The sequence below is a fragment of the Kribbella hippodromi genome (assembly GCF_039531045.1).
In the GTDB taxonomy this organism is placed as follows: Bacteria; Actinomycetota; Actinomycetes; order Propionibacteriales; family Kribbellaceae; genus Kribbella; species Kribbella hippodromi.
Map to the genome: position 1 here is coordinate 382,288 of NZ_BAAAPH010000002.1, position 57,671 is coordinate 439,958.

52 protein-coding genes, 1 tRNA gene, 1 pseudogene and 2 riboswitches (2 of these 56 only partly in view) are annotated in these 57,671 nt (G+C 68.1%); of the genes and pseudogenes, 38 read left to right on the forward strand and 16 right to left on the reverse strand.

Annotated elements, in window-relative coordinates; genetic code table 11:
* Positions 1-294, forward strand: the 3' portion of a protein-coding gene (gene pyk, locus ABD260_RS04475) for a pyruvate kinase (RefSeq protein ID WP_344232016.1). 1,158 nt of this gene lie to the left of the window's left edge; only the last 294 of its 1,452 coding nucleotides appear in the window; the start codon falls outside the window, past its left edge; it ends in the stop codon at positions 292-294.
* A gap of 105 nt (positions 295-399) precedes the next feature.
* Here the strand turns inward: pyk and ABD260_RS04480 are convergent, their stop codons facing one another.
* Both ABD260_RS04480 and ABD260_RS04485 read right to left on the reverse strand, forming a co-directional pair.
* Positions 400-1,149, reverse strand: coding sequence for a transcriptional regulator (locus ABD260_RS04480; protein WP_344232017.1), 750 nt, complete (start codon positions 1,147-1,149; stop codon positions 400-402).
* Between the two features lie 36 nt (positions 1,150-1,185).
* A tRNA-Leu gene (locus ABD260_RS04485) sits at positions 1,186-1,260 on the reverse strand.
* A gap of 73 nt (positions 1,261-1,333) precedes the next feature.
* Here ABD260_RS04485 and ABD260_RS04490 point away from each other — a divergent pair.
* From ABD260_RS04490 to ABD260_RS04525, 7 genes are all read left to right on the forward strand, one after another.
* Positions 1,334-1,978: a transcriptional regulator gene (locus ABD260_RS04490; protein ID WP_344232018.1), complete on the forward strand. Its 645-nt coding sequence runs from the start codon at positions 1,334-1,336 to the stop codon at positions 1,976-1,978.
* Positions 1,979-1,993: 15 nt separating this feature from the next.
* Positions 1,994-2,581 (forward strand): ANTAR domain-containing response regulator, encoded by a 588-nt coding sequence (locus ABD260_RS04495; RefSeq protein WP_184833477.1) that lies wholly within the window; start codon positions 1,994-1,996, stop codon positions 2,579-2,581.
* A 297-nt stretch (positions 2,582-2,878) separates the two neighbouring features.
* Entirely contained in the window at positions 2,879-4,108 is a 1,230-nt protein-coding gene (locus tag ABD260_RS04500) for a branched-chain amino acid ABC transporter substrate-binding protein (RefSeq protein ID WP_344232019.1), read from the forward strand.
* Between the two features lie 84 nt (positions 4,109-4,192).
* Complete coding sequence (locus ABD260_RS04510) at positions 4,193-5,509, forward strand: branched-chain amino acid ABC transporter permease (RefSeq protein WP_425553282.1); 1,317 nt, start codon at positions 4,193-4,195, stop codon at positions 5,507-5,509.
* Positions 5,506-7,218, forward strand: coding sequence for a branched-chain amino acid ABC transporter permease (locus ABD260_RS04515; RefSeq protein ID WP_344232020.1), 1,713 nt, complete (start codon positions 5,506-5,508; stop codon positions 7,216-7,218). Before ABD260_RS04510 ends, ABD260_RS04515 begins: the two co-directional genes overlap by 4 nt.
* Positions 7,215-8,081: an ABC transporter ATP-binding protein gene (locus ABD260_RS04520; RefSeq protein WP_344232021.1), complete on the forward strand. Its 867-nt coding sequence runs from the start codon at positions 7,215-7,217 to the stop codon at positions 8,079-8,081. Before ABD260_RS04515 ends, ABD260_RS04520 begins: the two co-directional genes overlap by 4 nt.
* A complete protein-coding gene (locus ABD260_RS04525) occupies positions 8,078-8,794 on the forward strand; it encodes an ABC transporter ATP-binding protein (protein WP_344232022.1) in 717 nt (238 codons plus the stop codon). The genes ABD260_RS04520 and ABD260_RS04525 overlap by 4 nt, the downstream gene beginning before the upstream one ends.
* Before the next feature lie 23 nt (positions 8,795-8,817).
* On the opposite strand, the gene ABD260_RS04530 is transcribed toward ABD260_RS04525, so the two are convergent.
* Positions 8,818-9,558 (reverse strand): DUF554 domain-containing protein, encoded by a 741-nt coding sequence (locus ABD260_RS04530; protein WP_344232023.1) that lies wholly within the window; start codon positions 9,556-9,558, stop codon positions 8,818-8,820.
* A gap of 112 nt (positions 9,559-9,670) precedes the next feature.
* On the opposite strand from ABD260_RS04530, the gene ABD260_RS04535 reads away from it, so the two are divergent.
* Positions 9,671-10,345, forward strand: a complete 675-nt coding sequence (locus ABD260_RS04535) for a GNAT family N-acetyltransferase (RefSeq protein WP_344232024.1) — start codon at positions 9,671-9,673, stop codon at positions 10,343-10,345.
* Here ABD260_RS04535 and ABD260_RS04540 read toward each other — a convergent pair.
* A complete protein-coding gene (locus tag ABD260_RS04540) occupies positions 10,308-10,727 on the reverse strand; it encodes a hotdog fold thioesterase (protein WP_344232025.1) in 420 nt (139 codons plus the stop codon). The two genes, ABD260_RS04535 and ABD260_RS04540, sit on opposite strands and share 38 nt — an antisense overlap.
* Before the next feature lie 85 nt (positions 10,728-10,812).
* Between ABD260_RS04540 and polA the strand changes: the two genes are divergently transcribed.
* Complete coding sequence (polA, locus tag ABD260_RS04545) at positions 10,813-13,527, forward strand: DNA polymerase I (RefSeq protein ID WP_344232026.1); 2,715 nt, start codon at positions 10,813-10,815, stop codon at positions 13,525-13,527.
* A 145-nt stretch (positions 13,528-13,672) separates the two neighbouring features.
* Here the strand turns inward: polA and ABD260_RS04550 are convergent, their stop codons facing one another.
* Complete coding sequence (locus ABD260_RS04550) at positions 13,673-14,170, reverse strand: NUDIX hydrolase (protein ID WP_344232027.1); 498 nt, start codon at positions 14,168-14,170, stop codon at positions 13,673-13,675.
* 219 nt (positions 14,171-14,389) lie between these two features.
* Here ABD260_RS04550 and ABD260_RS04555 point away from each other — a divergent pair, with 219 nt between their 5' ends.
* Genes ABD260_RS04555 through ABD260_RS04565 form a run of 3 tightly spaced genes read left to right on the forward strand, consistent with a single transcriptional unit; the run spans position 14,390 to position 18,073 of the window.
* A complete protein-coding gene (locus tag ABD260_RS04555; protein ID WP_344232028.1) occupies positions 14,390-16,144 on the forward strand; it encodes an extracellular solute-binding protein in 1,755 nt (584 codons plus the stop codon).
* A gap of 14 nt (positions 16,145-16,158) precedes the next feature.
* Positions 16,159-17,094: a carbohydrate ABC transporter permease gene (locus tag ABD260_RS04560; protein ID WP_344232029.1), complete on the forward strand. Its 936-nt coding sequence runs from the start codon at positions 16,159-16,161 to the stop codon at positions 17,092-17,094.
* 4 nt (positions 17,095-17,098) lie between these two features.
* The gene (locus ABD260_RS04565; RefSeq protein ID WP_344232030.1) at positions 17,099-18,073 is read left to right on the forward strand and encodes an ABC transporter permease; all 975 of its coding nucleotides are present in this window, start codon (positions 17,099-17,101) and stop codon (positions 18,071-18,073) included.
* Between the two features lie 2 nt (positions 18,074-18,075).
* Here ABD260_RS04565 and ABD260_RS04570 read toward each other — a convergent pair whose 3' ends face one another.
* Positions 18,076-19,332, reverse strand: coding sequence for an MATE family efflux transporter (locus tag ABD260_RS04570; RefSeq protein WP_344232031.1), 1,257 nt, complete (start codon positions 19,330-19,332; stop codon positions 18,076-18,078).
* 95 nt (positions 19,333-19,427) lie between these two features.
* Here ABD260_RS04570 and ABD260_RS04575 point away from each other — a divergent pair, with 95 nt between their 5' ends.
* Entirely contained in the window at positions 19,428-22,148 is a 2,721-nt protein-coding gene (locus ABD260_RS04575; protein ID WP_344232032.1) for an alpha-(1->3)-arabinofuranosyltransferase domain-containing protein, read from the forward strand.
* Here ABD260_RS04575 and ABD260_RS04580 read toward each other — a convergent pair.
* Genes ABD260_RS04580 through ABD260_RS04590 form a run of 3 tightly spaced genes read right to left on the reverse strand, consistent with a single transcriptional unit; the run spans position 22,037 to position 24,681 of the window.
* A complete protein-coding gene (locus tag ABD260_RS04580; protein ID WP_344232033.1) occupies positions 22,037-23,092 on the reverse strand; it encodes an acyltransferase family protein in 1,056 nt (351 codons plus the stop codon). The two genes, ABD260_RS04575 and ABD260_RS04580, sit on opposite strands and share 112 nt — an antisense overlap.
* Complete coding sequence (locus ABD260_RS04585) at positions 23,089-23,889, reverse strand: class I SAM-dependent methyltransferase (protein ID WP_344232034.1); 801 nt, start codon at positions 23,887-23,889, stop codon at positions 23,089-23,091. Before ABD260_RS04585 ends, ABD260_RS04580 begins: the two co-directional genes overlap by 4 nt.
* A gap of 48 nt (positions 23,890-23,937) precedes the next feature.
* A complete protein-coding gene (locus tag ABD260_RS04590) occupies positions 23,938-24,681 on the reverse strand; it encodes a MerR family transcriptional regulator (protein WP_344232035.1) in 744 nt (247 codons plus the stop codon).
* Positions 24,682-24,763: 82 nt separating this feature from the next.
* Between ABD260_RS04590 and ABD260_RS04595 the strand changes: the two genes are divergently transcribed.
* The 8 genes from ABD260_RS04595 to uvrB all read left to right on the forward strand — a co-directional run bounded on the left by ABD260_RS04595 (position 24,764) and on the right by uvrB (position 34,520).
* Positions 24,764-25,654, forward strand: a complete 891-nt coding sequence (locus ABD260_RS04595) for a phosphotransferase family protein (RefSeq protein WP_344232036.1) — start codon at positions 24,764-24,766, stop codon at positions 25,652-25,654.
* A 262-nt stretch (positions 25,655-25,916) separates the two neighbouring features.
* Positions 25,917-27,395 carry a 30S ribosomal protein S1 gene (gene rpsA / locus ABD260_RS04600; RefSeq protein WP_344232037.1) on the forward strand — a complete coding sequence of 493 codons (1,479 nt, stop codon included), beginning with the start codon at positions 25,917-25,919 and terminating at the stop codon, positions 27,393-27,395.
* Between the two features lie 172 nt (positions 27,396-27,567).
* The gene (gene coaE / locus ABD260_RS04605) at positions 27,568-28,185 is read left to right on the forward strand and encodes a dephospho-CoA kinase (protein WP_425553284.1); all 618 of its coding nucleotides are present in this window, start codon (positions 27,568-27,570) and stop codon (positions 28,183-28,185) included.
* A gap of 258 nt (positions 28,186-28,443) precedes the next feature.
* On the forward strand, positions 28,444-29,523 hold the full coding sequence (locus ABD260_RS04610) for a PrsW family glutamic-type intramembrane protease (RefSeq protein ID WP_344232038.1): 1,080 nt from the start codon (positions 28,444-28,446) through the stop codon (positions 29,521-29,523).
* Entirely contained in the window at positions 29,520-30,560 is a 1,041-nt protein-coding gene (locus tag ABD260_RS04615) for a PT domain-containing protein (protein ID WP_344232039.1), read from the forward strand. The genes ABD260_RS04610 and ABD260_RS04615 overlap by 4 nt, the downstream gene beginning before the upstream one ends.
* Positions 30,557-31,471, forward strand: a complete 915-nt coding sequence (locus ABD260_RS04620) for a hypothetical protein (protein ID WP_344232040.1) — start codon at positions 30,557-30,559, stop codon at positions 31,469-31,471. Before ABD260_RS04615 ends, ABD260_RS04620 begins: the two co-directional genes overlap by 4 nt.
* Positions 31,472-31,643: 172 nt before the next feature.
* Positions 31,644-32,333: a flagellar basal body-associated FliL family protein gene (locus ABD260_RS04625; RefSeq protein ID WP_344232041.1), complete on the forward strand. Its 690-nt coding sequence runs from the start codon at positions 31,644-31,646 to the stop codon at positions 32,331-32,333.
* Positions 32,334-32,414: 81 nt separating this feature from the next.
* Positions 32,415-34,520, forward strand: coding sequence for an excinuclease ABC subunit UvrB (gene uvrB, locus ABD260_RS04630; protein ID WP_344232042.1), 2,106 nt, complete (start codon positions 32,415-32,417; stop codon positions 34,518-34,520).
* Between the two features lie 102 nt (positions 34,521-34,622).
* Here the strand turns inward: uvrB and ABD260_RS04635 are convergent, their stop codons facing one another.
* The 4 genes and pseudogenes from ABD260_RS04635 to ABD260_RS04645 form a co-directional block, all read right to left on the reverse strand.
* The gene (locus tag ABD260_RS04635; protein WP_344232043.1) at positions 34,623-35,228 is read right to left on the reverse strand and encodes a helix-turn-helix transcriptional regulator; all 606 of its coding nucleotides are present in this window, start codon (positions 35,226-35,228) and stop codon (positions 34,623-34,625) included.
* Positions 35,129-35,338 carry a zinc finger domain-containing protein gene (locus ABD260_RS37520; RefSeq protein WP_425553288.1) on the reverse strand — a complete coding sequence of 70 codons (210 nt, stop codon included), beginning with the start codon at positions 35,336-35,338 and terminating at the stop codon, positions 35,129-35,131. The genes ABD260_RS04635 and ABD260_RS37520 overlap by 100 nt, the downstream gene beginning before the upstream one ends.
* Positions 35,256-35,474: pseudogene (locus ABD260_RS37525) on the reverse strand (aromatic-ring hydroxylase C-terminal domain-containing protein); the annotation flags it as partial. The gene ABD260_RS37520 and the pseudogene ABD260_RS37525, both read right to left, overlap by 83 nt.
* On the reverse strand, positions 35,377-36,774 hold the full coding sequence (locus ABD260_RS04645) for an FAD-dependent monooxygenase (protein WP_425553285.1): 1,398 nt from the start codon (positions 36,772-36,774) through the stop codon (positions 35,377-35,379). The pseudogene ABD260_RS37525 and the gene ABD260_RS04645, both read right to left, overlap by 98 nt.
* A gap of 35 nt (positions 36,775-36,809) precedes the next feature.
* On the opposite strand from ABD260_RS04645, the gene ABD260_RS04650 reads away from it, so the two are divergent.
* The 3 genes from ABD260_RS04650 (at position 36,810) to ABD260_RS04660 (ending at position 38,850) form a co-directional block, all read left to right on the forward strand.
* Positions 36,810-37,178: a VOC family protein gene (locus tag ABD260_RS04650; RefSeq protein ID WP_344232045.1), complete on the forward strand. Its 369-nt coding sequence runs from the start codon at positions 36,810-36,812 to the stop codon at positions 37,176-37,178.
* Entirely contained in the window at positions 37,171-37,527 is a 357-nt protein-coding gene (locus tag ABD260_RS04655) for an MmcQ/YjbR family DNA-binding protein (protein ID WP_344232046.1), read from the forward strand. Before ABD260_RS04650 ends, ABD260_RS04655 begins: the two co-directional genes overlap by 8 nt.
* Before the next feature lie 291 nt (positions 37,528-37,818).
* Positions 37,819-38,850, forward strand: a complete 1,032-nt coding sequence (locus ABD260_RS04660) for a TerC family protein (RefSeq protein ID WP_344232047.1) — start codon at positions 37,819-37,821, stop codon at positions 38,848-38,850.
* Between the two features lie 58 nt (positions 38,851-38,908).
* Here ABD260_RS04660 and ABD260_RS04665 read toward each other — a convergent pair whose 3' ends face one another.
* From ABD260_RS04665 to ABD260_RS04675, 3 genes are read right to left on the reverse strand one after another with little or no spacing between them, the layout of a single operon-like run.
* Positions 38,909-39,775, reverse strand: coding sequence for a C40 family peptidase (locus ABD260_RS04665; RefSeq protein ID WP_344232048.1), 867 nt, complete (start codon positions 39,773-39,775; stop codon positions 38,909-38,911).
* Positions 39,772-40,836, reverse strand: coding sequence for a mandelate racemase/muconate lactonizing enzyme family protein (locus ABD260_RS04670; protein ID WP_344232049.1), 1,065 nt, complete (start codon positions 40,834-40,836; stop codon positions 39,772-39,774). Before ABD260_RS04670 ends, ABD260_RS04665 begins: the two co-directional genes overlap by 4 nt.
* Complete coding sequence (locus ABD260_RS04675) at positions 40,833-41,660, reverse strand: serine hydrolase (protein ID WP_344232050.1); 828 nt, start codon at positions 41,658-41,660, stop codon at positions 40,833-40,835. The genes ABD260_RS04670 and ABD260_RS04675 overlap by 4 nt, the downstream gene beginning before the upstream one ends.
* Before the next feature lie 44 nt (positions 41,661-41,704).
* Between ABD260_RS04675 and ABD260_RS04680 the strand changes: the two genes are divergently transcribed.
* From ABD260_RS04680 to ABD260_RS04740, 13 genes are all read left to right on the forward strand, one after another.
* Positions 41,705-42,694 (forward strand): cobalamin biosynthesis protein, encoded by a 990-nt coding sequence (locus ABD260_RS04680; RefSeq protein WP_344232051.1) that lies wholly within the window; start codon positions 41,705-41,707, stop codon positions 42,692-42,694.
* Positions 42,685-43,365, forward strand: a complete 681-nt coding sequence (locus ABD260_RS04685; RefSeq protein ID WP_344232052.1) for a phosphoglycerate mutase family protein — start codon at positions 42,685-42,687, stop codon at positions 43,363-43,365. The genes ABD260_RS04680 and ABD260_RS04685 overlap by 10 nt, the downstream gene beginning before the upstream one ends.
* A complete protein-coding gene (locus tag ABD260_RS04690) occupies positions 43,356-44,324 on the forward strand; it encodes a DUF3500 domain-containing protein (protein WP_344232053.1) in 969 nt (322 codons plus the stop codon). The genes ABD260_RS04685 and ABD260_RS04690 overlap by 10 nt, the downstream gene beginning before the upstream one ends.
* Positions 44,325-44,326: 2 nt before the next feature.
* Positions 44,327-44,439, forward strand: a riboswitch (cobalamin riboswitch).
* A 35-nt stretch (positions 44,440-44,474) separates the two neighbouring features.
* A complete protein-coding gene (gene cobN, locus ABD260_RS04695) occupies positions 44,475-48,203 on the forward strand; it encodes a cobaltochelatase subunit CobN (protein ID WP_344232054.1) in 3,729 nt (1,242 codons plus the stop codon).
* Between the two features lie 12 nt (positions 48,204-48,215).
* Positions 48,216-48,983, forward strand: a complete 768-nt coding sequence (surE, locus tag ABD260_RS04700; RefSeq protein WP_344232055.1) for a 5'/3'-nucleotidase SurE — start codon at positions 48,216-48,218, stop codon at positions 48,981-48,983.
* A gap of 290 nt (positions 48,984-49,273) precedes the next feature.
* Positions 49,274-49,355: riboswitch (cobalamin riboswitch) on the forward strand.
* 81 nt (positions 49,356-49,436) lie between these two features.
* Positions 49,437-51,494: a magnesium chelatase subunit D family protein gene (locus tag ABD260_RS04705; RefSeq protein WP_344232056.1), complete on the forward strand. Its 2,058-nt coding sequence runs from the start codon at positions 49,437-49,439 to the stop codon at positions 51,492-51,494.
* A complete protein-coding gene (cobO, locus tag ABD260_RS04710) occupies positions 51,494-52,108 on the forward strand; it encodes a cob(I)yrinic acid a,c-diamide adenosyltransferase (protein ID WP_344232057.1) in 615 nt (204 codons plus the stop codon). Before ABD260_RS04705 ends, cobO begins: the two co-directional genes overlap by 1 nt.
* On the forward strand, positions 52,105-53,475 hold the full coding sequence (locus ABD260_RS04715; protein ID WP_344232058.1) for a cobyrinic acid a,c-diamide synthase CobB: 1,371 nt from the start codon (positions 52,105-52,107) through the stop codon (positions 53,473-53,475). Before cobO ends, ABD260_RS04715 begins: the two co-directional genes overlap by 4 nt.
* On the forward strand, positions 53,472-54,833 hold the full coding sequence (gene bluB, locus ABD260_RS04720; protein WP_344232059.1) for a 5,6-dimethylbenzimidazole synthase: 1,362 nt from the start codon (positions 53,472-53,474) through the stop codon (positions 54,831-54,833). Before ABD260_RS04715 ends, bluB begins: the two co-directional genes overlap by 4 nt.
* A complete protein-coding gene (locus ABD260_RS04725) occupies positions 54,830-55,432 on the forward strand; it encodes an LURP-one-related family protein (RefSeq protein ID WP_344232060.1) in 603 nt (200 codons plus the stop codon). The genes bluB and ABD260_RS04725 overlap by 4 nt, the downstream gene beginning before the upstream one ends.
* Before the next feature lie 168 nt (positions 55,433-55,600).
* Positions 55,601-56,671 (forward strand): LolA family protein, encoded by a 1,071-nt coding sequence (locus ABD260_RS04730; RefSeq protein WP_344232061.1) that lies wholly within the window; start codon positions 55,601-55,603, stop codon positions 56,669-56,671.
* A gap of 2 nt (positions 56,672-56,673) precedes the next feature.
* Positions 56,674-57,606, forward strand: coding sequence for an ABC transporter ATP-binding protein (locus ABD260_RS04735; protein WP_344232062.1), 933 nt, complete (start codon positions 56,674-56,676; stop codon positions 57,604-57,606).
* Positions 57,593-57,671: the start of an ABC transporter permease gene (locus ABD260_RS04740; protein ID WP_344232063.1), read on the forward strand. Its footprint extends 869 nt past the window's final position; the window shows 79 of its 948 coding nt (coding positions 1-79); the start codon lies at positions 57,593-57,595; its stop codon lies beyond the right edge, outside the window. The genes ABD260_RS04735 and ABD260_RS04740 overlap by 14 nt, the downstream gene beginning before the upstream one ends.

Sequence of the window (57,671 nt, forward strand, 5' to 3'; positions counted from 1 at the left end):
CGCACCGAGGTCCCGCTGCTCGCCTTCACCCCGGTCCCGTCGGTCAGCTCCTGGCTGAGCGTCGTCTGGGGCATCGAAACCCACATCGTCCCCACCGTCGACCACACCGACGAAATGGTCCGCCAGGTAGACCAGCGCCTGCTGGAACTCGGCAAGGTCCAGAAGGGCGACCTGGTAGTCATCGTCGCCGGCTCCCCACCCAGCATCCCCGGCTCCACCAACGCCCTCCGAGTCCACCGCATGGGCGACGCCATCGAAGGCATCGCCCCGGCCTACCGCAGCCCCAACCCGTAGGCCACACAATCAGTTGAGGCGGACGGTCACCTGACCGCCCGCCTCAACTACTTCCAGAACAAAGATTGACAGACGTACCCGGTCCGGCTGCCGAACCCCAGGCCGTCAGCTCTTCGCCCCGACAAACCCGTCCATCCGCCCAACAGCTTCCCGACGAGCGACAGAGAGCGCGTTGGGGCGGGGCATGCGCCACGGGATGTCGAGCAGACCCAGTGCCCATTGGCAGAGCGCCATGATGTCGCGGGACTCGTTCGAGAACATGTAGCGCGGGTACTCGTAGCGCTTGGTCTGGCCGGCGACCGTTCGGGTGACCCAGTTCGCGACCCGGCAACCGTCGGAGTTGAAGAGGCCGCGGAGGAACCGTTCGGGGTACTCGGCAACGAGCTCGCGCTGCCAATCGGCGAGCGTGATCGTACGACGGTGCTTCGGGCCCGGCCCGTGCTGTGGAAACAGACACGGCCAGTGCTTCCAGTACGAAACCACCGAGATGTAACCAACCGCCCGAACCCGATGCACCGGCCGCCTCGGGTTGACGGCGGCGACAGCCCGCTCGGCTTCATCGATCAGCCGCGGGTAGACGCCATCACAGGCGATCCGCAACGCGTACACATCGCGCCGATGCCGCGACAGGCAACCATCTCCGAGATACAGCCCAAGAAGATGCGCGTACTGAGCACCGTCAAGCGGACCGCCCGCGCAACGAGGACAGACGCTCGGGTAACCAGGACGACCCACGCAATCGCGCCACTCACGAAGTGCAGCCCGGCTGATCCCCAGCCGCTTGCTGACCGAGCTCAGACTCTCGCCGAACCCGATCGCGTCCAGCGCGATCGTCCTCGTCCGCTCGTCATACACAAACGGAGCTTCGCAGGCGCTTCCGACAACTTTCTGTGCCCTGGGTGGGACTCGAACCCACACTGTATGGTGTTTGAGACCATCTTCTCTGCCGAATTGGAATACCAGGGCATCTGCGCTGGACGATCTTAGCTCATCCAACCGGTGCATCCGAAAATGTCCGTGGCTCGGGCGAGTATGTGGCATGCCGCACATCAGGTCGCAGGAGACGGTGGATTCCGCGCTACGGATGTCCGATCAGGGGATCAGCGATCGGGCGAATGCCAACATGCACGGCGTTGCGATCAAGACGATCCGGCGGTGGCGGCGGTTGTATCAGCGGCGAGGGCTGCCTCGTGGGGGAAGTCGGCCGGCGACGCCGTGTCCGCGGTGTGATGGGGCGGAGCTGGATGAGGCGGCGTACGCGTTGTTGCTGGGGTGGTACTTGGGGGACGGGTCGATCGCGCGGGCTCGGCGGGGTGTTTTCACGCTGCAGATCGTCAACGACGAGCGGTACGGCGAGCTCAACCGGGAGATCGCGGAGACGATCAGGCGGGTGAAGCCGACTGCGAGCCCCTGCCTGCGTGGCGGGAACGGGGCCATTCGTGTCGAGGCTCGATGGAAGCACTGGCCTTGTGTATTTCCGCAGCATGGGGCGGGGCGGAAGCATCTGCGTTACTTCTACGTCCGCTACCAGTTCTCGAATCAGTCGGACGACATCCGGAAGATTCTGACGGAGGCGCTCGATCTGCTCGGGATTGCTTGGCGACAGTCGCGGCGAGACACCATCGCGGTCAGTCGTAAGGAAGGTGTGGCGGTGCTGGATGGGTTTGTCGGGCCGAAGTCGTGATCGTGGGTCGATAAGGTGTCGGGTGTGACTGCTAAGCGTGTGGTGATCGCTGAGGACGAAGCTTTGATTCGGATGGATCTGGCGGAGATGCTCGCGGAAGAGGGGTATGACGTCGTCGGGCAGGCGGGGGACGGCGAGGAGGCGATTCGGCTGGCGATCGAGCAGCGGCCGGATCTGGTGATTCTCGACGTGAAGATGCCGAAGCTGGACGGGTTGAGTGCGGCCGAGAAGATCGCGGGGGAGCGGATCGCGCCGGTGCTGATGCTGACCGCGTTCTCGCAGCGGGAGCTGGTCGAGCGGGCCCGGGACGCCGGCGCGATGGCGTACCTGGTGAAGCCGTTCTCCAAGGCCGACCTGTTGCCCGCGATCGAGATCGCCGCCTCCCGGTACGTGGAGCTGGCCGAGCTGGAGCGGGAGGTCGCCGACCTGTCCGAGCGGCTGGAGACCCGCAAGCTGGTGGACCGGGCGAAGTCGATCCTGCAGACCAAGTTCGGGCTGTCCGAGCCGGACTCGTTCCGCTGGATTCAGAAGACCGCGATGGACAAGCGGGTGTCGATGCGCCAGGTCGCGGAGCTGGTCGTGAACGAGGCCGGCGACGCCTGATCGCGCCCGCGCGGTGACCCTGAGGTGAACCGCGGCGTACGTTCGTGACAACCCGTACCCGAGGGAAGCGCTCCCATCGGCGATTCTCACCGAAAACCACCGCGTACTGACGCAGCGTCACCATTTGGGCAACGGGTCAGTAACCAGGTGATCGGACGATACTTACCGCGGTAACGACCTCACAACACAGGCTGTGGGCTGTTCGCTTGTGCCTCCCGGCGGGTCTAACCTGCCGGTGCTCGCGGCAATGCGCGAGGGTCCCGGCTTCGCTGGGGCTATCCAGACATGGGAGGAACAGTGCACCAGCGTTCCGTAGTACGGGTCGGCGCGTCGCTGATCGTTGCGTCGTTGGCCCTGACTGCCTGCGGCTCACGCAGTGGCAACGACTCTGGCGGGGGCTCCGGAGGCTCGACCAAGACCGCGAAGATCGGCGTCATCGCGCCGCTGTCCGGAGACTTGTCGGCTCTGGGTCTGGGTATCCAGCACTCCGTCGAACTCGCGGTGAAGCAGGCCAACGACTCGAACGCGATCCCGGGCTGGAAGCTCGAGGTCGACGCGAAGGACGACGAGGGCAAGACCGAGCCGGGCAAGAACGCCGCCACCGCGCTCGCCAGCGACGCGGACGTGATCGGCGTCGTCGGCACCCTGAACACCAGCACCAGCCAGCAGGTGCAGCCGGTGCTCGCGCCGAAGAACATCGTCCAGGTCTCGCCGGCCAACACCGGTCCGGGCCTGACCCAGGGCGTGGACTGGCAGACCGCCCCGAAGCGGCCGTACCCGACGTACTTCCGCACCTGCACCACGGACGCGGTCCAGGGCCCGTTCGCGGCCCGCTACCTGTACGAGACCGCGAAGATCACCCACGTCGCCACGATCCACGACAAGAAGGCGTACGGCCAGGGCCTGGTCGGCACCTTCACCGCGGAGTTCGAGAAGCTCGGCGGCAAGATCGACTCGAAGCAGACGATCAACCCGGACGACTCGAACTACCAGGCAGTGATCTCCGCGATCAAGCCGACCAAGCCGCAGGCGGTCTACTACGGCGGTGAGTACCCGAACGCCGGTCCGCTCTCGCAGCAGATGAAGGCGGCCGGCCTGAACGTCCCGCTGATGGGCGGCGACGGCATCTTCGACCCGAAGTACATCACCCTGGCCGGCAAGACCAGCGACGGTGACCTGGCCACCTCGGTCGGTGCTCCGGTCGACACGCTGGCGTCGGCGAAGAAGTTCGTTGCCGACTACAACGCGCAGAACTACAAGGAGCCGTACGCTGCGTACGGCGGCTACTCGTTCGACGCCGCGAACTCGATCATCGAGGCGCTGAAGACCTCGCTGAAGGACGCCAAGGACGTCGAGTCCGCCCGGCAGGCGACGGTCGATGCCATGAGCAAGGTTTCCTTCGACGGCGTCACCGGCAAGGTCGCGTTCGACCAGTACGGTGACACCACCTCCAAGGTGCTGACCGTCTACAAGGTTGCCGGTGGCAAGTGGACCACCGTCGAGACCAAGGCGTTCGAGGACAAGTAACCGCAGTCGACCTCATGTCTCGGGGGTGGGAGCGATCCTCCCACCCCCGAGGCGTGTCACAACCGAGGCAGATGGGAGGTCGACGTGGACCAGTTCATCCAGCAACTCGTCAACGGGCTGACCTTGGGCTCGCTGTACGCCCTGATCGCGGTCGGATACACGGTCGTGTACGGCATTGTGCAGCTGATCAACTTCGCGCACGGCGAGGTGTTCATGATCGGTGCGTTCGGCGCGTTGTCGACGTACCTGTTGTTCTTCAACGGTCACACCAGCATCCTGATCCTGCCGGTGATGATCATCGGCGCGATGATCGCGTCGGTCGGCACCGCGGTGCTGATGGAACGTGTCGCGTACCGTCCCCTGCGGAACGCGCCACGGCTCGCACCGCTGATCACCGCGATCGGCATCTCCGTTTTCCTGCAGGAGTTCATCCGGCTGTTCTACGAGCAGCCCGCCTGGACGGTCGTTGTGTTCGCCGGCCTGGCCGTTGCCGTCGGCTACCTGGCCGGCCGGCTGGTCGGCAAGACCGACCTGAATCATCCGATCTCCAAGTGGTACGACCGTGGCCCGCTGCTCGGCGGTGCCGGTGGCGCCGTCGCGCTGTGGATCGTCGCGCGGCTGCTCAACCGTGAGCTGAACCCGCTGCTGATCATCGGCGTGATCGTGGTCGGCGCGCTGGTCGGTACCGGAATCGGCTGGCTGACAAGCCTGGCCGTACGCCGGAACGCCCGCACCACGCCGTCGATGCAGTCGGTCGCGGCCGCCGCCCTTGGTGGTGCCGTGGTCGCCGAGCTCGGCTGGGTGATCTTCAAGTCGCTGATCACCAAGGTCGACTGGCCGAGCGCCAAGCTGCGCATCCCGTTCCCGCAGATCGATGTGGTGACCGGGAAGGCCTTGCAGGTCGGTGGGGTGACGATCCAGCGGTCCGCGATCTTCACGATCGCGGCGCTGGCGGTGTGTGCGGTCCTGCTCTGGTACTTCATCAACCGGACCCGGATCGGCCGCGGTATGCAGGCCGTCTCCCAGGACCCGGACACGGCCCGGCTGATGGGTATCAACGTCGACCGGATCATCGTGGTCGCGTTCGCCCTCGGCGCGGTCCTGGCCGCGATCGCCGGTGTGTCGCAGGGTCTGCAGAACACCAACATCGAGTTCCGGATGGGCTTCCTGGCCGGTCTGAAGGCGTTCACCGCCGCCGTACTCGGTGGCATCGGCAACATCTACGGCGCGGTCGTCGGAGGTCTCGTCCTCGGTGTGGTCGAGGCGATGGCCACGCAGTACATCCCCGGTCAGTTCGGCGGGAGCACCTGGAAGGACGTCTGGGCGTTCGTCATTCTGATTCTGGTTCTGGTGTTCAGGCCGCAGGGCCTGCTCGGCGCGAGGGTGGTGGACCGGGCATGAGCGACGTGAAGACTGCCGAAACGGCAACCAAGGTTCCGGCGGCGAAGCCGGACAAGCCGCTCGCGTGGCCGCTGGGCCTCGCCGGCGTGGTGCTCGTGATCGCGGGTTCGTTCCTGTCCTGGAGCTACAACGGACAGATCCTGAACGACCTGTCGCTCAACTTCAACCCAGGCGGCCTGCAGATCCTCGCGATCATCGTCGCGCTGCTGTCCCTGGTGCTGCTGCTCGCCGAGAAAGGCCCGCTGACCAAGCTGGGCTCGTGGCTGGACGCGACCCTCGGGTTGCGGGCCCTGGGCACCGGTCTGACCTTGTACATGGCGCTGGTCCTGGTCTCGATCACCGTGCAGGCGCACGGTCTGATCAACGTGAACCCCGGTGGGTACGTCTCGACTGTCGGTGCTGTCCTGCTGGCGGTCTCCGGCTGGATGTCGCCGTTGCGGCAACTGCGGGACCTGAGCCAGGCAAGACTGCCCGCCTGGGCGGAGATCCTCACCATCGGCGTACTGATGGCCGCGCTGCTGTTCCTGGCCGCGTACGCGTTGGGACTGTCCGACGCCTGGTCGTTCATCCTGTGCCTGCTGTTCATCGCCACCGCGGCGACCGCACTGTTCCGGTCCGGGGCGATGACGTTCGTCGGCCACGTCGGGCAGCGGCACCGCAAGGTGCTGACGCTCGGTGCGTTCGCGGCGGCGTTCCTGTTCCCGTTCACCCAGAACGGGTCGGACGCGAACATGTCGATCGCGGGTGCGGTGCTGGTCTTCAGCGCGACCGCGATCGGGCTGAACATCGTGGTCGGCCTGGCCGGCCTGCTGGACCTCGGGTACATCGCGTTCCTGGGTTCCGGCGCGTACGTGGCGGCGACCTTGTCGACGTCGGCGTTCGCGACCATCGGCTGGAAGCCGCCGTTCCTGCTGGTCGTCCTGCTCGGCGCCTGTGTGGCGGCGGTCCTGGGCCTGATCATCGGTTCGCCGACGCTGCGGGTGTCGGGTGACTACCTGGCCATCGTGACGCTCGGCTTCGGTGAGATCTTCCGGTTCGCGATGTTCAACCTGGACGGCAACAACGGACCGAACCTGACCAACGGCCCGAACGGTATCCCCGGGATTCCGGACCTCGAGCTGTTCGGTTTCAACTTCGGTAGCGCGCACACGGTCGCCGGGATCGACCTCGGCCGGTACGCGAACTACTACTTCCTGCTGCTGATCCTGGTCGGCGGCGTCGTGCTGGCGTTCTCCCGGCTGAACGACAGCCGGATCGGACGTGGCTGGGTGGCGATCCGGGAGGATGAGAAGGCCGCCGAGGCGATGGGCGTGAACGTGTTCGGCCTGAAGCTGCTCGCGTTCGCGATCGGTGCGTTCCTGGCCGGTCTGGCCGGCACCATCAAGGCGCATCAGGACGGCGCGGTCAGCCCGGACCAGTACATCTTCCTGGAGTCGGCGTTCCTGCTCGCCGCGATCGTGCTGGGCGGGATGGGCACCATCGCCGGTGTGTTGCTCGGCGCAACGATCCTGAAGCTGCTGCCGGAGAAACTGCGGTTCTTCAACGAGTACCGGCTGCTGCTGTTCGGCTTGCTGCTGGTGCTGATGATGCGCTTCCGGCCGGAGGGCCTGGTGGCGAGCAAGCGGCGGCAGCTCGAGTTCCACGAAGAGGACGAGGAGCTGGCGGTCGAGATCGAAGAGGAACGCCTGGCTGTCGGGGAGGCGAAATGACGGTGACCGAAACTCAGGACCGGGTCGATCGGCCGATCGGCGCGCCGGTGCTGGAAGCGTCCGGCGTGACCATGCGGTTCGGTGGTCTGCTGGCGGTGAACGGCGTCGACCTGACCGTACGGGAAGGCGAGATCGTCGGTTTGATCGGGCCGAACGGCGCCGGCAAGACCACCTTCTTCAACTGCCTGACCGGGCTGTACAAGCCGACCAGCGGCCAGGTCCGGTTCGCGGCGTCGCCGGGTGTACTGGCGCCGCTGCCGCCGAAGCCGCGGGCGGTGGTCCGGGCCGGGATGGCGCGGACGTTCCAGAACATCCGGTTGTTCGCGAACATGACCGCGCTGGAGAACGTGATGGTCGGCCGGTACTGCCGGACCAGCGCGGGCGCGCTCACCTCGGTGCTGCACGGGCCGAAGTTCCGGCACGAGGAGGCGGCCACCCGGAAGCGGGCGCAGGAACTGCTCGACTTCGTCGGCCTCGGCAAGTCCGCCGAGAACCTGGCCCGGAACATGCCGTACGGCGACCAGCGCCGGCTGGAGATCGCCCGGGCGCTGGCCACCGACCCGAAGCTGATCCTGCTGGACGAGCCGACGGCCGGGATGAACCCGCAGGAGACCCGGCAGGCGATGGACCTGATCTTCAAGATCCGGGACGCCGGGCTGTCGGTGGTGGTGATCGAGCACGACATGCGGTTCATCTTCAACCTCTGCGACCGGGTGCTCTGCCTGGTCCAGGGCCAGGCCCTGATCGAGGGCACCCCGGCCGAGGTGCAGTCCGACCACCGGGTGATCGAGGCGTACATCGGCACCGGCGAGGACGACGACGATGACCGCCCGCAGGACACCGTGGCAGGGGAGGACCGATGACCGCGATGCTGGAGGTCCGTGACCTCGAAGTTGCCTACGGCAAGATCCTTGCGGTGAAGAAGATCAGCTTCAGTGTCGAGCAGGGGCAGGTGGTGTCGCTGATCGGCACCAACGGCGCCGGCAAGACGACCACGCTGAAGACGATCTCCGGGCTGCTCCGGCCGATCGGTGGGGAGATCTGGTTCCAGGGTGAGCGGATCGACCAGCTGGCCGCGCACGACATCGTCACCCGCGGCCTGGCGCATTCACCGGAGGGGCGGCGGATCTTCCCGCGGCTCTCGGTCGAGGAGAACCTGTACCTCGGTGCGTTCTCCCGCAAGGACACGGCCGGCGTACGCTCCGATCTGCAGGCGGCGTACGACCTGTTCCCGGTCCTGGGGGAGCGGCGCAAGCAGCCGGCCGGGACGTTCTCCGGTGGTGAGCAGCAGATGCTGGCGATGGGCCGGGCGATGATGAGCCGGCCGAAGCTGATGATGCTGGACGAGCCGTCGATGGGCCTGTCGCCGATCATGATGAAGCGGATCATGTCGACGGTGTCCGAGCTGCAGAAGCAGGGTACGACGATCCTGCTGGTCGAGCAGAACGCGCAGGCGGCGTTGAAGCGCGCCGACTACGGGTACGTGCTGGAGGTCGGCAAGATCGTGCTGTCCGGCACCGGGCAGGACCTGCTGGTGAACGACTCGGTCCGCAAGGCCTACCTGGGCGAGGACTAGGTACTGACGCGGTCGCTGCTGGTTCAGGTGCGGATCACCACAAGCAACTGAACCAGCAGCGGCGCGACGATCAGCGCCGGCAGCAGGTCGGCGACCGCTACCTGCTTGAGCTTCAGCAGCCGCAGCGCGACCCCGATCAGCATCACGCCACCGGTCGCGCCCAAGGCGGTCACATGCGCCTCCGGCAGGACGTCGCCGAGCACTGCGCCGACCGCGGTCATCAAACCCTGGACCACCAGTACGACCAGCGCGGATGCCGCCACGCCCCAGCCGAACGACGCGGCGAAGGCGATCGAAGTGAAACCGTCCAGCACCGCCTTCAGGAAGAGCTGATCCGCGCCGCGGCCGAGACCGTCGGACAGCGCGCCGAGGAACGTCAGCGGCCCGACACAGAACACCATCGATGCGGACACAAACCCCTCGACGAACGTACTGCGGCCCTCGCCGCGGTCGAACCGGCGCTGCATCCAGCCGCCGAACCCTTCCAGCCGCTGCTCGATCCGGAGCAGCGAGCCGATGATCCCGCCGATCAGCATCGCGCCCAGGACGAGCAGGATCGGCGCGCTGCTGCCGACCGCGTCGCTGAGCGCCTTGTCGCTGACGGTGAGCGCCGAGGAGATGGCGATCAGCAGCGTGACGAGTCCGATCGCGTCCGTGACCAAGTCCCTGGTCCGGTGACTGAGGCGGTGGCCGACGAGTACGCCGAGTACCGAACCGACGAGCACCGTCGCCACGTTCACGGCGGTCCCGATTCCGATGAACAAACTGGTCTCCCACTCGACTTTGCAGGTGACCCCCGAGGGCCTACTGTTGCGCGAGGACGAGCGTATCGGCCCGTCTGTTCACCTCGGGGGTGGACCGAAGCGGGAGGTCGCCGTGGCTGCCATCGAGGTGCGGGACGCACGCCCGGGTGACGCCGGCGCGCTGGTCGCGCTGTGGCGTGAGCTGACCACCGCCGGGCTGCCGTCGAGGCTGCCGGCGCCGCCGTCCGCCGCCGCCGCGGAGGTTGCCGTCAGCAAGCATCTGGCCGATCCGGCCGGCCGGTTGCTGGTGGTCGAGCTGGACGGCGCGGTGCACGGGATGGCGTACCTGCGCCGGACCGCGATCAGCCCGCTGCACGACGACAGCACGATCACGGTCGAGTACCTGCATGTCAGCGACTCGAGCCGCCGGCACGGTCTGGGCAAGGCGCTGATCGCCGAGGCGGTGACCTGGGCCGAGCACGAAAGCTGCGCGCATCTGGCCGTGGTCGCGCCCGCGATCGCCCGCGAGGCGAACCGGTTCCTGGCCCGGCTCGGGCTCGGTCAGGCCGGGGTGCTGCGGTTCGCGACCACGCACACGGTCCGCCGCCGGCTCGCCGCCGAGCACGCGCCGAACCTGCTCGCCCTGCTCTCGTCCCGCCGCTCCGCGGTCGCCCGCCGGGCCGCGCTCGGCGTCGCGGCGCGCGGTGTTGCCTCACGTGGTGGTGATGCCCCGCTGAGCCCTTCCGGCCCGGTCAGCCCGGTTCCGCCGGTCAGCTCCCCGGCGGAGCCTGAATCAGCTGGCACGTGATCCGCGCCGTGCAGACCCGCTTGTCCCGCTCGTCGGTGATCACCACTTCGTACGACGTGGTGGTCCGGCCGAGGTAGATCGGCGTCGCGACCCCGGTGACGACCCCGTCGCGGACCGCCCGGTGGTGGGTGGCGTTGATGTCGACCCCGACGGCGACCTTGCCGTGCGTCGCCGCGTGCAGCGCCGAGCCGATCGAGCCGAGGCTCTCGGCCAGTACGCAGGAGGCGCCGCCGTGCAGCAGCCCGTACGGCTGGGTGTTGCCCTTGACCGGCATCGTCGCGACCACCCGCTCCGCGGCCGCTTCCGTGACACCGATTCCCATCAGCTCCAGCAGGGTGCCCGTCATGCTCATGCCGGGTCCCAGGTTCGATTCATCAGCCACGGACAAGAGAGTACGCGGCTGTGTGAGAACTGTCCCAGGGAACCACTAGAGTCGGTGTGTGGCTGGAGATACGGATACGACGACGATGACTGCGCAAACGACAGGAGACCCCGCGACCCCGGAAACCGGGCGGCCGCGGATCCTGCTGCTGGACGGGCACTCGCTGGCCTACCGGGCGTTCTACGCGCTCCCGGTGGAGAACTTCTCCACCACCACCGGTCAGCACACCAACGCGGTGTACGGGTTCACCTCGATGCTGATCAACATGCTCCGCGACGAGCAGCCCACGCACATCTGCGTCGCGTTCGACGTGTCTCGCAAGACCTTCCGCACCGAGCAGTACGCGGAGTACAAGGCCGGCCGGTCGAAGTCGCCGGACGAGTTCAGCGGGCAGATCTCGCTGGTCAAGGAGGTGCTGGCGGCGCTCCGGATTCCGACCACCGAGATCGACGGGTGGGAGGCCGACGACATCATCGCCACCCTCGCCACGCAGGCCTCCGAGCAGGGCTTCGAGGTGCTGATCAGCAGCGGTGACCGGGACTCGTTCCAGCTGATCAACGAGAACGTCACGGTGCTGTACCCGAAGCGCGGCGTGTCCGAGATCGCCCGGATGGACCCGGCCGCGATCGAGGAGAAGTACGGTGTCGGCCCGCGGCTGTACCCGGATCTGGCCGCGCTGGTGGGGGAGCAGAGCGACAACCTGCCGGGCGTGCCCGGGGTCGGGCCGAAGACGGCGGCGAAGTGGCTGAACCAGTTCGGCTCGCTGAACGATGTGGTCGACCGGGTGAACGAGATCAAGGGCAAGGCCGGTGAGTCGCTGCGCGAGCACCTCGCCGACGTCATCCGGAACCGGCAGATCAACGAGCTGGTCCGCGACCTGACCCTGGACGTCGCGGTGGACGACCTGGTCCGGACGCCGTGGGACCGGGACAAGGTGCACACGCTGTTCGACAGCCTGGAGTTCCGGGTGCTGCGCGAGCGGCTGGTCGCCGAGCACGAGGAAGTCGACGCGACCGTCGACCACGGGTTCGAGCTGGACGGCGCGCAGCTGAAGCCGGGCGAGCTGGGCGCGTGGCTGAAGGAGCACGTCAGCACCGGCGACCGGGTCGGCGTCGCGGTGCAGGGGAGCTGGGGCGGCGGCACCGGTCAGATCACCGGGCTGGCGCTGGCCAACGCGACCGGCGCGGCGGCCTGGTTCGACCCGACCACGATGAGTCCGGACGACGAGGCGGCCTGGCAGGCGTGGCTCGCGGACGAGAAGCAGCCGAAGGCGCTGCACGACGCGAAGGGTCCGCTGCTCGGCTTCCTGGAGCGCGGCTGGACGCTCGGTGGGCTCAGCTCGGACACGCAGCTCAGCGCGTACCTGGTCCGCCCGGATCAGCGGGCGTACGACCTGGCCGATCTGACCGTGCGGTACCTGAAGCGCGAGCTGCGCAACGAAGAGGCCGAGAACGGGCAGCTCAGCTTCGACGACGTCGAGGGCGGTCCGGCGGCGGATCACACGATGCTGCGCGCCCGCGCGATCGCGGACCTGGCCGACACGCTGGACGCCGAGCTCGAGAAGCAGGCCGGGACCCCGCTGCTCGCCGATGTCGAGCTGCCGCTGATCCAGGTGATCGCCGCGATGGAGCGGGACGGCATCGCGGTCGACCAGCCGTACCTGCAGGAGCTGGAAGAGCGGTTCGCCACCGGCGTACGCGAGGCAGCCACGGCGGCGTACGAGGTGATCGGGAAGGAAATCAACCTCGGATCGCCGAAGCAGTTGCAGGTGGTGCTGTTCGACGAGCTGCAGATGCCGAAGACGAAGCGGACCAAGACCGGGTACACGACGGACGCGGATTCGCTGCAGGCGCTGTTCGAGAAGACCGAGCATCCGTTCCTCGCGTACTTGCTGGCGCACCGCGACGCGACCAGGCTGCGGCAGACCGTCGAGGGGTTGCTGAAGACGATCAGCCCGCGGGACGGCCGGATCCACACCACGTTCAACCAGACGATCGCCGCGACCGGGCGGCTCAGCTCCACCGAGCCGAACCTGCAGAACATCCCGATCCGGACCGAGGAAGGCCGCCGGATCCGGCAGGCGTTCGTGGTCGGCGCGGGCAACGAGTCGCTGATGTCGGCGGACTACAGCCAGATCGAGATGCGGATCATGGCGCACGTGTCCAAGGACCAGGGCCTGATCGACGCGTTCAACTCCGGGATGGACTTCCACTCGGTGACCGCGTCCCGGGTGTTCTCGGTCGAGCCCGGTGACGTGACCCAGGAGCAGCGGGCGAAGATCAAGGCGATGAACTACGGGCTCGCGTACGGGCTGTCGGCGTACGGGTTGAGTCAGCAGCTGAAGATCGGTGTCGACGAGGCCAAGGGCTTGATGGACGAGTACTTCGAGGGCTTCGGTGGGGTGCGTGACTACCTGCGCTCGATCGTGATCGACGCCGGCAAGACCGGGTACACGGAGACGATCCTCGGCCGGCGGCGGTACTTGCCGGATCTGACCAGTGACAACCGCCAGCGTCGCGAGATGGCTGAGCGGATGGCGCTGAACGCGCCGATCCAGGGTTCGGCGGCGGATGTGATCAAGATGGCGATGCTCAAGGTCGACGCGTCGCTGCGGGAGTCCGGTCTGAAGTCGCGGATGCTGCTCCAGGTCCACGACGAACTGGTCTTCGAGATCGCTCCCGGTGAACGGGAAGCGCTGGAGGAGCTGGTGCGCCGCGACATGGGCCACGCGGTCGAGATGACCGTGCCGCTGGATGTGTCGGTCGGCGTGGGTCGCACCTGGCACGAAGCGGCGCACTAACCGCGCACGAGCCGACGAGCCGCCCGGGGCGATGCCCTGGGCGGCTCGGTGTTCTCAGACGTCCGGGGGACCGCTTCGGGTGGCCGCGGCGGGCGGCCCGGTGCCGGCGTTCGGCGGGCTCAGCTAGTGGCGGACGGCGCGGCGGTCAGCTGGTGGCGTATGCCGGTTGGGGGTTGGGGGAGAGGGCTTGGCGGATGCTGGTGTGCTCTCGGTCGGTCAGGTCGGGTAGGTCGGTGATGGTGGCGAGGGGCCACCAGCGGACGTCCAGGGACTCGTCGTCGTTCACCCGCGGCACGGCGCGGTCGCCGGACTGGTGCAGTGGGTGGCAGCGGAAGGTGAGGTCGAGGAACTGGACCTGGTCGCCGTTCGGATAGGCGGCCGGTGGGAGTGACTCGACGCTGAGCAGCCGGTCGACCTCGACCTCGATCGCGGTCTCCTCCTGGATCTCGCGGGCCAGCCCGATCGCGGGCTGCTCGCCCGGCTCCAGGATCCCGGCCGGCAGGCTCCAGCGGTGGTTGTCGGCGCGCTGGACCAGCAGCACCTGACCGGTGTCGTTCAGCACCACCCCGGTCAGCCCGGTCAGCCACAGCAGGTCGTGCCCGATCTTCTCGCGCAGCTCGAGGATGAACTTCGGGGTCGGCATACCGGAAACCCTACAAGCCGCCGGGCCGCCGTTTCCGCCGCAAGAAACTGCCGGTGAAACGTTCAGCGGCCATCGCTTGCACGCAAAATCCTGACAGTGACCGGCTGAGCGCGGGCGGTGACTCCCGACCCCTTCCGTGCGGTCGGCTTCTGTGTCATCCTCCCGGGCAAAAGATCCGAGATCCTATTGGATATCCCCTATCTGTTATCGGGAGGCGGGATGCGTGAGGACCTGAGGACCACGCCGGTGCGACGACGAGCAGTCGTGGCCGGCGCGCTCGGGATCGCGGCGGCCGGCGGCAGTGGTCTGCTCAGTGGCTGCAGCTCCGGTGAGGCCGCGGCCGGCGCCGCGCCGAACAGCCTGAGCGCACCGCCGACCGAGCTCGGCCGGCTCAAGACCGGCATCAACTACCCGCCCGGGTACGTCGGCCCGCGGGCCCGCGAACGGCGCGCGATCGTCACCGAACCGGAGACCTTCACCATCGTCGTACCGCAGAGCCTGACCGTCGGCGACTGGGCGAAGAACGAGTTCACCGCCTGGATGGAGCAGCAGACCGGCATCCGGATTCGCTGGCGCCAGGTGGCCGGCAAGGGCAACGACGCCGAGACGATGACGAAGGTGAACGCGATGATCGCGGCCGGCGACGTACCGGACGCGTTCCTCGGCATCACCTTCACCCGCTCGCAGCTCTACTTGTACGGCGCGCAGAACCTGTTCGTCGACCTGAACCCGTACCTGGACAAGTACGCGCCGAACCTGCAGGAGGCGATGCACGACTATCCGGAAGCGCGCAAGCTGATGGTGTCGCCGGACAAGGGCGTCTACAGCTTCCCGGACATCAACGACTGCTATCACTGCCGCGCGTCGAACGGCCGGGCGCTGCTGAACGCCGACTGGGTGCAGAAGGCCGGCCTGGAGATGCCGACCACGACGGACGAGTTCCGCGAAGTGCTGACCGCGTTCAAGAAGGCGGACCCCGCGGGCGGTGGCCGTACGATCCCGTTCGGCGGGTACAAGGACGCGCCGCTGGACACGTACTTCATGAATGCCTTCCTCTACAACCCGGGTGATCCGTGGCTGGTCGTCGACGACGGCAAGGTCGGGGTCACGTACGTGCAGGACGGTTGGCGGCAGGGGCTGCAGTACTTGAACGGGCTGTACAAGGACGGTCTGCTCGGCAAGGACCTGCTGACCGCGACGGCCGATCAGATCAAACGGTACGGCGACAACCCGGGCGGACCGCTCCTCGGCGGTGCGCGGGCGTACTACTGGGGCTCGTTCATGACGCTCGACTTGGTCGACCCGAAAGCGCGCTGGCGCCAGTACCGGACGCTGGAGCCGCTCAAGGGACCGGATGGCGTACAGGTCGCGCCGTGGGACTACCTGCGCGTCGGTCTGGAGGTCTCGACGCTGGTTGTCACCCGCAAGTGCAAGCGGCCCGACCTGCTGGTGCGGTGGGCCGACTACCAGATGGACCTCGAGGTGGTGCTGCGCTCGTACGCCGGTCCGGACATCCGCTGGTCGCCCAAGGGTGACAAGGGCATCAACGGGAAGCAGGCCGTCTACGGGTACGACTCCTGGAACACCGACGCGACCAAGGGCAAGACCTGGGACCAGTACGGGGTGATGTACCGCTCCGGTGACTTCCGGCTGGCCCAGCGGGTCGATCCGAAACAGCCGACGTTCGAGTCGCCGCTGTACGAGCAGACCAGGGACTACCTGTACCCGCACCGGCAGCCGGTGGAGCAGCAGTTCCCGCCGGTGACGCTGGAAGCCGACCAGGCCGCGCAGGACGCGGAGATCGGACTGAACCTGAAGGGCGAGGTGACCACGTCGCTGGCCAAGTTCGTCACCGGGAAGCTCGACCCGGCCGACGACGGGCAGTGGAACGACTACAAGGACCGCATCAACCAGATCGGTCTCAAGCCCTACCTGGAGATCCAGCAAGCCGCCTACGAGACCTACCAGGGGTGATGACCGTGGCTTCGGTGACACCGATCAAACCTTCGGACCGCGCGGTCGCGGCCGGTACGCCCGCTCCGGTGCGCGAGACCCGGTCCGACCGGATCGTGATGATCTGCAACTACACCGCGCTCGGCCTGTTCACGCTGGCGGTGCTGTACCCACTGATCTACGTACTGAGCGCGTCCTTCAGCGACCCGAAGAACGTGGTCTCCGGCAAGGTCTGGCTCTGGCCGGTCGGGCTCAGCACGGACGCGTTCAAGGCGATCTTCGACTACGACTCGATCGTCAGCGGGTTCGGCAACTCGGTCGTGTACGCGATCGGGGGCGCACTGCTGGCGACCGCGCTGACGTTGCTCGCGGCGTACCCGTTGTCCCGGAAAGGGCTGCCGGGCAAGGGCGTGATCATGGCGCTGTTCGTGTTCACGATGATGTTCAGCGGCGGCCTGATCCCGACCTACCTGGTGGTGGACCGGCTGGGGCTGATGAACAGCCGGTGGGCGATCATCCTGCCCGGCGCGCTCGCGGTCTGGAACATGATCATCACCCGCACGTTCTTCCAGGCCACGATTCCCGAGGAGCTGGTCGAGGCGGCGAAGGTGGACGGCTGTACGGACTTCGGGTTCTTCTGGCGGATCGTGCTGCCGTTGAGCAAGCCGATCATCGCGGTGAACCTACTGTTCTACGCGGTCGCGCAATGGAACTCCTGGTTCAGCGCCCTGATCTATCTGACCAACGAGCACCTGTTCCCGCTCCAGCTGGTGCTCCGGCAGATCCTGATCCAGAACAACTTCGACCCGTCGCAGGTCCGTGACACCGCCGAACTGATCCGGATGACCGAGCTCCAGCAGCAGCTGAAGTACTCGCTGATCGTGATCGCCACCATTCCGCCACTGCTGATCTACCCCTTCGTGCAGAAGCACTTCGTCAAGGGGGCCATGGTCGGCTCGTTGAAGGGCTGACGCCATGGCCATCGACACTCTGGTACGACGTACGCCCGCGCACAGCGCCAGCCGGCCGACGAAACAGCAGCTCGGATTGGGCGCCCGGCTCCGCCGGCACTGGCAGCTGTACGCGATGCTCGCGCTGCCGCTGATCTGGCTGGCGATCTTCGCGTACTGGCCGATGTACGGCGCGATCATCGCCTTCAAGGACTACAACGTGGTGGACGGCATCTTCGGCAGCCGTTGGGTCGGGCTGAAGCACTTCGAGCGGTTCGTGGAGTCGTACCAGTTCGGCCGGCTGCTGAAGAACACGCTGGTGCTGTACACGTACGAGCTGCTGGCGACGTTCTGGCCGCCGATCCTGCTCGCCCTCGGACTGAACATGGCCCGGCGGCGCTGGTACCGGCGTTCGGTGCAGTTGATCACGTACGCGCCGCACTTCATCTCGACCGTGGTCGTGGTCGGGCTGATCGTGGTGCTCGTCGACCCGAACACCGGCGTGCTGAACCAGTTCCTCGGGCACTTCGGCATCGGGCCGCTCGACGTACTGAACGACCCGAGCTACTTCCGGCACCTGTACGTCTGGTCCGGCGCGTGGCAGACGATGGGGTTCTCGGCGATCATCTACCTGGCCGCGCTGACCAGCGTGTCGCCGGAGCTGCACGAGGCGGCGATCGTGGACGGCGCGTCCAGGCTGCGGCGGATCTGGCACATCGACCTGCCGGCGATCCGGCCGGTCGCGGTGATCCTGCTGATCCTGAACATCGGGTCGATCATGTCCGGCGGGTTCGAGAAGGTCCTGCTGCTGCAAAACACGCTCAACCTGCAGACGTCGGAGGTCATCGACACCTACGTGTACAAGCTGGGCTTCGCGTCGCAAGTGCCGCAGTTCAGCTACGCCGCCGCGATCGGGCTGTTCCGCTCACTGATCGGGCTGGTGCTGCTGGTGCTGGCGAACACCATTGCCCGCCGCTTCGCGAAGTCGAGTCTGTGGTGAGGTCAGGTCGACTGGCGGTGCAGTCCGGTGGCCAGGGCGGCTGACAGGAGGAGGGCGCAGGTGCTGGTCATCGCGGCCAGCACCTTCACCCCTGTCAGACCGGCGGCGGTACCAGTGCCGAGGATGATCGCGGCGGCTACGGCCAGCACGACCAGACCGAGCCAGATGGCCAGCGCGGCGCGCTTCTCTTGCTGTGCGATCGCCGCGTACACGACGAGCTGCAGGACCGCGTACGCGGAACCGGCGACCGCGAACAGCCACGTGTACGGACCGAGTGGCGCGTACTTGTCCTTGCCACCGATCACCTCGACCACGATGGAGGGCAGGATCAACGTACCGGCGACAGCACATGCTCCGAGACCCGCGACCGCCATGATCGCCCGCCGCAGCCGGACCGTGTCGCCGGGGGAGTTGGCCAGCGACGGGAACACCAGCACGATGACGAACTGCGGCAAGAACAGGCAGGCCTTCGCGATGATCAGTCCGGCCGCGTAGTACCCACTGTCTTTCTCGTCGAGCAGTGAGCGGGCGAACAGTACGTCCGCGTTGGCCAGCGCGAAGAAGGCGAGCAGCGTGTGCGTACCGTGCACTGTCTCCCGCAGTACTTCCTTGATGTCCTTGCCGGTCGCACCGGTGGAGCCGCGGAGGAAGAACTGGCCGAGGACGGCTGGTACAGCAGCGCCCACGGCCAGACCGGCCATTGCCCAGTCCAGCGACGGGTGCAGGATCAGCGCGCCACCGCCCAGCAGCAGCCGCCCGACTCCGGCAGAGGTGTAGACAGCGGCCAGCTCGGTCCACCGCTGGCTGCCTTGCAGGACCCCGAGCTGTGAGCCCATCAGGGTGAGCCCGCCCAGAGTGGGTGCGAGCAGCAGGATGGCGACGACCGAGTCGATGTGCAGCAGCCACATGAACACCGGTGTGAGCACCAGACAGAGCACAGTGAGCCCGGCAGCCGACCGGCGACCAGCCTTCAGCATCGCGTCGGCCAACGTGGCCGCACCGCTACCGGTGTGGGTGGCGAGCTGGCGCGCCGCGGTGGCCTGCAGACCGAGTGACGCGACGTTGCCGATCAGCAGCAGGCCCAGCAGCGCGGTGATCGCGCCGAATTGCTCCTGCGGCAGCCGGCGGGAGCCGATCAGCGTGAAGCCGTAGGCGGCCACGTTCATGATCGCCATGGCGACGGCAACGACCGTGGCACTGCGCAGGAAGGCCCGGCGGGGAGCCTGGGGATGCGGCGCCGGGGTGGTGCCAGAACTCATGCTGCGTGCCTCGGATCAGTGGTGTGACGTTGCCGGACCTCACGGTACGGCAACGTTGCCGGTCCGGAGCCGCCGGATCGGTTAGTGTCCCGCCGGTGAGGAGGTTGAAGGCAGGCAGTGCGGAGCAAGTGGTCTGGCGAGCAAGGCTCGTGCTGGGATGCTTGGCTCTGGTCGCGCTGTGCCTTCAGCAGGCGCCGGGCAAGATCCTGCCGGACGGCAAGCTGGAGCTGACAGCTGAGCCCGGTGGATTCCTGGCGCGTGCACTGCACCTGTGGGATCCGCACAGTGCGTTCGGCCAGTTGCAGACCGACGTCTACGGCTACCTGTTGCCGATCGGTCCGTTCCACTGGTTGCTGGACGCGCTGTCCGTACCGGACTGGATCAGCCAGCGGCTGTGGTGGTCCCTGGTCCTGTGTGTCGCGTTTGTCGGCGTCTGGAAGCTCGGCAACGTGCTGCAGTACGGCGTGCCGTGGACGCGGTTCGCGGTCGCGCTGCTCTACGCGCTGTTGCCACGGACCTTCGGGGAGCTCCCGACCGAGGTGTGGCCGATGGCGATGGCTCCGTGGGTGCTGCTGCCGCTTGTCTCACCCCATGTTCGCTCCGGTTGGTGGCGGATCAGTTGGTCGGCTGTGGCGTTCGCATTGATCGGTGGAGCGAATCCGGTTGCCGCTGCGGCGTGTCTGGTCGTACCGGGCGTGTGGCTGGTCAGCCGCGCCAGACTGAAGCTCCTGCTCGGCTGGATCGGCTTCATCGTCGCAGCATCGCTCTGGTGGCTACTCCCGCTCGCCTCACTCCTCCGGTACGGCGGAGCGCCGCCTGGGCCACGGTGGCTACCGGTCGTCGGTGTGGTCGCCGGACTGCCGTTGGCCCTCGTCGCAGCCCACTACCTGCGACGGCTGAGCGGTCTGTCCGTGTCACGCGGCATCCACCGCCGCGTCGTACCTGTGCTCGTAACCTGTCTGGCAGTGGTTGCTGCTGCTCCGGTGCTGTTGGCTCGGCAGGACGGAGCGGTCACCGCGATCCCGGACCACTGGCAGCAGACTGCGAGCTGGCTGGACCAGCAGTCGGCGCCGGGCAGTGTGTTGCTGCTGTCCAGCGCGACCGAGCCGCTGTCCGCACTGGTGAAGCGGTCGATGGCCACGCTGACTGAGGACGTGAAGCGACGGGTCGACTCAGGGGTTGGCGACCAGGCGCTGCGGCAGGAGCTCAACCGGCAGGGCATCAGGTACGTCGTAGTGCGCAACGACCGCGAGGACGGTACGCCGACGCTGGCGCTGCACGAGAGCCTGTCCGACGCCGGGATCGGACGGGTGGCGTACTTCGGACCGGCTGGGGAGACGCGCTTGCCGTACCCGAGTGTGGAGATCTTCGATGTCGGAGCAACCACTCCGGGGCGGCTGATCCCGCAGTCGAGGCTGGTAGCAGTCGCAGGCACGGCTGATGACGTACCGGCCGTGGTGACCGCGCTTGGTGGCGCGGGGGACGCGGTGCTCGACGCGGACGCGGCGGGGAAGTTCGATGGGTTGCCTCTGGTCCAGACGGACGCACAGGACCAGACGGACGCTCAGGACCAGGCGGTCGAGCAGCAGCCGAGTGCGGTGGTCCTGCGGAACAACCGGATCGGGCGGTCCGCGTGCCTGCACGTCGGTGCGCAGGCAGTGTGCGATTCGGCTCAGGCGGAGGCGGCGGGGGAGCAGGACGGTTTGTCTCGTACGGTGCAGTTGCCTGCTGCCTCGTACCAACTGCACGGGATGGCACTGCCGCAGGACGGCGATGCGCTTGAACGGCTGATGCTGCAGCCCGGCGCCATCACCGCGACCGCCTCGTCGCGGGCCGTCGGCGCACCGGACGCCCGGCCCGGCGCGGCCGTCGACCGGGATCGCGGCACCGGCTGGCTCGCCGATCCGGACGACCTGACGCCGACCCTGACGCTGACGTTGCCGGCAGCAAGGGACGTACGCGGCCTGCGCTTCGAGTCCGGGCCCTACTTGGGTGGATCGCGGCCTGCGGAGGTGCTGCTGCACTTCGACGGCAGCGTGCAGACCCGGAGCACAGTCGATGCGGACGGGTACGTGCGGTTCCCGCAGCGGCGGGCGCGGACCATCCAGATCGATTTCACCGCGACGAAGCCGGTGCAGGACGCGCGGCGTACGCCGGTCGGCGTCACCGAGGTCGAGGTACTCGGAGCGGATGACCTACGCAAGGCGGTGGACCGGAACCGGCGCCTCCCGTCGTACTGCGGTAATGGACCGAACGTCCGGATCGACGGGGTGCGGGCGCGGACCCAGCTGGCGGCGACTGTGGGGGACCTGCTGCAACGGCGGCCAGTGCGGTACAGCCTCTGTGGGCAGGCGGCGACGATGCCGCTGCGCTCCGGGCGGCACGAGGTGGCTGTCCAGCCGAACGCCGGTGTTGTACCGATTCAGGCGACGTTGACCAAGGCCGGGTTCGGTGACGTGGCTCCGGCGCCGGTCCAGGGCGTGGAGGTGTGGCGGACGAGCCCGGCCCAGCTGACTGCTGAGGTGCCGTCCGCGAGTGAGCGGTCGGTGCTGGCGATCGCTCAGAACTACAACGCGGGCTGGGAGGCGTACGACAGCTCCGGCAACAAGCTGACGCCCGTCCGGATCGGCGGCTGGCAGCAGGGGTGGATCGTCCCGGCCGGGCCGGAGCAGGTGGTCACCGCGGCATTCATGCCCGACCGGTTCTACCGGGCGGGGCTGCTGCTCGGACTGATCACTTTGGTGTCGGTCTTCGTCGCTGCCGCGTTCTCAAGGCGTTTGCCGAGGCGTAGAGCCGGTCGTTCGATCAGGCGATAGCTGATCGCGGCGATCGCCACCGATCCGACAAGAGCCACCGGGAGCTGTACGGCGAACGGTCCGCGTAGGACGCCTAGTACGACGAACTGGTACGCCACCACACCGTACGAGAGCTTGGCCGCGTACTGGGCAGGTCGGCCGCCTAGTACGCGGACTGTTGCCGCGGTGGGCGTCAGTACCGGGAAGAGCACGCAAGCGACCACTGCGGTGTACAGAAGGTTCTTTAGAAGGGCCTGCGCCGGAGTAGGTGTCGAGTGGTCGTACGGACCGGCGAGTGGGGTGGCAGCGATCAGGAGGAGAGCTGCGGCGATGCCCCAGAGCGTGCCGGGGACCCGGGTCAGTGTGTCCAGGGTGGATGCACCGAGACGACCTGTGGCGCGGGCGACCTGCCACAGCGCCAGACCCATGCCAACTGCGAACCACCCGAGGTACCCGGGCAGCCAGAGACCTGCTGCCGGCTGGTCGGTTGCTGTTACTACAGCCATCCAGACTGGCCCGACAACAGTCAGTGCGAGCAGTACGAGCAGCCGCCAGCGGACGCTGCGGCGGGTAGGGCGCTCGTAACCAGTCAGCAACCTGCCGAGCCCAGGGAGGAGTAGGTAGAACAGGAGTGGTGTCTGGGCGGCCCACTGGAGGTACGTGGTTGCCGGATGCGGGACGAGCGCGAGCGACAGGACCACCGTGAGGACAAGCGCGGGGAGGATGCGGAGAGCGCGGTTGCGGAGGTAGGGGAGCGTAAGCGGCGGCAGTGTGCCGGAGAACCACGCCAGCACGTGTGGGCGGTAGAGAAGGAAGCCGGAGAGCGCGCAGAACACCGCCCAGCCGACGTCCAGCCGGGAGACCGCTGCGGCGAACGGTGCGTTGGTGTGCAGCCCGACCTGCGACACGACGACGGCAAGAGCAGCTAGTGCCCGCAGCCCATCAGCTGCCGGGAAGCGCGTCATGACGTTGGTCCGCTGTGGGCGGTCCAGATAGCTGTTCCCGGGATTACCCGGCCGCGGACAGGTCCCCAACCGCCCCAGACCAGGTCGTGCCCGGCCGGCCATTCGGGCTCCAGCAGGTCGTCGATCACGAAACCAGCGCTGGTGAGCTCACGTACCCAGTCGCCGAGTGTGCGGTGGTGCTCGGCGTACACGGGTGTGCCTGCTGGGTCCACCTCGACGTACGGCCGCCGGTCGAAGTAGGACTGCGTGATGCGGAGACCGGCTTCGGACGGGTCATCGGGCATCGCCCAGCGCAGTGGATGGGTCACTGAGAAGACCAGTAGGCCACCGGGCTTCAGTACTCGGCGCAGCTCGCTGAACGCCGTACCCACCTCTGCGACGAACGGCAGTGCGCCGAACGCCGAGCAGGCGAGGTCGAACGTGTTGTCGCGGTACGGCAGCGCTACAGCGTCTGCGGCGACGGTGCGGACAGCTGCACCAGTACGAGCGTCCAGTGCCTTGCTGACCCGGAGCTGCTCGACGGAGATGTCGAACGCGACCACATCAGCCCCCTGACCGACCAGCCAGCGCGAGCACTGCGCAGCACCACAGCCGACCTCCAGTACCCGTTTGCCGCGTACCGATCCAAGGAGCTGAGCCGTCTCCTCATCAACCCCTTCGGGACACCAGATGAACCGATCATCCCCAAGAAACTCCCCATGCTCGGCCAAATACTCATCAGCCGCCGAATCCCAGTACGCCCGACTGGCCCGAGAACTCTGCGCCTCCGTCAGCTCCACCCGTACCGGCTCATTCACGGACCAAGACTAGGGGGACCTCGGAGTCTGCAGCCTCCGAGGTCTCGATCAGCTGTCCAGGTTGTTGTCGGCGTACACGGTCATCGCGTCGCGCAGGTACGTGACCAGCTCGTCGCCGATGCTCTGCCGAAACCGCTCGTCGTCGACGTACAACTGCCCGAGACCCTGGTACGCCGCACGTGTCGGCGTCCAGAACAGGCAAGTGACCTCGTAGTGCAGCTGGATCAGCTCCTTCACGCTCAGCTCGGTCACGGCGACTCCTTTCGCCTTCAGCGCCGCAAGTCCTTCGTGGACCCGCGGGTACCCGGTGCGGGCCTGCTCGGCATCCGCCGCGCTCCAGCCGCGCATCCGCTCGTAGCTCGCGTCCACCGCGGCATCGCCCCAGCGCTCCCGCGCCTCGGCCTCGTACTGGTTGTGCTCGAATCCTGCGAACACCTTCTCCGGTGACATCTCTCCTCCTTCCCGCAACTTGGTGATGGTCGTCTCGACGGTCCGGATCAGCCGGCCGAGGCGCAGTTGCTCGCGCACCAGCCATTCCTTGTGCCTGGCCAGTACCTCGATCACGTCCTGCCCGCCGCGCTGTGCGAGCACCTCGCCCACCACGGCCAGGCTCAGCCCGAGGTCCCGGAGCAGGAGGATCTGCTGCAACCGCAACAGGTGTTCCTGCTCGTAGTACCGCCGGCCGTTGGCCGCGACCCGAGCCGGCTCCAGCAGACCGATCGCGTGGTAGTGCCGGAGCGTGCGCGACGTGACACCGGAGAACCGGGCCACCTCCGCGATCGACCACGCCATCCGGCTGCTCCTTTCCCTCGACCTGATCGACGATAGATGTTGCCGCTGCGTCAACTTCAAGCCGATTTGGCAGGATCTGGGTATGAGCGACTTCAGCAGTACCGCGGTTCCGCTTGCTGGTGGGTATGGCGGGCAGACGTTCGCGGTGAGTGCGGGTGGTGAGGACGCGGTCATCAAGCTCTACGTCAAGGACCCGGAGCGGGCTGCTGTCGACGCGGCGTTGCTGCAGCTTGTCCGTGGGTTGCTGCCGGTGCCGCGGGTGCTGGATCTGAAGCGGGAGGGTTCGTTCGAAGACCCTCCGTACCTGCTGACCGAGCGGCTGCCGGGCGTGAACCTGCAGCAGTTCCTCGAGTCGGCGCCGGACGACCAGCGGCGTACGGTCGGAACGCAGTTGGGGGAGCTGCTGGCGCGGCTGAGCGGGATGCCCTTCCTCCGCACCGGCATGTTCCGGGACGGGGAACTGGGCATCGAGCCGTTCGACCTCGGTGACCTGTCCGAGTACTCCGCCGGGCAGGTGCTGGGGTTCGACGAGCGCCGGCAAGACGGGTTCGCCGATGTGGTGGCGGAAGCGGAGGACGTACTGGCAGATGGCGTGGACCGGGTCTGTCTCGTGCACAGCGACTTCAACCCGAAGAACCTGCTGGTCGACCCGGCGACGGCCCGGATCACCGGGTTGATCGACTGGGAGTTCGCCCACGCCGGGTCGCCGTACACCGATCTGGGGAACCTGCTCCGGTTCTGCACCGACCCGGTCCTGGCCGGCGCGACGCTCGAAGCGCTCCGGCGGAGTGGGATGGACCTGGGGGAGCCGCTGGTCGACCTCGGCCGGGCGGCGGATCTGTGGGCGCTCCTGGAGCTCGCCGGGCGCGCGGACGAGCACGAAATCGCGGCCGCCGCGCACCGCCTGGTGACCCGGATGGCCGACACCCGCACGCTCGCCGGAGACCGGCCGGACCTCGGCGTCGTACAGTAAATACAACGGAGTTCGATGGCGCGCCGGGAGTCTCCGGCGGGTGGCCGGTGCCGACCGGGTGCCCCAGGTTGTGCTGCCTCCGTCAAGCCCGGTATTCTGTGAGATGCGCTATGGGCCCGCGCGACCTCGGACGGAGCAGGCTCGTGACTCGCAGCAGCTCGGTGGTGAATCTGTCGTCTTCTGGCAATCCCGCGGTTTGGTGCGATCCAAAGGAACATGGCGCAACCGCACGACACCACCAGTCCACGGAGCAACCCACCACATGACGGCCAGCATCGAGGCACCTCTCGACCCCGCAGTGCGCACCACCCCGCAGGTAGCGGTCAATGACATCGGGTCGGAGGCGGACTTCCTCGCCGCGATCGATCAGACCATCAAGTACTTCAACGACGGCGACATCGTCGAGGGCACCATCGTCAAGGTCGACCGGGACGAGGTCCTGCTCGACATCGGTTACAAGACCGAAGGCGTGATCCCCTCCCGCGAGCTGTCGATCAAGCACGACGTCGACCCGAACGAGGTCGTCAACGTCGGCGATCACGTCGAGGCCCTGGTTCTCCAGAAGGAGGACAAGGAAGGCCGCCTGATCCTCTCGAAGAAGCGCGCCCAGTACGAGAAGGCCTGGGGCACGATCGAGAAGATCAAGGAAGAGGACGGCGTCGTCACCGGCACCGTCATCGAGGTCGTCAAGGGTGGCCTCATCCTGGACATCGGCCTGCGCGGCTTCCTGCCCGCCTCGCTGGTCGAGATGCGCCGGGTCCGCGACCTCCAGCCGTACGTCGGCCAGGAGATCGAGGCGAAGATCATCGAGCTGGACAAGAACCGCAACAACGTGGTCCTGTCCCGCCGGGCCTGGCTGGAGCAGACCCAGTCCGAGGTGCGGATGAACTTCCTCACCCAGCTGCAGAAGGGCCAGATCCGCAAGGGTGTCGTGTCCTCGATCGTCAACTTCGGTGCGTTCGTGGACCTCGGCGGCGTCGACGGCCTGGTGCACGTCTCGGAGCTGTCCTGGAAGCACATCGACCACCCGACCGAGGTGGTCGAGGTCGGCCAGGAGGTCACCGTCGAGGTGCTGGACGTCGACATGGACCGCGAGCGCGTCTCGCTGTCGCTGAAGGCGACCCAGGAAGACCCGTGGCAGCAGTTCGCCCGGACCCACCAGATGGGCCAGATCGTGCCCGGCAAGGTCACCAAGCTGGTTCCGTTCGGTGCGTTCGTCCGCGTGGAGGAGGGCATCGAGGGTCTGGTGCACATCTCCGAGCTGGCCGAGCGGCACGTCGAGATCCCGGAGCAGGTTGTCCAGGTCAACGACGACGTGATGGTCAAGATCATCGACATCGACCTGGAGCGGCGCCGGATCTCGCTGTCGCTGAAGCAGGCCAACGAGGGTGTCGACCCGGTCTCGGACGACTTCGACCCGACGCTCTACGGCATGACGGCGACGTACGACGACCAGGGCAACTACATCTACCCGGAGGGCTTCGACCCGGAGACGGGCGAGTGGCTCGAGGGCTTCGACGCGCAGCGCGAGGAGTGGGAGCGGCAGTACGCCGAGGCCCACACGCGCTGGGAGGCCCACAAGAAGCAGATCGAGGACGCCAAGACAGCGGACGTCGAAGCCGGCGAGGCGTCGACGTACTCCTCGGCCGCTGCCCCGAAGGACGACGCCCCGGTCGAGGGTGCGCTCGCTTCCGACGAGGCGCTGCAGGCCCTCCGCGAAAAGCTGACCGGCCAGGGCTGATCCCCTCGCTCGGCTAGCCGCACTCCCCGAGACCCCCGCATCCCCCCGGATGCGGGGGTCTCGCACGTCCGCCCCACACCCGTACTTTGAGAAGTCACCGCGTATTTTCCGCGACGAAGAATGCATGGTGGCTTCTCAAAGTGGGGTGGGGCGGACGGGTTAGGGTGCCGGTGTGTTGAGAGTGGGACTGACTGGCGGGATCGGTGCGGGGAAGAGTGCGGTGTCGGCGCGGCTGGCGGCGCGGGGAGCGGTGCTGATCGACTCCGACGTGCTGGCGCGGGAGGTGGTTGCGCGCGGGACCGACGGGCTGGCGGAGGTGGTGGCCGCGTTCGGTACGGGCGTGCTGACTGCCGACGGTGAGCTGGATCGTCCCGCGGTCGGGCGCATCGTGTTCGGTGACGACGCGGCCCGGCGGAAGCTGGAAGGGATCATCCACCCGCGAGTACGCGCCCGGGCCGCCGAGATCGAGCGGGACGCCCCGGCGGACGCGGTCGTCGTACATGACATCCCGCTGCTGGTCGAGACCGGGCAGGCGGACAAGTTCGATCTGGTACTGGTGGTCGACGTACCCGTGGAGGTGCAGGTCGAGCGACTGACGTCGCAGCGCGGGATGACCGAGGCGGAGGCGACGCGGCGGATCGCCAGCCAGGCGTCCCGCGAGGAGCGGCTGGCGGTCGCGGACGTGGTGGTGGACAACTCCGGCAGCCTCGCCGGCCTGGACCGGCGAATCGATGCGCTCTGGACCGAGTGGGAACAACTCGCAGGGCACGGTCCGGACACGAAAAGGTGACCCTTGCGCGGGAAATGATGCATCTGGGACCGGCTGTACGAGAATCTGTCCCGGTTCGGCCCGGGCTGTGTGGGGCCGGCCACCGACGGCGCGGCCCGCGCCGGTCCGGACGTCCGAGGTTGGGAGGAAGGCGTGGTTTGCCCGCGCTGCAGCTCTGACGTCCCCGAGGTTTCGCAGTTCTGCCATCACTGTGGCAACGACCTGCGTACCGGGGATGCCGAGCGAAAGAATGCGTACGCCGCCAGGCCCGATGAGCCCGTGGCGTCGTTCAAACTCGTGTCCACGATCATGCCGCAGGGGTCCGGCAAGCAGCCGTACACCTACAAGGTCGCGCTCGGCATCGCCCTGCTGCTGACCGTCCTGACCGCCGCGCTCGGCGCGCTGCCGGTCGCCATCATGATCGCGGCCTTCGCCATCCCGATCGTCTACATCATCTACTTGTACGACGTGAACCTCTGGGAGGACGAGCCGATCCCGGTGGTCGCCGCGGCCTTCGTGCTGACCGGCGTACTGGCGGCTGTCTTCACCTGGTTGTGGAAGGACAAGTTGTCGCTGTCCCTGGACACGATCGGCAACAACAGCGCCGGGCCGTCCGGGCGCGACCTGCTGATCCTGCTCCTGCTGGTCCCGGTGGTGTCGGAGCTGATCCGGCAGATCGGTCCGCTCTACCTGGCGTCCCGCCCGCGGTACGACGACCTGATGGACGGTTTCACGTTCGGTGTCGTCGCCGGTGTCGGGTACGCCTGCTTCGAGACGCTCGTCCTGCACTGGGGCTGGATCAGCGGCGGCTTCGCCGGTCCGGGCAGCAGCGCGGGTACGTGGATCTCCATCGTGCTGCTGCACGGTTTCATCAAGCCCCTGGTGTACGGGTCGGCGACCGGACTTGCCGGTGCGGAGTTCTCCGGCCTCGGTGCGGGGTATGACGGCTTCACGCCCCGCTGGGTAGGTGGCCTGATCCAGGCGATGGCGGTGAACGCACTGTTCCAGGGCGGCGTGTACCTGCTCGGTTTCGTCGGCGGGCACGGCTCGACGATCGGATCGATCCTCGGTGTGGTCTGGGGCCTGCTCCTGCTCGGCGCACTGATCATCCGGGTCCGTACCGTGCTCCACAAGGGTCTGCTGGAGGCGGCGCTGGAGTCCGCGGCGCGTGGTGGTTCCAACCACGCTTCGGGCGACCTGGCGTTCTGCTCGCGCTGTGAGATGCCGCTGCTTCCGCAGTCCGACTTCTGCTCCGCCTGCGGCAACTCGGTGCGTTCAGTACCGAAGTCCGCCCGCGGGGTGACCGCGGCGGCCGGCGCGAGTGGATACGAAGCGACGACTGGGGAGACGCAGGCATGAGCAACCAGCAACCGCCCTACGGCGGCGGCCAGCCGGGACAGCAGGGCCAGCCGGGCTGGGGCCAGCAACCACAGCAGCAGCCCCAACAGCCCCAACAGCAACGGCCGCAGCAGCCTCAGCAGGGGCAGCCTGGTTATGGGCAGCAGCCGGGGTACGGGCAGCAGCCGCCGCCTGGGTACGGCCAGCAGCCGCAGTACCCGCAGCAAGGGCAGCCCCAGCAAGGGCAGCCGCAGCAGTACCCCCAGCAGGGTCAGCAGACCTTCCCGGGGCAGCAGCAGTACCAGCACCAGCAGTACCCCGGTCAGCAGCAGTACCAGCAGGGTTACCCGGGTCAGCAGCAGTACCCGGGCCAGCAGTGGGGTGGTCAGCAGCCGCCGCGCAAAGGCGGTGGCAGCAAGACCCTGCTGATCGCCGGCGGTGCGTTCGCCGTGGTCGCGGTCATCGGTGTCGTACTGGCACTGGTGTTCAGCGGTGACGACAAGAAGGCCGAGCCGGACCCCACACCGACCACCTCCCAGCCGAGCAACGAGCCCAGTAACGAGCCCAGCAACGAGCCCAGTAGCGAGCCGACGAACACCGACGAGGGCATCGAGGTCGCCGAGGGCGTCTACGTGAAGCCGCGGCCGGGCTACGTACGGAAGAGCCTGGACAACTTCAGCGGCGTGTACCTGCTCAAGCAGGGCGAGGGCTACTTCATGGTGGCCACCGCGAAGGGCCAGGGTGACACCGCCGCGTCGGTGCTGCCGGACCTGTTCAAGGCGGAGACCAAGGGCCTGTCCTCGGTGAACGCGAACCAGCCGAAGACGAACACGCCGGGGCCGGACGACAAGACACCGGTCAAGGTCCTGATGACCCAGAGCTACAGCGCCGTGTCCACGAGCCAGAACGGCAGCTATGCCGTGGTCGGCTTCGTGGCCGTGGTCGAGCGGAACGACGGCGTCATCACGGTCGTCCGGGTGTACGGGCGCAAGGACAAGATGGCGACGCTCGAACCGGACTCGTCGGCGATGCTGCAGTCGGTGGTCAAGAGTCAGTGAGCGGAAAGCGCGACAAGGGCACCGGCGGCGGCAACCCGTGGGTCAGTCCGTCCGGCCCGGAACCGGCCGAGACGAACGAGCCGGCCGAACAGCTGCCGCCGTCACCCTGGAACCTCGAGGTGCCGCCACCGCCGTCGCCCTGGGGAGACACGCCGGGCCAAGGTCCTGCTCAGGGCCCTGGCCCTGGTCCTGGTGGGCAGCCGGGGCCGGCGACCGAGACCAGCTCCGCCTGGGGTGAGAAGGTCGGGCCGCCGTCGCTGCGCCGGCCGCCGCCGGCGAAGAAGGGCCCGCGGTTCCCGCCGATCCTGATCCCGATCGCCGCCGGCGTGGTCGTCGTGGTGCTGGTCGCGGTCGCGCTGATCCTGCTGTCCGGTGGCGACGACAAGGCCGATCCGAACCCGGCGCCGAGTACGCAGGCGACGCCGACCGCGCCGCAGTCCTCCTACCAGCCGCCGCCGAACGCGGTCGCGGTCGGCTTCGGCGTGTCCCTGGTCCCGGTCGAGGGCTGGAGCCTGGTGACCGCCGAGACCAAGGGCAAGCAGGTCGCCACCTACGCGCCGAACGGCGAGCCGCGGGCGTTCTTCTGGGTCCGGCAGAAGCAGAACGTGGCCGCGCAGGCGTACCTGCTCGGCATCGTCGAGGGTGAGACCGCGGAAGAGGTCGCGCAACTCGGCAACGTACGGAACCTGCCGTGCCCGAAGGACGTCTTGGTGGAGTGCGTCGCGATCGACTACACCTCCACGACCAAGGACAAGTCCGGTGCGGACGTGAAGGTCAGGGGCACGGTCGAGGCGTACCGGCGCAAGGACAACGTGGTCACCGCGCTCGACTTCCGGACCCGCACCGACTTCGCCCAGAAGGCCGAGGCGGACGCGGCGACGATGAAGAAGTCCGTGATCGACAGTCTGTGACGTACCACCGGAACTACCGCGAGGAACAGCTATGAGCCAGCAGTACGGCCCCGGTCCGCATGCGCCGGGCCCGCCGCCCGCCCCCGCTCCCGGCACGCCCGGTGGACCGGGCGCTCCGGGACGGGGCGCTCCGGGTGGGCCAGGTGCTCCCGGTGGCTGGGGGCCGGGTCCGATGCGGCCGAGCCAGCCGCAGCAGAAGAAGGCGAGCCGGACGGCCTGGATCATCATGGCCGGCGCGATCGTCGCGGTGCTGCTCGTAGCCGGCGGTGTGGTGCTGCTGGTGACCGGGAAGGACGGCAAGCCTGCGGCGGAGCAGACGCCGGACCCGGTCGGCACGCTGTACACGCCGTCGCCGACTCCCTCGCCGGACGATTCCAAGGGCCCGAACGATGTCGGGGTCGAGGTCGGCTACGGGATCTGGTTCACGCCGTCGAAGGGCTGGCTGAAGTCGCCGGACAAGAAGATCTCCGGACAGAACTACATCCTGCAGCAGTTCAGCTCCCGCGGCCTGATCGACGGGTACTACTGGGTGCGGCAGACCACGCTGTACGACGCGAAGGGCTTCGCGGAGCACTTGGCCGACATCGAGACGTCCAGTTACGAGGGGGTCCGGATCGGCAAGACGATCGAGTGCAAGCCGGACAACCCGAAGATCAAGTCCTGTTACGCGGTGTCGTACGACGGTCTCTGGGTGTCACCGAAGAACAAGGCGATCAAGATCAAGATGCGCGGGTTCGTGACCGCGTACCAGGACCAGTTCGACCGGGTGACGGCGACCGACGCGGCGCTCGAGGCGCGGGTGTACGACCGGCGGGTGAACGAGCTGAAGTACATGAACAATTCGGTCGTGAAGAGCTTCTGACCTGGGGTTTCACAAACTGCCTGACCGGGGCGGAGGGGCGGGCCAGGAAAATTGTCCGTGGCGGGTCGTACGGTGGGGGACATGAGACAGGTGTCTGAGCTGCAGCGGATGGTCGCCCCGCTGAAGGTGGTGTCGGACTTCGATCCGGCCGGTGACCAGCCCACCGCGATCGCGGACCTGGAACGACGGATCAACGCGGGCGAGCAGGACGTGGTCCTGCTCGGCGCGACCGGTACCGGCAAGACCGCGACGATCGCGTGGCTGGCCGAGCGGATCCAGCGCCCGATGCTCATCCTGCAGCCGAACAAGACCCTCGCCGCCCAGTTCGCGAACGAGCTGCGCAACTTCTTCCCGGAGAACGCGGTCGAGTACTTCGTCTCGTACTACGACTACTACCAGCCCGAGGCGTACGTGCCGCAGACGGACACGTACATCGAGAAGGACTCCTCGATCAACGAGGAGGTGGAGCGGCTCCGGCACTCCGCCACCTGGTCGCTGCTGACCCGCCGGGACGTGGTCGTGGTGGCGACCGTGTCCTGCATCTACGGCCTGGGCTCCGCGGACGAGTACCTGAACCGGATGATTCACGTGAAGGTCGGCACCGAGATGGACCGCGACGGTCTGCTCCGGAAGCTGGTCGGCGTGCAGTATGCGCGCAACGATCTGGCCGGCACCCGCGGCACCTTCCGGGTCCGTGGCGACACGCTCGAGGTGTTCCCGGTGTACCAGGAGCTCGCCGTCCGGGTGGAGTTCTTCGGTGACGAGATCGAACGGGTGATGACGATGCACCCGTTGACCGGCGAGGTGCTGAGCGAGGAGGACGAGGTCTACATCGGCGCCGCCACGCACTACGTGACCGCGCCGGAGCGGATGGAGAAGGCGATCACCTCGATCGAGGCCGAGCTGGAACAACGGCTGGCCGAGCTGGAGCGCAACGGGCAGCTGCTGGAGGCACAGCGGCTGCGGATGCGGACCACGTACGACATCGAGATGATGCGCCAGATCGGGACCTGTTCCGGGATCGAGAACTACTCCCGGCACACCGACGGCCGCGAGCCCGGGACCGCGCCGCACTGTCTGCTGGACTACTTCCCCGAGGACTTCCTGCTGGTCATCGACGAGTCGCACGTGACCGTCCCGCAGATCGGCGGCATGTACGAGGGCGACATGTCCCGGAAGCGGACCCTGGTCGAGCACGGGTTCCGGCTGCCGTCCGCGATGGACAACCGGCCGCTGCGCTGGGAGGAGTTCCTGGAGCGGATCGGCCAGACCGTGTACCTGTCCGCGACGCCGGGGCAGTACGAGCAGGACAAGTCCGACGGGTTCGTGGAGCAGATCATCCGGCCGACCGGTCTGGTCGACCCCGAGGTGATCGTGAAGCCGACCAAGGGCCAGATCGACGACCTGATCCACGAGATCCGGCTCCGGGTGGAGAAGGACGAGCGGGTCCTGGTCACCACGCTGACCAAGAAGATGTCCGAGGACCTGACCGACTACCTGCTGGAGATGGGTATCCGGACCAGGTACCTGCACAGCGAGGTGGACACCCTTCGCCGGGTGGAGCTGCTCCGCGAGCTGCGGATGGGCGAGTACGACGTGCTGGTCGGGATCAACCTGCTGCGGGAAGGTCTGGACCTGCCGGAGGTGTCGCTGGTCGCGATCCTGGACGCGGACAAGGAAGGCTTCCTGCGGTCCGGGCGGTCGCTGATCCAGACCATCGGGCGGGCGGCGCGAAACGTGTCCGGTCAGGTGTTCATGTACGCGGACAAGATCACGCCGTCGATGGAACAGGCGATCGACGAGACGAACCGGCGGCGCGCGAAGCAGAACGCGTACAACGAAGCGAACGGGGTCGACCCGCAGCCGCTGCGGAAGAAGATCGCCGACATCACCGACATGCTGGCCCGCGAGGACGCGGACACCGCCGAGCTGCTCGGCTCCGGCCGGACGCAGTCGCGCGGCAAGGCGCCGGTGCCGGGTGGTGGCAAGGCACGGGCCGGTGAGAAGGCGAAGGAGCTCGCCGGTGGCCTGCCGTCGTCCGATCTGGCCGATCTGATCCAGCAGCTGACCGACCAGATGCACAACGCGGCCGCGGAGCTCCAGTTCGAGGTCGCGGCCCGGTTCCGGGACGAGATCTCGGAGCTGAAGAAGGAGCTCCGCCAGATGACCAACGCCGGCGCGAAGTAGCACCCGGCCGGCCGCCGGAACGGACGCCGGTCCGGCGGGCCGCCGGGCCGCACGGGATGCCGGTCCGGCCGCGCGGGTTGCTGGGCGAGTGACTGCCTCACCTCAGCGGGTGATGCGGTCCAGGAATCCGCGGAGCCAGGTCAATTCGGCTTCGGCCATCGCCCGCCGGTACTCGTGGTCCGCCAGGTCCAGGAGGGTCGGCGGCTGGCCGGCCGTGGCCAGTCCTTCCTCGGTGGCGGCGTCGAAGTCCGCGAGTTGCCGTTCGGCGGTTGCCAGCCGTTCGGTGAGCGCGGCGACCACTTCGGCGTGCGGGAGCGCGGACGCGAAGGAGAGTGCGGCCGAAAAGCTCGGGTATTCGTCGACCGGCGTACTGAGCAGGTCCCGCACCCATCGCTGGGACAGCTGCCGCCCGCGGCCGGTGGTCAGGTAGAGGGTGCGCTCCGGCCGGCGTTCCTCTCGAGCGGTCTCGACCGCCTCGATCAGCCCGTGGCGTTCGAGCCGGCTGATCGTCTGGTAGATCGCGTTCGCCTGGGTGACGTTGACGACCTGGTCCTTCTGCCACTCCCGGATCCGCTGCCGCAGCCCGTACGGGTGCTGCGGGTGCTCGGTCAGCAGTACCAGCACCGCCATCGCGAGCGGGGAGCGGCGTACGGTCGTGTCCTGCTCGCCGTCCGCTGTCTGCCGGTCGCCGCTCGCCGCTCGTGCCATGACGTCATCCTGCCATCGAGTCCCTCTCTACTTGTCGAGCGCCAGCAACGACGGCACGGCGGCGGCGAGATCGTCCGGATCGGTTCCCGTCCAGGCGACGTAGCCGTCAGGCCGGATCAGGCTGGGGCCGTAGCTGCTCCACGCGGGCTCAATACCGATCCGGTACCCCGCGACGGGCAGGTTCGGCTGCACCCGGTGGATGGCGTCGAGCCAGGGCTGTGGGTCCGCCGGAGCGAACAGCACGTAGCTGCGACCGAAGAGGTCGTGCGTCGACGTCCGGTCGTCGATCCAGACGTGCGGCGCGGCAACCGGGGCGGACGGTCCGGTCGAGGGTGTCGCCGAAGACGGTGGTGTGGTCGGCGCCCGCGACGGCGTCGGACCGGTAGCGCTGGCCGAGGGTCCAGAGCTGGTCGTCGGTCGTGTCGTCCTCGACCGTCGCACCGATGCGTTTCAGCTGGCGGTTCACGATCAGGTCCGACAGCTCAGCCGCGACCGTACGACGTTCCGTCTCGTAGCTGTCGAGCAGCCGCGCACCGGCCCACCCGCGCAGCACTCCGGCCAGCTTCCAGGCGAGGTTGTGCCCGTCCTGGACGCCGGTGTTGGCGCCCATCGCACCGGCCGGCGGCCAGGTGTGCGCGGCGTCGCCGGCCAGGAAGACACGACCGTCGCGATACCGGTCGGCCAGGCCGATCGTCTGTTGCCAGCCGGCAACGTCCTCGATCTCCACCGACAGGTCCGGTACGCCGACCGCCGCACGGACTGCGGCGATCGCCCGTTCGGTCGTGAAGTCCTCGAGTGACTGACCGGCCGCCGGATCGTAGGCCACATTGAGACTCCAGCGGCCGGGATCCGCGGTCGTCACCAGCCCGGCGCCGACAGCGTCGTTTGCGATGATCCAGAACAGTGCCCGGCGGGGTACGTACGCCGAGAGGTCGGCCCGGAACACGATGCTCGCCGAGTGCTGGACGACGCCGGGCCCGGTCCGCGGGATGCCCAGCTGCTCGCGGATCGGGCTGCGATGGCCGTCGGCTGCCACCACGTGCTGGGCCTCGACCGTGGAAGTCGCTCCGGTTGCCAGGTCGCGCAACACCGCGGTCGCACGGTCCTCGTCCTGGGTCAGCGACGTCAGCTCGGTGCCGAAGCGGTACGAGGTACCGCGGTCGCGGCCTGCCGCGATCAGGATCGGCTCGATCGCGCTCTGGTCGGCCTGGCAGAACTCGGACGGGCTCAGGTCCGGCCACGCCTTCGGGGCGTCGTCCGCGAACAGCCAGTGCCACTCACCGGCGAGCGTCTCACAGCGCGCCACGCCCCAGTCGTCCGCGAACGGCCGGCCCGCGGCGCGGATCTCGGGCTCGAGCCCGACGGCCCGGTAGAGCTCCATCGTCCGCTGGTTGATGCCCCGGGCCCGGCCCTGGATCGAGGCGCCGGCGTGCCGGTCGACCAGGACCGTCCGGACGCCGAGCTCACCCAGAAAGACCGCGGTCGCCAGCCCGACGAGCCCGCCGCCGACCACCAGCACCTCAGTAGTCTCATTAGAAATAGTCATATTATGACTATACATGATGGCTCTAAGATGACCCGGTGATCGATCACGTGTCCTTGCAATGCGACGACCTGGCCGCCAGCCGGCGCTTCTACGAAGCGGTGCTCGGCCCGCTGGACGTCACCGTGTCGATGGACTTCGGTGACGTGCTCGGGCTGGCCGGTCCGGACGGCAACCCGAAGTTCTGGCTCGGCAAGCAGACCACCGGTGGGACCCAGCGCGAGATCCACCTCGCCTTCACTGCCCCGGACCGCGCCACGGTCGAAACGGTGCACGAGGCCGTGACCGCGCTCGGCGCCGAGGTACTGCATGCACCGAAGGAATGGCCGGAGTACCACCCGGGCTACTACGCCGTCTTCGTCCGCGACCCCGACGGCAACAACGTCGAGGTCGTCACCCATGCCTGAACCCGCCCGGCTGACCGGCGAGGCCCTGCGCGAGTACTGCCTGGCCAAACCGGGAGCCTGGCCGGACGAACCATGGGACGGCGACACGGTCGCGAAGGTGGGCGAGAAGATCTTCGCGTTCCTCGGCGCCGGCAGCGTCGGCCTCAAGTGCGGCGCCAACCGCGACGAGGCCGACGAGCTCGTCGCGTCGTACCCCGATGACGTCAGCAAGATGGCGTACATCGGACGCGCCGGCTGGAACACCGTGCAGCTCGCCGGGGACGTACCGGACGACGAGATCCTGGAGCTGGTCGACGCGTCGTACGCCACGGTCGTCTCCAAGTTGCCGCGGCGTTCGCGTCCCGAGTGACGTGACAGCCGGCCTTTCCTTCGCGGCTTCTCAAGGGGGTGCTTGGGGGAGCGGGGAGGGGGTACCGGTTGTGATGCCGTCATCACGGGGTTGTGATGGGTGCGGCGGGGTGTGGATTTGGAGTTGTGGACATTGAGCCGTCAGAATGGGTGTACGGAAGGGGAGTATTCCCTCGCGGTGGCATCGTCATCACGGTCAGCGATATCGACCCGGTGCGCCGGTCTCACAGTTACTCAGGGTGAGATGGAAGAGACCTTCGGAGTGGATTTCGTCTGAGCTCCGGAGGATTCTGTGCACGTTGCTGACTACGTTTGGTACATCACCGTCGGGCTGTTGCTCGCGCTGCTGGCCTTCGACGTCTTTGTGATCGGCCGTCGGCCGCACGAGCCGAGTACGCGGGAATCGGCCACCGCGATCGCGTTCTACGTCGGGCTGGCCGTGGTGTTCGGCCTCGGCGTCTGGTGGTTCTCCGGCGGCGAGTACGCCGGGCAGTTCTTCGCCGGCTGGCTGACCGAGTACAGCCTGAGCGTCGACAACCTGTTCATCTTCCTGATCATCATGAGCAGGTTCGGGGTGCCGCGGAAGTACCAGCAGACCGCGCTGCTGGTCGGCATCATCCTGGCGCTCGTGTTCCGCGGCGTCTTCATCGCGGTCGGCGCGGCCGCGATCAACGAGTTCTCCTGGATCTTCTACATCTTCGGCGCGTTCCTGGTCTACACCGCGGTGCACATGGCCAAGGAAGGCATGAACGACGACGACGACTTCAAAGAGAACGCGATGATCCGGTTCGCGAAGAAGCGGCTGAACGCGACCGACGAGTACAACGGCGTCAAGCTGACCGTGAAGCAGAACGGCAAGCGCCTGGTCACCCCGATGGCGCTGGTCATCATCGCTCTCGGTACGACGGACCTGCTGTTCGCGCTCGACTCGATTCCCGCGATCTACGGGCTGACCCAGGAGCCGTTCCTGGTCTTCACCGCGAACGTGTTCGCGCTGATGGGCCTGCGCCAGCTGTACTTCCTGCTCGGCGACCTGCTGCGCCGCCTGGTGTACCTGTCGCTCGGCCTGTCCGTGATCCTGGTGTTCATCGGCGTGAAGCTGGTCCTGCACGCGATGCACGTGAACGAGCTGCCGTTCATCAACGGCGGGCACCACATCGACTGGGCGCCGGAGATCCCGATCTGGTTCTCGCTCGGCTTCATCGTGATCACGCTCGGCGTCACCACCATCCTGAGCCTGCTGAAGTCCCGCTCGACGCGATCGGCCGAGGCTGAGGTCGAGCAGGAGCAGGAGCAGCCGGAGCTGCACCCGAAGGAGTCCTGACCCGCCGCCGCTGGGACCTGCCAACCAGCAAGGTCCCAGCGGCCAGTAAACAAGAAGGTCAGAAGCGGGCGGCGGCGACCAGCGTCGCCCGCCGCTCGTCGGTCAGCGGCCCGTTCTCCAGCCGCTTACCGGTCTCGGACGCGTGCAACATGCCCTCCGCCGACACGAACCCCACGTGGTGGATCGGCTTCCCGTCCTGAGCAAAGAAGTACAGGTCACCCGGCCGCGCCTCGTCCAGCGGAATGTTCGCCAGCGCCGCCGCCTGATCATGCGCATCCCGCGGCGTACGCAGCCCCAGCACCCGGCCGACCGTGTGAATCAGCCCAGAACAGTCGAGCCCGTACGCACAAGTGCCGCCCCACAGGTACTCCAGCCCCAGGAACAACTCACCCAGCCGCAGTCGATCATCCGCAGCCGATGGCTCGACCACAGCGCGCAGCGCGGCGTCAGCCAACCACCCGGACCCGCCGTCCGGCGTGGCCACCCGCGTGTACCCATCAGCATGCTCAATCGACGCAAGCACCGTCGCAAAGGACAGCTCCGCCATCTCGGGCCCGTCCGGCTCAGCCAGCAAGGATGCGCTCGGTACGTCAATGGCCACCGGATCGGTAGCGCTCTCCGGCAGCTCACCGAGGTGACTCGACGGCACCCATCCCGGGTACCCGAGCTCGTCCTGCGACGACGGCTGCCACGGCGCGACGATCTCCGACCAGCCGTCGCGCTCCGAGCGGACCAGTACCGGCTCGGCGAACAGCAGTTGGGTCAGCGTGCGGCCGTGCAGGCCGAGGCGGGTCTCGGTATCCATCGACTTGGCCCAGGCAGCGACATCGGGTTGCGCGGCGGTGGCCGGCGCGTCGATGTCACGGGGAGCATCGGGGGAGGTCCAGACCGTACTGACCGGGACCTTCGTGGCAGCTAACTTCATGCGGCCAAGCCTGTCACGCCGAGCCCGGGAGCAGAAGGCAGGTGGATCAGTGACCCTTCGTACCGAATCCCGCCGGTCACCGCTGCCGCGCGCAGCCACCAGGCCGCATCCAGGTCGTTCACCGCGGTCGTCGGGTACGCAGACACCAGCGCGGCCGCCGCGCCGACGCCGACGTGACCTTCCATCATGCAGCCGACGATCGCGCCGATGCCGTGCGCCTGGGCGAGTTCGAGCAGCGTACGGGCCGGTGCGAGGCCGCCGCACTTTGCCAGTTTCACGTTGACCAGATCGGCGGCGCCGTGCCGGATCACGTTCACCAGGTCGCGGAGGCCGAACACGGACTCGTCGGCGAGAATCGGCGTGCTGACCCGGTCGGTCACCCACGCCATCCCCTCCAGATCGGCCGCGGCGACCGGCTGCTCGACCAGCTCGATCGCACACCCCGCGTCCTCCAGCGCGCGGATCACGGTGACCGCGTCGCGCCGCGTCCAGCCCTGGTTCGCGTCCAGCCGCAGCAGGGGCTCAGGCCCGATCGTCGCGCGGACCCGCTTGACCCGCTCGATGTCGCCGGCCGCGTCTGTACCGACCTTGATCTTGAGTACGTCGAACCCGTCCGCGATCCGGTCCCGCGCCGCCTGAGCGAGCGCCGACGCGTCCCCGACCGACAACGTCATGTCCGTACGAACCACATCGACGCTCGACCCGAGGAAACCGTGCAACGTCTGACCGCGCCGGCGCGCCGCAAGATCATGCAACGCGACATCGACAGCGTCCTTCGCGCCGAAGTTCCCGACGACCGCACCCTGTACGCGGCGCAGCGCCTCGGTCAGATCGTCCGGCCCGAGCCCATCCAGCGCGGCGGCGATCGGACCTTCGATGCACGCCTGCGAACCGGCCAATGAGTCGCCGGTCACCTTCAGCACCTGCGGCGCCTCGCCCCAACCGCTCTGGTCGCCGTCGCTGAGCTCGACCAGCAAAGATTCGGCATGGGTGGCCGTCCGCAAGGCCGTGATGAACGGTGTGTGCAGCGGCGCCGAGACGAGGTGAGTGGTGAGCTTCACCGCACTGCCTCCAAGTCGTGCCGGTGGTTCCACGCCTCCAGCGCGATGGACGCGATCAGCTTCTGCGCTTCCGGGTCCGGCAGGTCGGACGTCGTACACACCACCAGGACGAACGGGTCAGCGTCGGCCGCGCGGACGATGCCGCCGTCATGCCGGATCCGGGTGTCCCAGCCGTTCTTGTGCTCGACCCGCGTGCCGGGCGGCAGCAGCGCGGGGATCTCGCCGTTCCACTGATTGCCGGCCAGCAGATCGCGCAGGTACGCACCGGACGGACCCGCCTGGTTGCCTACCGCAACGAGCACGCCGGCCAGTCCGGCCGGGCTCATCAGGTTGCTGATCCCGGCCGCCCGCGCCGGCAGATCGTCGATGCCGCGCTCGATCTTGGACGCGGGGGAGGACGAGGTCGGCAGTGTCGCCTCGGTCAGCGCGGCGTGCGCCGCCGGTACGCCGACCTGCTCGAGGACGAGATTGGTGGCGAGGTTGCTGGATCGAGTGATCATCTCGGTCGCCAGCCAGGTCAGCGGCACGGGCGTACCCATCGCTTCCCAGGTCGCGGGCGCCTCGTCTTCGTCCGGGTTCACGCCGAACCGGCCGCTGCCCGCGGACGCGAAGTCGTTGTGTACGGTCACCGGCTGCTCCAGCGCCAGCTCACCCGCTTCGACCTTGCGCATCATCGCCATCGCCACCGGCAGCTTCATCGTGCTCGCTGAGTAGTGCGGCCGCTCCGCCTCGTACTCGAACACCGGCGTGCCGTCCAGGCGGCCCAGCCAGACGCCGAATTCCCCGCTCCCGTCGACCTGCTTCAGCAGCTCCGCGATTCCCATGCCGCTCACCCAATCACAGCCGGGCACCTGGCAGACTGCTGAGGGTGCGCCTGACGAATCCTCGCCGGAGACGCGGTCCGTCGCGCCGTACCTGGGCCGGTCTCGGCCTGACCCGGGCACTCGGTCTCTTGCTCGGTTTCGCCGCCGATCGTGTGCTGGGCGACCCGCAGCGGTTCCACCCGGTCGCCGGCTTCGGCCAGGCTGCCGGGCGGTTGGAGCGGTCCGTGTACGCAGACTCGCGCGCGAACGGCGCCGCGTACACGACCGTGCTCGTAGGCACTACGGCCGCGGCCGGTCTGTTGGCCGAGCGGGTCACGCGGCAGCACCCGGTTCTGCACACGGTAGCGACCGCTGCGGCTACCTGGACGGTGCTGGGCGCTCGGAGCCTTGAGCGCGAGGCGGAAGCCATGGCCGGGCTACTGGAGGACAAGGACATCCCGGCGGCTCGGGAGCGGCTGAGCCACCTGTGCGCGCGGGACGCCAGTGTGCTGGAGGCGGATGAGCTGGCGCGAGCAACAGTGGAGTCGGTCGCGGAGAACACGTCGGATGCGTGCGTGGCGCCGCTGCTGTGGGGCGGTGCGTTCGGCGTACCCGGGTTGCTGGCGTACCGGGCCGTGAACACACTGGATGCGATGGTCGGGTACCGGTCGCCCAAGTACGTGAACTTCGGCTGGGCGTCGGCGCGGCTGGACGATGCGGTGAATCTCGTACCGGCTCGGGTCTGCGCGGTGCTGACCGGTGTCGCGGCCGGACGGGCGCGGGAGAGCGTACGCGTGTGGCGGCGCGACGCGGGCAAGCATCCGAGCCCGAACGCGGGTCCGGTCGAGGCGGCGTACGCGGGTGCGCTTGGCCTGACGCTTGGTGGGACGAACGACTACGGGACGTACGCGGAGGATCGCGGCACGCTCGGTGATGGGCCGGCGCCGACGGTCGCGGACGTACGCCGAACGGCCGCGCTCGCCCGCCGGGTCGGTGTGGCAGCGGCTGTGCTCGCGGCTGTGGTCGGTGCTCGGAGGGGGCGGAGATGGGATTGAGTCAGCGTCCGTTGCGGATCGTGCTGTTGCGGCACGGGGAGTCCGAGGCGAACCTGGACAAGTCGGTGTTCGAGCGGGTGCCCGACCACGCGATCCCGCTCACCGCGCACGGGCACGAGCAGGCGGCGAAGACGGGCAAGCAGCTGCGCGAGCTGTTCGAGGACGAGCCGGTCCGCGTGTACGTGTCGCCGTACCTCCGCGCCCTGCAGACACTCGACTCGCTCGGACTGGACGACCTGATCGGACTGGCCCGCGAGGAACCCCGGCTGCGCGAGCAGGACTGGGCGAACTTCCAGGACACCGCTGACATCGAGCGGCAACGACAGCTGCGCGACGAGTTCGGGCACTTCTTCTACCGGTTCACGCACGGTGAGTCGGGCGCGGACGTGTACGACCGGGTGTCGACGTTCTTGGAGACGATGCATCGTGACTTCGACAGCCCGGACGCGCCGCGGAACGTCCTGCTGGTTTCGCACGGACTGACCATGCGGCTGTTCTGCACGCGCTGGTTCCACTGGTCGGTCCGGTTCTTCGAGTCGCTGCGCAACCCGGACAACGCGGAAACACGCGTCCTGCTGCGGCAACCCGATTTCCGGTACAAGCTGGACCGGCCGTTCGAGCAGTGGACACCCTATGAGCCAACGGAGCGGGAGCGATCAGCATGGTTGTAGCGCAGACGCGGGACACGGTGCTCGAGCTGCTGGCGAGTCTGACCCCGGCACAGACGGAGAAGATCCGTGCACCCTTTGACACGCCGGGCCACCAGCAGTGGACGTACCTGCCGGGTCCTGTTCCCGGTCTGGCGCTGACGGAGCTCACACCGGTGCAGCAGCAGCTGGTGGAGCGGTTGGTCGCGACTGGTTGCAGTGAACGCGGTACGGCGGATGTGTGGGCCGTACTGGATGCGGAGGTCGTCGTACGCGGACTGCCTGAGCTTCCGGAGTCGGGGGAGTGGGAGGGGTCGATCGTCGGCGATCGGTACTTCCTCCGCGTACTGGGCGACCCGAACGGTACTGAGCCGTGGGCGTGGCGGTTGAACGGTCACCACCTGGCGCTGCATGTCACCGTAGTGGAGGGTGCTGTCGCGTTCACACCGCAGTTCCTCGGGTCGAACCCGGCGGAGGTTCGTACTGGCCCGAAGGCCGGCCGGCGGTTCCTTGCCGCCGAGCAGGACCTCGGCTTCCAGCTGCTGCATGCGCTGGAGCCTGGTCAGCTCGAGGTCGCGGTCGTTTCACCCGATGCACCTGATGACATCCTCACCCGGCACGATCCGGTTGCCGATGCGTCGCTGTTGCATCGCGGTCTGGCGTACGGCGACATGTCCGCGGACCAGCGCCAGCTCTTCAGCCTGCTGATCGGCCAGTACGTAGGCCGCGCCGCCGGCCCGATCGGTCTGCAGACGTGGCACGACATCACCGACCAGGGCATCGAACGGCTCACGTTCGCCTGGGCCGGCGAAACCACTCCAGGCACCGGCCACCGCCACTACTACTCCATAGCCGGCCCCACCTTCCTCGCCGAATACGACAACACCCAAGACAACGCCAACCACATCCACTCAGTCTGGCGAGACACCCGCAACGACTGGGGCACCGACCTCCTAGCAGCCCACTACGCAATGCACCGCTAGAGTCGACCCAGTCAACCGACGGCATCAGCAGGAACCCGGTGTGAGTCCGGGGCGGTCCCGCCACTGTGAGCTCCTTGGGGAGTGAGTCAGGAACTGCCGCCGTCGTACCTGGAATCGGGGCGTGGACACCCCGGAAAGGAACGGTCGCCCATGCCTGTCTCCGAGAGCCAACCTGAGGACCTTTTACTCCTCTCGACTGCTGACACCGATCTACTCGCGGCCGCTCAGGCTGAGGCCGGGTGGAAGGTCGCCAACCCGGCCCGGCTGGAGTTGAGCGGACTAGACGAGCTCCTCGCTGATGCCAAGGTGGTAGTCGTACGCCTGCTTGGTGGTCGGCGGGCGTGGGAGGAAGGGCTGGACGCCGTACTAGCGGCCGGGAAGCCGACTGTTGTCGTCAGCGGTGAAGCGGCGCCTGATGCCGAGCTGATGTCACTGTCGACGGTCCCGGCCGGCGCAGTCACCGAAGCACTCGCGTACCTGAGAGAGGGCGGCGCGGACAACCTCCGAAACCTGGCCGGCTTCCTCCGCGACACCCTCCTGCTCACCGGCGACGCATTCGACCCGCCGCGTGCACTCCCGGCGTACGGCCTCCGCGGCACATACACCCCGGACGACCGCCCCGTCGTCGGCATCGTGTACTACCGCGCCCACGAGATCTCCGGCAACACCGCCTTCGTCGACGCACTCGCCGCCGCCGTCGAGGAGGCAGGCGCGCAACCACTGCCGGTGTACTGCGGAACGCTCCGCGGACTAGACCCGACCAGCGCCGACAACACCGGCCTATTCGACCTACTCCGGAAGTGCGACGTCCTAGTCACCACCCTGCTCGCGGCTGGCGGATCAGTAGCCGCCGATGCCAGCGCGGGCGGTGCGGACGACGCCTGGGACGCGGGCGCGCTCGCCTCGCTCGACATCCCGCTGATCCAGGGCCTCGCGCTGACCTCCACCCGCGAACAATGGGTGGACAGCGACGCGGCGGTCAGTCCGCTGGACGCGGCGACCCAGGTCGCGATCCCGGAGTTCGACGGCCGGCTGATCACGATCCCGTTCTCGTTCAAGGCGTACGACCAGGACGGCCTGGCCCGGTACGCGCCGGACCTCGAGCGGTGTACGCGGCTGGCCGGCATCGCGGTCGCGCACGCGCGCTTGCGGCACATCCCGCCCGCGGAGAAGCGGATCGCGCTCGTACTGTCCTCGTACCCGACCAAGCATGCGCGGATCGGGAACGCGGTCGGTCTGGACACCCCGGCGTCGGCCGTCGTCCTGCTCGGGCAGCTGGAAGCGGCCGGGTACGACCTCGGCGGCCTGGACCTGAGCGAGCTGCAGGGCGCGGACGGCGCCGACGGGCTGATCCACCGGCTGATCGCCGCGGGCGGGCACGACGTCGACTGGCTGACCGACGAGCAGCTGGCGGCCGCGGTCGCGAAGATCCCGTTGGCCAGGTACGCGACCTGGTTCGCGCGCGTTCCGGATTCGTTGCGTACGGCAATGACCGACGCGTGGGGCGCACCGCCCGGCGAACTGTATGTCGACACCTCCGGCGACGAGCCCGCGATCGCACTGGCCGCGCTGCGGTTCGGGAACGTCGTGCTGATGATCCAGCCGCCGCGCGGTTTCGGCGAGAACCCGGTCGCGATCTACCACGACCCGGACCTGGCGCCGTCACACCACTACCTCGCCGCATACCGCTGGCTGGAGATGTCTCCCGACGAAGGCGGTTTCGGCGCGCAGGCCGTCGTCCACCTCGGGAAGCACGGCACGCTGGAGTGGCTGCCCGGCAAGGGCATCGGGCTGGCGGCGGATTGCGCGCCGGACGCGGTGCTCGGGAACCTGCCGATGGTGTACCCGTTCATCGTCAACGATCCCGGCGAAGGTACGCAGGCCAAGCGCCGCGCGCACGCGACCGTGGTCGACCATCTCGTCCCGCCGATGGCGCGGGCGGAGACGTACGGCGACATGGCGAAACTGGAGTACCTGCTCGACGAGTACGCGACCGTGTCCGCGCTGGATCCGGAGAAGGTACCGACGCTCCGCGCGCAGATCTGGACGTTGATCCAGGCGGCGCAACTGCACCACGACCTGCACACGGACGAGCGGCCGGAGGACGACGACTTCGACGAGTTCGTGCTGCACCTGGACGGGTACCTGTGCGAGATCAAGGACGTGCAGATCCGGGACGGGTTGCACGTACTCGGTGGTGCGCCGGAGGGCGAGGCGCGGATCAACCTGGTGCTCGCGGTACTGCGGGCGAAGCAGCTCTGGGGCGGGTCGTACTCGATCCTCGGCCTGCGGACCGCGCTGGGCGAGACGTTCGGCGTGGACGAGGCGGCGTTGCTCGCGGACCCCGGCCGGGTCGTTCCGGAGTTGGCGGAGCTTGCGACGCTCGCGGACCTGCCTGCGGTGAGCGGCGCGGACGGCGTCGACCTGCTGGAGGCGGTGGCGCGGAAGCTCGTGGTCGGGATGGAAACGCTCGGCTGGGACGCGGCGAAGGTACCGGTCGTCGTCAGCGAGGTGCTGGGCAAGCAGTCCGTGGGCGTCGAGTCGTCGCTCACCTTCGCCGCGACCGAGGTTGTGCCGCGGCTGGCGCGAACCGGCGACGAACTGGCGAACGTACTCCGCGCTCTCGACGGCCGCTTCGTCGAGGCCGGTCCGTCCGGGTCGCCGACGCGCGGGCTGGTGAACGTACTGCCGACCGGCCGCAACTTCTACGCGGTCGACCCGAAGGCGATCCCGAGCCGCAACGCCTGGGACGTCGGCGTCGCGCTCGCCGACTCCCTGCTCGCCCGGCACCGCACCGAGACAGGGGAGTGGCCGCGCTCGGTCGGCTTGACGATCTGGGGTACGTCGGCAATGCGCACCCAGGGCGATGATCTTGCCGAAGTGCTCTGGCTGCTCGGCTGCCGCCCGGTCTGGGACGAGGCGTCGCGCCGCGTGACCGGCTTCGAGGTGGTCGGTCTGGAGGAGCTCGGCCGGCCGCGGATCGACGTCACGATCCGGATCTCCGGGTTCTTCCGGGACGCGTTCCCGCACGTGGTCGCGCTGCTCGACGAGGCGGTCCGTACGGTCGCCGCGCTGGATGAACTTGCCGAGGACAACTATCTGCGCGCGCACGTCGACGCCGATGTTGCGGAGGGCAATGATCTCCGGTCGGCGACGGCCCGGGTGTTCGGGTCGAAGCCTGGATCGTACGGCGCCGGACTGCTGCCGTTGGTGGATGCGCGAAACTGGCGTACCGACGCGGAACTCGCCGAGGTGTACGCGGTCTGGGGCGGCTACGCCTACGGCAAGGGCCTCGACGGTGCCGAAGCGCGTGGCTCGATGGAACGCGCGTACGCCCGGATCCAGGTCGCGGCGAAGAACGCGGACACCCGTGAGCACGACATCATGGACTCCGACGACTACTTCCAGTACCACGGCGGCATGATCGCGATGGTGCGGCACCTGACCGGCGCCAACCCGAAGGCGTACGTAGGCGACTCGGCCGTGCCCGCGCAGGTGAAGACGCGGACGCTGGACGAGGAGGCGAAGCGCGTCTTCCGGGCCCGGGTGGTGAACCCGCGGTGGATGGCGGCGATGCGGCGGCACGGGTACAAGGGCGCGTTCGAGATGGCGGCGACGGTCGACTACCTGTTCGGGTACGACGCGACCGCGGGCGTGGTGGACGACTGGATGTACGAGACGCTGACCACCGAGTACGTGGCGAACCCGGAGATGGCCGAGTTCTTCCGGAAGTCGAACCCGTGGGCCCGGCACGGCATCGCCGAACGCCTGCTCGAGGCGGCCCAGCGGGGGCTCTGGGCGGAGCCGTCCGACGAGGCGCTCGAGACGCTGCGGAGCGCGGTCCTTGAGACGGAGGGTGACATCGAAGACCGCGGCTGATTGGGTGGAGTCATGCCGCCAGAGCCGCTCCGAGTCCTGATCACCAACGACGACGGGTACCTAGCGCCGGGAATCCGGGCGCTCGCACCGGTGATCGCCGGGCTCGGGTACGAGGTGCTTGTGGTCGCGCCGCTGAACGACGAGAGCGGTGTCGGATCGGCCCGGGCCGGCATGCTCGACCGGCCGATCCGGAGCGAATCCGACTCGGAGAACGGCGTGACGTACACCGGGATCGACGGGACGCCGGCGCTGGCGGTGACGCTGGCGACGGTTGGCGCGTTCGGGCGGGCGCCGGATCTGGTGCTGTCGGGGATCAACCGGGGCGCCAACATCGGCGTGCCGATCTTCCACTCCGGGACTGTCGCGGCCGCCGTGACTGCGGCCGGGCAGAACACGTCGGCGGTCGCGGTCAGTATCGACTCCGAAGACCCTGGGCATTGGGAGACCGCGGCAACGGTCGCCGGCGAGGCGCTCGGCTGGATCGCCCCCGAACCCGCCGGGACGGTCCTGACAATCAACGTCCCGGACCGTCCGTTGGCCGAGCTGGCCGGGGTCCGGCACGCCTCGCTGGCGCCGATCGAGCGCTCCCGCATCATCGGTGCGACCGCACCTACCGGTGAACCGATGATCAACCTGGAAGCACCCCGCCCGGACCCGGTCCCGAACACCGACGAGGCCCTCCTCACTGCCGGTTTCGTCACAGTCACCCCGCTCGTAGGCCTCCGCGCCCTCCCCGACGACACCGCCGCCAACACCCTGGCCAAACGCCTGACCCGCTGATTAGCCCACCCGTTGCCCCGCCTCACGTGCTGACCGACACACCGGTTGACCCGCCTCGTGCGCTGAGCGGCTCACCTGTTGACCCGCCTCGTGCGCTGAGCGGCTCACCTGTTGATCCGCTGACCCGTTGATCAGCTCACCCGTTGATCGGTACCGAAGGACGGGTGGTGGTTGGTGGTGGGGCGGGCGGGCACGCCTGAGGGTGGCTCGTATGGGCCTGGTTCGGGGGACCACTACCCGTTGTTCGGTACCGCGTCGGGTGTGCCATGATCGGGGCGACGGTTGTGGAGGAACACCGGTGACCAGCTTGCTGGGAGTCCGGGGCGGTCCCGCCACTGTGACCGGAACCTTCGGGGTCCGGAAGCCAGGACATCTATGGCCGTCCGCCGGTTCGCCGGCGTACCAGTGCCGTAGCGGGCGTGGACACCCGCTCGACGAAAGGGACTTCCGCCGATGCGGGCTGCGCGATCTGATGCCGGGTTTCCGTTCACAGCGATCGTCGGGATGGACGATCTCCAGCTCGCGCTGATTCTGGCGGCAGTGTCGCCGGCGATCGGCGGGGTGCTGATCCGGGGCGAGAAGGGTACGGCGAAGTCGACCGCCGTCCGCGCCCTGACCGAGATCCTCCCCCCAGTGGACGTCATCGCCGGCTGCCGCTTCTCCTGCGACCCTGACCACCCCGACCCAACCTGCCCCGACGCCCCCCACACCACCCCCACCGACGGCGCGCGCGGCATCTCCGCGAACGCCCCGCACAGCACCTCAGCCGGCGCTGCGGCGAACGGTGGGGTGCGGCGGGGGGCTCGGTTGGTGGAGTTGCCGGTGGGGGCGACTGAGGATCGCGTGCTCGGTTCGCTGCACCTGGAGAAGGCGCTGGCGGAGGGCGTCACCGCGTACGAGCCGGGGTTGCTGGCGGCGGCGCATCGTGGGCTGTTGTACGTGGATGAAGTGAACCTCCTGCACGATCACCTGGTCGACGTACTGCTGGATGCCGCCGCGATGGGTCGGGCGACGGTCGAGCGCGATGGGGTTTCGGTGACGCACCCGGCGCGGTTCGTACTCGTCGGGACGATGAACCCCGAGGAAGGGGAGCTGCGGCCGCAGTTGCTCGACCGGTTCGGTCTGACGGTTGATGTCGTCGCCAGCCGGGACCCGGCGGTGCGGGTCGAGGTGATGCGCGCGCGGCTCACGTACGAAGCGGGGCCGGCGGAGTTTGCAGAGCGGTACGACGGGGCGCAACGCGAGCTGGCCGAGCGGATCGTGAAGGCGCAGGGTCTGCTGCCGGACGTGATCCTGACCGACGCGGCGCTCCGGCAGATCGCGGAGATTTGCGCATCGTTCGACGTGGACGGGATGCGCGCGGACTTGGTGACGGCGCGTACGGCGGTCGCGCATGCGGCTTGGTGCGGACGTACGGTCGTCGAAGTCGAGGACGTACGCGCCGCCGCCAAGCTCGCCCTGCCGCACCGGCGCAGGCGAAACCCCTTCGACGCCCCAGGCCTGGACGACCAGCAACTCGAAGACGCCATCAACAACACCACCCCACCAGAAGACCCCGACGACGATCCGGATGACCCGAACGGCGGACCGGGCGGGGGAGTAGATCCTTCAAGTGAAGGTGAAGGGGAAGCGAACCCTTCCAATTCAACTGATGGTGATGAGCAAATACCTGCGGGTTCCGCTCCAAGCGTCGCCGGAAGCTCGGAGCCGTACAAAGCGCGGCTTTTGAGTGTGAAGACTGCTGGGGTGGGCGTGGCTGGGCGGCGGTCGCGGGCGGTTACCGAGGTGGGTCGGGTGGTGGGGGACCGGGCTCGGGTCGGACGGGAGGCCGGGCGGCCGCATTTGCTCAGCACGATCAGGAGCGCGGCGCCGCATCAGCACGTGCGCGGGCGGAGCGGTCCGGGGCTGCTGGTGCGGGCGGCGGACGTGCGGCTCGCCGTACGCGAAGGCCGCGAAGGAAACCTCGTACTGTTCTGCGTCGACGCCTCCGGATCGATGGGTACCAAGAAGCGGATGAGCGAGGTGAAAACGGCGATCGTTTCGCTTCTCCTCGACGCGTACCAGCGCCGCGACACCGTCGGCCTGGTCACCTTCGCGGGTGCCGCCGCGACGGTCGCGCTGCCGCCGACGGGCAGCGTGGAAACGGCGGTCCGACGGCTCGAATCGCTGCCCACCGGCGGACGTACGCCGCTCGCCGAAGGTCTGTTGCAGACGGCCGAACTGCTCCGGATCGCCGCGATCCGCGACCCGCGCCGCCGCCCGTTGCTCGTCCTCGTCACCGACGGCCGCGCGACGTACGGCGAGAACGCGTTCGCCCGCGCCCGGCAGGCGGCCGGATGGCTGGCCGAGCAAGGGATCGCGACCGTGGTGGTGGATTGCGAAGCACGGCGCGGCGTACGGCTCGGGCTGGCCGCGGAGCTGGCGGGTGATCTCGGCGCGGAGTACCTCGATCTCGGAGATGTTGCGGCCGGCAACCTTGTGCGGACGGTCAGCGAACGGAAGGTGGCCTGATGCCGAAAGGGCAGCCGGTCGCCGTACCGGATGACGGCCTGACCACGCGGCAGCGGCGAAACCGGCCGTTGCTGATGGTGCACACCGGGGAGATGAAGGGGAAGTCGACCGCCGCGTTCGGACTGGCGTTGCGGGGCTGGAACCAGGGGTGGCGGATCGGGGTCTTCCAGTTCGTGAAGAGCGCGAAGTGGAAGGTCGGCGAGGAGAACGCGTTCAAGGCGCTCGGGCGGCTGCACGACGAGACCGGCGAGGGCGGTCCGGTCGAGTGGCACAAGATGGGCGAGGGGTGGAGCTGGTCGCGCAAGCCCGGTACTGACGCCGATCACGCGGCCGATGCGTTGGAGGGGTGGCGGGAGATCCAGCGGCGGATTTCTGCCGAGGCGCACGATCTGTATGTGCTGGACGAGTTCACGTACCCGATGAAGTGGGGCTGGGTCGACGTGGACGAGGTGGTCGAGACGCTCAGCAGCCGGCCGGGGCATCAGTACGTGGTGATCACCGGGCGGGATGCGCATCCCAAGCTGCTCGCGGCGGCTGATCTGGCCACCGAGATGACGAAGCTGAAACACCCGATGGACACCGGCCAGAAGGGTCAGAAGGGCATCGAGTGGTGACGGCTCCGAACCCCGCGCCGAAAGGTCGGTTGGTTTCGCGGGTGGTGGTGGCGGCGCCGGCTTCGGGGGCGGGGAAGACGACGGTTGCGGTTGGGTTGATGGCGGCGCTGCGCAAGGCCGGGCATGTGGTGGCCGGGTTCAAGGTCGGGCCGGACTACATCGACCCCGGGTTCCACGCGCTCGCGACCGGGCGCCCCGGGCGGAACCTCGATCCGATGCTGTCGGGGGAGGAGCGGATCGCGCCGCTGTTCCAGCACGGCGCGGCCGGTGCGGATGTCGCGATCGTGGAAGGCGTGATGGGCCTGTACGACGGCGCACTCGGCACCGAAGGTTTCTCCTCGACAGCACATGTCGCGAAGCTGCTCCGCGCGCCGGTCGTACTCGTGGTGGACGCGTCCGCCGCCGGCCGCAGTGTCGGAGCAGTGGTGCAGGGGTTCGTCGCGTACGACCCGGAGGTACGAATCGTCGGCGTGATCCTGAACAAGGTCGGCTCCGACCGGCACGAGACCGAAGTACGCGCCGGTGTCGCGCCGACCGGCGTACCTGTGCTCGGCGTACTGCGCCGCGACGCGCGACTGACGGTCCCCAGCCGCCACCTCGGCCTGATCCCGGCGCCCGAACAACAATCCCAAGCTGAACAAGCAGTAACCGCAGCCGCCGAACTGGTCCACCAAGGCGTAGACCTCGACGCCATCATCACCGCCGCCCACTCCGCCCCCCACCACACCTCAGCCGCATGGACCCCCAGCTCACCTACTGAGGTACGCGGTGTGCGACCGGTGATTGCGGTTGCCGGGGGACCGGTGTTTTCGTTTCGGTACACCGAGACCGTGGAGTTGCTTGAGGCGGCCGGGGCGGAGGTGGTGACGTTCGATCCGCTGGCCGATCGGTTGCCTGAGGCAACTGCTGGGCTTTACCTCGGTGGTGGTTTCCCGGAGCTGCATGCCGAGGCCCTGTCGGCGAACGTCGAGCTGCGCGATCAGGTCGCCGCCGAGATCGCCTCCGGCCTCCCGGTGATCGCCGAATGCGCCGGCCTCCTCTACCTCTGCCGCGAACTCGACGGTCACCCGATGACCGCCGTCCTCCCTGCGACCGCGCAGATGACCTCCCGCCTGACCCTCGGCTATCGCACCGCCGTCGCCGCCACAAGCACCGCGTTCTACGACGAAGGACGTCGCGTCCGGGGTCACGAATTCCACCGCACCACGATCACGCCGAGTACCAAAGAACTCGCACCCGCCTGGTACCTGCCGTCCGGTCCGGAGGGCATCACGCTTCCGCACGTACACGCGTCCTATCTGCACGTCCATTGGACCGCCACGCCCGACGTCCCGGCTCGCTTCGTCGCGGCCGCCCGAAACCGATGAAGCTCGTCATAGGCATCGGCCTTCGCGGCGGCACCTCGTACGAAGAGCTGACCGCCCTCGTACGCCACGCCCTTCGTGACGTCACCGGCGACGTCGACCTGATCGCCACCCGCACCGGACGCGAGCAAGAACCTGCCCTCCAACGCCTGGCCCAGGACCTGAACGCCGACTTCCGCACCTTCGAGACGCATGAACTCGCCGCCCAATCACCACCGACCCCCAGCGAAAAGGTCCAGCACCACACCGGCACCCCCAGCGTCGCCGAAGCCGCAGTACTAGCCGCCGGGGCGCACCTCGTAGTCACCAAACAACAAACCCCCAACGCGACAATCGCCATCGGCCACCTACCAGCGCCCGGGTACGACGCGGCGGCCCGGGCAACTGTGCATCGGGTTATCGCGGAGCGGCGGGACGTACGGCGAGGGTTTCTTGACCTTTCGGTTGATGATCGCTTGCTGACCAGAGTTCTGGAGGCTGCGCATCGGGCGCCCAGCGTCGGGCTCAGTCAGCCGTGGGACTTCTTGGTGATTCGCGACCTCGCTACCCGGCGGAAGGTGCACGAGCTGGCGACCGTCCAGCGGGATGCCTTTGCTGCTTCGCTTCCGGATGAGCGTCGTGCCGCGTTCGATGGGCTGAAGATCGAGGCGATTCTCGACGCGCCGGTGAACATCGCGGTGACCTGCGATCCCGGTCGCGGCGGCCGGCATGTGCTCGGGCGGCATGCTGATCCGCGGACGACCTGGTTCTCGGCCGCGATCGCGATCCAGAACCTGTGGCTTGCTGCTCGCGCCGAAGGGCTGGGTGTCGGCTGGGTCTCGTTCTTCACGCCGGAAGAGGTCGCGGGGGTTCTCGGTCTGCCCGCGCACATCGAGCTGGTCGGGTACCTGTGCGTGGGGCACGTCGACGAGTTCGCTTCCGCGCCGGAACTCGTCCGCTCGGGTTGGGCAAAACGCCGCCCGCTCACCTGGGCCGTACACCACGAAACCTGGGGCCACCGCGACATCTCCATCCACGAAGAGGCGCTACAAGCGACACCCGCGCACGACATCTCCCAGGCATCCGGTCAGACGGTCAACGTGATCATCGGCGGCGACGCAACCAGCTTGCGGAACCCTGAGGATCTGGTCGTTCAGTTGGGCGCCGTCAAACCACCGTCCGACTTCGGCATTGTCTGGCGTCACGCGCGCACAAACCACGAAGCCACGGAGTTCGGCATCGAGCTGGCCCGGGATCTCGCTCTGCAGGGCATCGCCCACCTCCGCGTACGCGTCACCGACCGCACCGAGCAGGCCGAAGCCTTCGCCCGGGGAATCGCCACCGGCGCGTCGGCCTCCGGTCTGACACACTCACCCGCATGACAGAGCCGTCCCCCATGTACGTGCCCAAGTTCTCGATGAAGCAGCGGATCACCCTGATGGCGAACAAGTACGAGTTGATCGCCACCAACCCGGACGGTAGCGACGGTGCGTTGCTCGCGTTCGCGCAGCAGAAGCGGATGGCGTTCAAGGAGCAGGTGACGTTCTACACCGACGACACCAAGACGCAGCCGGTGTTCTCGTTCAAGGCGCGGAAGACGATCGACCTCGGGTCGGGGTACGACGTGTACGACGCGAACGGTCAGCCGATCGGCTGGTTCAAGAAGGAGTTCGGGAAGAGCCTGCTCCGGTCCAGCTGGCAGCTCAGCGCGGCCGGGGTGGAGGCGGACGGTACCGAGCGGAACGCGACGGTCGCGATCGTCCGCCGGGTCTGGGAGTTCGTCCCGTTCGTCGGCGAGATCCCGCTGCCGTTCATCTTCCACTTCGACTTCACCGATCGCGCCTCCGGCCGGCCGGTGCTGTCGGTGGAGCGCAAGGTCTCGGTCCGCGACCGGTACCGCATCGAGGTCCAGGACCAGCGCCTGGACTTTCGCGTCGCGGCGGCGATGACGGTCGCGCTGGATGCACTTCAGTCACGCTGAGTGTTCGGCGTACGACCACGGTCGTACGCCGGTCTCACTCTTTCGGGTGAACCTACCCCGAGGACCCTTGGTTCCGCCCGGACGCGGTGCGAGGCTGTATTCATGGGCGTAGCGCAGCGAAGTCGACGGTGGTTGGTTCCGGTCGCGGCAGTCGCCGTGGTGGCAGGAGTGGGGGCAATCGGCCCGGTGATGGCAGACGCCTCGCCGAAGCTGCCGAACATCTCCGCGCAGGATCTGCTCACGAAGGTGCAGTCGGCGAAGGTCGACGGCCTGAGCGGCACCGTGCAGTCGAGCGCCGACCTCGGCCTGCCCGCGATCCCCGGGATGCGCGGCGCCAACAGCCAGATCACCGACCTGCTGAGCGGCCAGCACACCGCGCGGGTCGCGTTCGCGACTCCGGACAAGGCGCGGGTCTCGCTGCTTGACAACCAGTCCGAGCAGCTCTGGACCACAGACGGCAAGTCCGCCTGGGCCTACGACTCGTCCAAGCGTGAAGCCACGAAGCTGACCCTGCCGGCGCACTCGGCGAGCAAGCCGGAGAAGACCCAGCCGCAGCAGAACTACAACCCGCAGGCAGTCGCGAAGCAGTTCCTGGCCGCGATCGACCCGAGCACTCAGGTGCAGGTCAGCGGCACCGAGAAGGTGGCCGGCCGGGACGCGTACAAGCTGAAGCTGGTGCCGAAGACCGACAAGACGACGGTCGGTTCGGTGACGGTGGCAGTCGACTCCAAGACCTGGGTCCCGCTGGACGTGACGGTGATGCCGCGGTCCGGTGGCAGCCCGGCGGTCGAGCTCGGCTTCACCTCGGTGTCGTTCGACGTACCGTCGGCGAGCAGCTTCGCGTTCACGCCGCCGGCCGGGGTGAAGGTGACCGAGCAGAAGGCGCCCGCGAAGACCGAGCTGCCGAAGCAGGTCAACCCGAAGACCACGCCGAAGCTGCTGCCGCGCAAGCCAGTCCCGAACGCGAACGCGAACAAGCCGACCGTGATCGGTACCGGCTGGGACAGCGTGGTGATGATCCGCGGCGCCCAGACGGCGGACCTGACCGGCAACGGCAAGCTCGGCGGTCAGCTCGGCCAGCTGCTGGCCAAGGCGCCGACGGTGCAGGGCTCGTGGGGCTCGGGCAAGATCGTCACCAGCAAGATGATCAGTGCGCTGATCACCAACGACGGGCGGATCTTCGCCGGTCTGGTCACCCCGGACACCCTGCAGGCCGCCGCGGCGAAGGCCCCGCGCTGACCGTGAGCGCGCCGGTCGTCACCCACGGCCTGACCAAACGGTTCCGGAGCGGGCAGGTCGCGGTGGACGCGGTCGACCTGGAGGTCCCGGCCGGGAGCGTGTACGGCTTCCTCGGGCCGAACGGGTCGGGCAAGACCACCACCATCCGGATGCTGCTCGGCTTGATCGCGCCGACCTCAGGCGCGGTCGAGCTGCTCGGCGAGCCGATGCCGAAAGCGCACCTGCGCGTACTGCCGCGGGTCGGCGCCCTGGTCGAAGGACCGGCGTTCTACCCGTTCTGGACCGGCCAGGCGAACCTGCTGCGCTTCGACGCCGCCGACCGCACCGCCGACCCGAAGACCCGCAAGGCGCGCGCGGGGGAGGCGCTGGAACGGGTCGGCCTGTCGAACGCGGCCGGCAAGAAGGTCCGCGCGTACTCGCTGGGTATGCGGCAGCGGCTGGCGATCGCGGTCGCGTTGATGCAGCGGCGCGAGTTGCTCGTACTGGACGAGCCGACCAACGGTCTCGACCCGCAGGGCACCCGCGAGGTCCGGCACCTGATCCGGGAGCTGGCCCGGGACGGTACGACGGTGTTCACGTCGACGCACTTGCTGGCCGAGGTGGAGCAGGTCTGTACGCATGCGGCCGTGATGAGCCGTGGCAAGCTGCTGCGCCAGTCCACGGTCGCGGATCTCCGGTCGGAGCTGCGGCCGCGATTGGTGGTGAGTACGCCTGATCTCGGGGCGGCGGCGGAGACGTTGCAGGGGCTCGGTGTGACCGAGCTGAAGACCACCGAGGAGACGGTCGAGGGTGACCCGGGGGAGGTCCCGATCGAGAAGTTCGCGGCCGCGCTGGTCGCGGCGGACGTGCGGATTCACGGGTTCGGGCTGGAACGCCCAAGCCTGGAGGACGCCTTCGTAGCACTCACCGGGGAGGGTTTCGATGTCGCCGAATGACCCCGTCCCCGCCGACGCTGCCCCCGCCGACGCTGCCCCCACCGACGCCTCGCGCGCTGGCGCCG

What these genes read in the sequence shown, in the direction of transcription:
- rpsA (WP_344232037.1), top strand. Translation starts at nt 25,917, where the DNA reads ATGACGGCCAGCATCGAGGCACCTCTCGACCCCGCAGTGCGCACCACC.
- ABD260_RS04490 (WP_344232018.1), top strand. Translation starts at nt 1,334, where the DNA reads ATGCCGCACATCAGGTCGCAGGAGACGGTGGATTCCGCGCTACGGATG.
- ABD260_RS04705 (WP_344232056.1), top strand. Translation starts at nt 49,437, where the DNA reads ATGCGGGCTGCGCGATCTGATGCCGGGTTTCCGTTCACAGCGATCGTC.
- surE (WP_344232055.1), top strand. Translation starts at nt 48,216, where the DNA reads ATGCCGCCAGAGCCGCTCCGAGTCCTGATCACCAACGACGACGGGTAC.
- ABD260_RS04570 (WP_344232031.1), bottom strand. Translation starts at nt 19,332, where the DNA reads ATGAGTTCTGGCACCACCCCGGCGCCGCATCCCCAGGCTCCCCGCCGG.
- polA (WP_344232026.1), top strand. Translation starts at nt 10,813, where the DNA reads ATGACTGCGCAAACGACAGGAGACCCCGCGACCCCGGAAACCGGGCGG.
- ABD260_RS04565 (WP_344232030.1), top strand. Translation starts at nt 17,099, where the DNA reads ATGGCCATCGACACTCTGGTACGACGTACGCCCGCGCACAGCGCCAGC.
- ABD260_RS04525 (WP_344232022.1), top strand. Translation starts at nt 8,078, where the DNA reads ATGACCGCGATGCTGGAGGTCCGTGACCTCGAAGTTGCCTACGGCAAG.
- ABD260_RS04615 (WP_344232039.1), top strand. Translation starts at nt 29,520, where the DNA reads ATGAGCAACCAGCAACCGCCCTACGGCGGCGGCCAGCCGGGACAGCAG.
- ABD260_RS04645 (WP_425553285.1), bottom strand. Translation starts at nt 36,774, where the DNA reads ATGACTATTTCTAATGAGACTACTGAGGTGCTGGTGGTCGGCGGCGGG.
- ABD260_RS04625 (WP_344232041.1), top strand. Translation starts at nt 31,644, where the DNA reads ATGCGGCCGAGCCAGCCGCAGCAGAAGAAGGCGAGCCGGACGGCCTGG.
- ABD260_RS04675 (WP_344232050.1), bottom strand. Translation starts at nt 41,660, where the DNA reads ATGGGAATCGCGGAGCTGCTGAAGCAGGTCGACGGGAGCGGGGAATTC.
- cobN (WP_344232054.1), top strand. Translation starts at nt 44,475, where the DNA reads ATGCCTGTCTCCGAGAGCCAACCTGAGGACCTTTTACTCCTCTCGACT.
- ABD260_RS04595 (WP_344232036.1), top strand. Translation starts at nt 24,764, where the DNA reads ATGAGCGACTTCAGCAGTACCGCGGTTCCGCTTGCTGGTGGGTATGGC.
- ABD260_RS04690 (WP_344232053.1), top strand. Translation starts at nt 43,356, where the DNA reads ATGGTTGTAGCGCAGACGCGGGACACGGTGCTCGAGCTGCTGGCGAGT.
- ABD260_RS04725 (WP_344232060.1), top strand. Translation starts at nt 54,830, where the DNA reads ATGACAGAGCCGTCCCCCATGTACGTGCCCAAGTTCTCGATGAAGCAG.
- ABD260_RS04580 (WP_344232033.1), bottom strand. Translation starts at nt 23,092, where the DNA reads ATGACGCGCTTCCCGGCAGCTGATGGGCTGCGGGCACTAGCTGCTCTT.
- ABD260_RS04590 (WP_344232035.1), bottom strand. Translation starts at nt 24,681, where the DNA reads ATGGCGTGGTCGATCGCGGAGGTGGCCCGGTTCTCCGGTGTCACGTCG.
- ABD260_RS04520 (WP_344232021.1), top strand. Translation starts at nt 7,215, where the DNA reads ATGACGGTGACCGAAACTCAGGACCGGGTCGATCGGCCGATCGGCGCG.
- uvrB (WP_344232042.1), top strand. Translation starts at nt 32,415, where the DNA reads ATGAGACAGGTGTCTGAGCTGCAGCGGATGGTCGCCCCGCTGAAGGTG.
- ABD260_RS04655 (WP_344232046.1), top strand. Translation starts at nt 37,171, where the DNA reads ATGCCTGAACCCGCCCGGCTGACCGGCGAGGCCCTGCGCGAGTACTGC.
- ABD260_RS04515 (WP_344232020.1), top strand. Translation starts at nt 5,506, where the DNA reads ATGAGCGACGTGAAGACTGCCGAAACGGCAACCAAGGTTCCGGCGGCG.
- ABD260_RS04555 (WP_344232028.1), top strand. Translation starts at nt 14,390, where the DNA reads ATGCGTGAGGACCTGAGGACCACGCCGGTGCGACGACGAGCAGTCGTG.
- cobO (WP_344232057.1), top strand. Translation starts at nt 51,494, where the DNA reads ATGCCGAAAGGGCAGCCGGTCGCCGTACCGGATGACGGCCTGACCACG.
- bluB (WP_344232059.1), top strand. Translation starts at nt 53,472, where the DNA reads ATGAAGCTCGTCATAGGCATCGGCCTTCGCGGCGGCACCTCGTACGAA.
- ABD260_RS04550 (WP_344232027.1), bottom strand. Translation starts at nt 14,170, where the DNA reads ATGCCGACCCCGAAGTTCATCCTCGAGCTGCGCGAGAAGATCGGGCAC.
- ABD260_RS04635 (WP_344232043.1), bottom strand. Translation starts at nt 35,228, where the DNA reads ATGGCACGAGCGGCGAGCGGCGACCGGCAGACAGCGGACGGCGAGCAG.
- ABD260_RS04665 (WP_344232048.1), bottom strand. Translation starts at nt 39,775, where the DNA reads ATGAAGTTAGCTGCCACGAAGGTCCCGGTCAGTACGGTCTGGACCTCC.
- ABD260_RS04685 (WP_344232052.1), top strand. Translation starts at nt 42,685, where the DNA reads ATGGGATTGAGTCAGCGTCCGTTGCGGATCGTGCTGTTGCGGCACGGG.